43 protein-coding genes and 5 pseudogenes are annotated in these 47,891 nt (G+C 69.0%); 31 read left to right on the top strand and 17 right to left on the bottom strand.

Annotated elements, in window-relative coordinates:
• Positions 1-340, bottom strand: a 340-nt coding sequence (locus tag AB0N06_RS27515) for a HEAT repeat domain-containing protein (RefSeq protein WP_366137367.1), incomplete at its 3' end; no start/stop codon positions are given.
• 689 nt (positions 341-1,029) lie between these two features.
• Between AB0N06_RS27515 and AB0N06_RS27510 the strand changes: the two genes are divergently transcribed.
• A complete protein-coding gene (locus AB0N06_RS27510) occupies positions 1,030-2,334 on the top strand; it encodes a phosphatase PAP2 family protein (protein WP_366137366.1) in 1,305 nt (434 codons plus the stop codon).
• Positions 2,335-2,433: 99 nt separating this feature from the next.
• On the opposite strand, the pseudogene AB0N06_RS27505 reads toward AB0N06_RS27510, so the two are convergent.
• Positions 2,434-2,634 (bottom strand): annotated as a pseudogene (locus tag AB0N06_RS27505) (IS3 family transposase); the annotation flags it as partial.
• Between the two features lie 247 nt (positions 2,635-2,881).
• Between AB0N06_RS27505 and AB0N06_RS27500 the strand changes: the two are divergent.
• The 3 genes from AB0N06_RS27500 to AB0N06_RS27490 are packed head-to-tail and all read left to right on the top strand — an operon-like array spanning position 2,882 to position 5,641.
• Positions 2,882-3,835, top strand: a complete 954-nt coding sequence (locus tag AB0N06_RS27500; protein ID WP_366137365.1) for an NUDIX domain-containing protein — start codon at positions 2,882-2,884, stop codon at positions 3,833-3,835.
• On the top strand, positions 3,832-4,410 hold the full coding sequence (locus AB0N06_RS27495) for a class I SAM-dependent methyltransferase (protein ID WP_366137364.1): 579 nt from the start codon (positions 3,832-3,834) through the stop codon (positions 4,408-4,410). Before AB0N06_RS27500 ends, AB0N06_RS27495 begins: the two co-directional genes overlap by 4 nt.
• 31 nt (positions 4,411-4,441) lie before the next feature.
• A complete protein-coding gene (locus AB0N06_RS27490; RefSeq protein ID WP_366137363.1) occupies positions 4,442-5,641 on the top strand; it encodes an NUDIX domain-containing protein in 1,200 nt (399 codons plus the stop codon).
• Between the two features lie 133 nt (positions 5,642-5,774).
• Here AB0N06_RS27490 and AB0N06_RS27485 read toward each other — a convergent pair.
• Both AB0N06_RS27485 and AB0N06_RS27480 read right to left on the bottom strand, forming a co-directional pair.
• Positions 5,775-6,044: pseudogene (locus tag AB0N06_RS27485) on the bottom strand (PfkB family carbohydrate kinase); the annotation flags it as partial.
• A 36-nt stretch (positions 6,045-6,080) separates the two neighbouring features.
• Positions 6,081-6,269 (bottom strand): annotated as a pseudogene (locus AB0N06_RS27480) (GntR family transcriptional regulator); the annotation flags it as partial.
• A gap of 616 nt (positions 6,270-6,885) precedes the next feature.
• On the opposite strand from AB0N06_RS27480, the gene AB0N06_RS27475 reads away from it, so the two are divergent.
• Together AB0N06_RS27475 and AB0N06_RS27470 are read left to right on the top strand one after the other, a co-directional pair.
• Complete coding sequence (locus tag AB0N06_RS27475; protein ID WP_366137362.1) at positions 6,886-7,974, top strand: PP2C family protein-serine/threonine phosphatase; 1,089 nt, start codon at positions 6,886-6,888, stop codon at positions 7,972-7,974.
• A 334-nt stretch (positions 7,975-8,308) separates the two neighbouring features.
• The gene (locus AB0N06_RS27470; protein ID WP_366137361.1) at positions 8,309-8,797 is read left to right on the top strand and encodes a nitronate monooxygenase; all 489 of its coding nucleotides are present in this window, start codon (positions 8,309-8,311) and stop codon (positions 8,795-8,797) included.
• 8 nt (positions 8,798-8,805) lie between these two features.
• On the opposite strand, the gene AB0N06_RS27465 is transcribed toward AB0N06_RS27470, so the two are convergent.
• The 3 genes from AB0N06_RS27465 to AB0N06_RS27455 form a co-directional block, all read right to left on the bottom strand.
• On the bottom strand, positions 8,806-9,147 hold the full coding sequence (locus AB0N06_RS27465) for a hypothetical protein (protein ID WP_366137360.1): 342 nt from the start codon (positions 9,145-9,147) through the stop codon (positions 8,806-8,808).
• Between the two features lie 588 nt (positions 9,148-9,735).
• Positions 9,736-11,235 (bottom strand): DUF6056 family protein, encoded by a 1,500-nt coding sequence (locus AB0N06_RS27460; protein WP_366137359.1) that lies wholly within the window; start codon positions 11,233-11,235, stop codon positions 9,736-9,738.
• Positions 11,236-11,295: 60 nt separating this feature from the next.
• Positions 11,296-12,711: a glycosyltransferase gene (locus tag AB0N06_RS27455; protein WP_366137358.1), complete on the bottom strand. Its 1,416-nt coding sequence runs from the start codon at positions 12,709-12,711 to the stop codon at positions 11,296-11,298.
• A gap of 826 nt (positions 12,712-13,537) precedes the next feature.
• Here AB0N06_RS27455 and AB0N06_RS27450 point away from each other — a divergent pair.
• Both AB0N06_RS27450 and AB0N06_RS27445 read left to right on the top strand, forming a co-directional pair.
• Positions 13,538-14,821 (top strand): DUF6056 family protein, encoded by a 1,284-nt coding sequence (locus tag AB0N06_RS27450; protein ID WP_366137357.1) that lies wholly within the window; start codon positions 13,538-13,540, stop codon positions 14,819-14,821.
• A 329-nt stretch (positions 14,822-15,150) separates the two neighbouring features.
• Complete coding sequence (locus tag AB0N06_RS27445) at positions 15,151-16,620, top strand: PIG-L family deacetylase (RefSeq protein WP_366137356.1); 1,470 nt, start codon at positions 15,151-15,153, stop codon at positions 16,618-16,620.
• A 235-nt stretch (positions 16,621-16,855) separates the two neighbouring features.
• On the opposite strand, the gene AB0N06_RS27440 is transcribed toward AB0N06_RS27445, so the two are convergent.
• Positions 16,856-16,930: a hypothetical protein gene (locus tag AB0N06_RS27440; RefSeq protein ID WP_366137368.1), complete on the bottom strand. Its 75-nt coding sequence runs from the start codon at positions 16,928-16,930 to the stop codon at positions 16,856-16,858.
• Positions 16,931-17,167: 237 nt separating this feature from the next.
• On the opposite strand from AB0N06_RS27440, the gene AB0N06_RS27435 reads away from it, so the two are divergent.
• Together AB0N06_RS27435 and tnpA are read left to right on the top strand one after the other, a co-directional pair.
• A complete protein-coding gene (locus AB0N06_RS27435; RefSeq protein ID WP_366137355.1) occupies positions 17,168-18,067 on the top strand; it encodes an ion transporter in 900 nt (299 codons plus the stop codon).
• Positions 18,040-18,339: pseudogene (gene tnpA, locus AB0N06_RS27430) on the top strand (IS200/IS605 family transposase); the annotation flags it as partial. The gene AB0N06_RS27435 and the pseudogene tnpA, both read left to right, overlap by 28 nt.
• Positions 18,340-18,801: 462 nt before the next feature.
• On the opposite strand, the gene AB0N06_RS27425 reads toward tnpA, so the two are convergent.
• Complete coding sequence (locus AB0N06_RS27425) at positions 18,802-19,653, bottom strand: RNA polymerase sigma-70 factor (protein ID WP_366137353.1); 852 nt, start codon at positions 19,651-19,653, stop codon at positions 18,802-18,804.
• Positions 19,650-20,228 (bottom strand): carboxymuconolactone decarboxylase family protein, encoded by a 579-nt coding sequence (locus AB0N06_RS27420; RefSeq protein ID WP_366137352.1) that lies wholly within the window; start codon positions 20,226-20,228, stop codon positions 19,650-19,652. The genes AB0N06_RS27425 and AB0N06_RS27420 overlap by 4 nt, the downstream gene beginning before the upstream one ends.
• On the opposite strand from AB0N06_RS27420, the pseudogene AB0N06_RS27415 reads away from it, so the two are divergent.
• Positions 20,222-20,846 (top strand): annotated as a pseudogene (locus tag AB0N06_RS27415) (transposase); the annotation flags it as partial. The gene AB0N06_RS27420 and the pseudogene AB0N06_RS27415 overlap by 7 nt on opposite strands.
• A gap of 116 nt (positions 20,847-20,962) precedes the next feature.
• Here the strand turns inward: AB0N06_RS27415 and AB0N06_RS27410 are convergent.
• Positions 20,963-22,357 carry an FAD-dependent oxidoreductase gene (locus AB0N06_RS27410; RefSeq protein ID WP_366137351.1) on the bottom strand — a complete coding sequence of 465 codons (1,395 nt, stop codon included), beginning with the start codon at positions 22,355-22,357 and terminating at the stop codon, positions 20,963-20,965.
• Between the two features lie 137 nt (positions 22,358-22,494).
• Positions 22,495-23,352: a PaaX family transcriptional regulator C-terminal domain-containing protein gene (locus AB0N06_RS27405; RefSeq protein WP_366137349.1), complete on the bottom strand. Its 858-nt coding sequence runs from the start codon at positions 23,350-23,352 to the stop codon at positions 22,495-22,497.
• 169 nt (positions 23,353-23,521) lie between these two features.
• Here AB0N06_RS27405 and AB0N06_RS27400 point away from each other — a divergent pair, with 169 nt between their 5' ends.
• The 4 genes from AB0N06_RS27400 (at position 23,522) to AB0N06_RS27385 (ending at position 27,368) form a co-directional block, all read left to right on the top strand.
• Positions 23,522-24,424 carry an SDR family NAD(P)-dependent oxidoreductase gene (locus AB0N06_RS27400; RefSeq protein WP_366137348.1) on the top strand — a complete coding sequence of 301 codons (903 nt, stop codon included), beginning with the start codon at positions 23,522-23,524 and terminating at the stop codon, positions 24,422-24,424.
• A 14-nt stretch (positions 24,425-24,438) separates the two neighbouring features.
• Entirely contained in the window at positions 24,439-25,308 is an 870-nt protein-coding gene (locus tag AB0N06_RS27395) for an amidohydrolase family protein (RefSeq protein ID WP_366137346.1), read from the top strand.
• A gap of 9 nt (positions 25,309-25,317) precedes the next feature.
• Complete coding sequence (locus tag AB0N06_RS27390; RefSeq protein ID WP_366137345.1) at positions 25,318-26,838, top strand: long-chain fatty acid--CoA ligase; 1,521 nt, start codon at positions 25,318-25,320, stop codon at positions 26,836-26,838.
• 74 nt (positions 26,839-26,912) lie between these two features.
• Entirely contained in the window at positions 26,913-27,368 is a 456-nt protein-coding gene (locus AB0N06_RS27385; protein WP_366137344.1) for a MaoC family dehydratase, read from the top strand.
• 64 nt (positions 27,369-27,432) lie between these two features.
• On the opposite strand, the gene AB0N06_RS27380 is transcribed toward AB0N06_RS27385, so the two are convergent.
• A complete protein-coding gene (locus AB0N06_RS27380; RefSeq protein WP_366137343.1) occupies positions 27,433-27,609 on the bottom strand; it encodes a hypothetical protein in 177 nt (58 codons plus the stop codon).
• Between AB0N06_RS27380 and AB0N06_RS27375 the strand changes: the two genes are divergently transcribed.
• Positions 27,598-27,732 (top strand): hypothetical protein, encoded by a 135-nt coding sequence (locus AB0N06_RS27375; protein ID WP_366137342.1) that lies wholly within the window; start codon positions 27,598-27,600, stop codon positions 27,730-27,732. The two genes, AB0N06_RS27380 and AB0N06_RS27375, sit on opposite strands and share 12 nt — an antisense overlap.
• Before the next feature lie 208 nt (positions 27,733-27,940).
• On the top strand, positions 27,941-29,575 hold the full coding sequence (locus tag AB0N06_RS27370; RefSeq protein WP_366137341.1) for an amidohydrolase: 1,635 nt from the start codon (positions 27,941-27,943) through the stop codon (positions 29,573-29,575).
• Between the two features lie 20 nt (positions 29,576-29,595).
• Here the strand turns inward: AB0N06_RS27370 and AB0N06_RS27365 are convergent, their stop codons facing one another.
• Complete coding sequence (locus AB0N06_RS27365; RefSeq protein ID WP_366137340.1) at positions 29,596-30,663, bottom strand: LacI family DNA-binding transcriptional regulator; 1,068 nt, start codon at positions 30,661-30,663, stop codon at positions 29,596-29,598.
• Between the two features lie 131 nt (positions 30,664-30,794).
• Here AB0N06_RS27365 and AB0N06_RS27360 point away from each other — a divergent pair, with 131 nt between their 5' ends.
• The 12 genes from AB0N06_RS27360 (at position 30,795) to AB0N06_RS27305 (ending at position 44,252) form a co-directional block, all read left to right on the top strand.
• Positions 30,795-32,438 (top strand): ABC transporter substrate-binding protein, encoded by a 1,644-nt coding sequence (locus AB0N06_RS27360; protein ID WP_366137339.1) that lies wholly within the window; start codon positions 30,795-30,797, stop codon positions 32,436-32,438.
• The gene (locus AB0N06_RS27355) at positions 32,435-33,388 is read left to right on the top strand and encodes an ABC transporter permease (RefSeq protein WP_366137338.1); all 954 of its coding nucleotides are present in this window, start codon (positions 32,435-32,437) and stop codon (positions 33,386-33,388) included. Before AB0N06_RS27360 ends, AB0N06_RS27355 begins: the two co-directional genes overlap by 4 nt.
• Positions 33,385-34,272, top strand: coding sequence for an ABC transporter permease (locus tag AB0N06_RS27350; RefSeq protein ID WP_366137337.1), 888 nt, complete (start codon positions 33,385-33,387; stop codon positions 34,270-34,272). The genes AB0N06_RS27355 and AB0N06_RS27350 overlap by 4 nt, the downstream gene beginning before the upstream one ends.
• Positions 34,273-34,277: 5 nt before the next feature.
• A complete protein-coding gene (locus AB0N06_RS27345; RefSeq protein WP_366137336.1) occupies positions 34,278-35,282 on the top strand; it encodes an ABC transporter ATP-binding protein in 1,005 nt (334 codons plus the stop codon).
• The gene (locus tag AB0N06_RS27340) at positions 35,279-36,091 is read left to right on the top strand and encodes an ATP-binding cassette domain-containing protein (protein ID WP_366137335.1); all 813 of its coding nucleotides are present in this window, start codon (positions 35,279-35,281) and stop codon (positions 36,089-36,091) included. Before AB0N06_RS27345 ends, AB0N06_RS27340 begins: the two co-directional genes overlap by 4 nt.
• A gap of 394 nt (positions 36,092-36,485) precedes the next feature.
• On the top strand, positions 36,486-37,205 hold the full coding sequence (locus AB0N06_RS27335; RefSeq protein WP_366137334.1) for a cupin domain-containing protein: 720 nt from the start codon (positions 36,486-36,488) through the stop codon (positions 37,203-37,205).
• Positions 37,202-38,266, top strand: coding sequence for a hypothetical protein (locus AB0N06_RS27330; protein ID WP_366137333.1), 1,065 nt, complete (start codon positions 37,202-37,204; stop codon positions 38,264-38,266). The genes AB0N06_RS27335 and AB0N06_RS27330 overlap by 4 nt, the downstream gene beginning before the upstream one ends.
• Positions 38,263-39,444 carry a hypothetical protein gene (locus AB0N06_RS27325; protein ID WP_366137332.1) on the top strand — a complete coding sequence of 394 codons (1,182 nt, stop codon included), beginning with the start codon at positions 38,263-38,265 and terminating at the stop codon, positions 39,442-39,444. Before AB0N06_RS27330 ends, AB0N06_RS27325 begins: the two co-directional genes overlap by 4 nt.
• The gene (locus AB0N06_RS27320) at positions 39,441-40,352 is read left to right on the top strand and encodes a hypothetical protein (protein WP_366137331.1); all 912 of its coding nucleotides are present in this window, start codon (positions 39,441-39,443) and stop codon (positions 40,350-40,352) included. The genes AB0N06_RS27325 and AB0N06_RS27320 overlap by 4 nt, the downstream gene beginning before the upstream one ends.
• Positions 40,353-40,451: 99 nt before the next feature.
• On the top strand, positions 40,452-40,988 hold the full coding sequence (locus tag AB0N06_RS27315) for a hypothetical protein (RefSeq protein WP_366137330.1): 537 nt from the start codon (positions 40,452-40,454) through the stop codon (positions 40,986-40,988).
• An 89-nt stretch (positions 40,989-41,077) separates the two neighbouring features.
• The gene (locus tag AB0N06_RS27310; RefSeq protein WP_366137328.1) at positions 41,078-42,853 is read left to right on the top strand and encodes an asparagine synthase C-terminal domain-containing protein; all 1,776 of its coding nucleotides are present in this window, start codon (positions 41,078-41,080) and stop codon (positions 42,851-42,853) included.
• Between the two features lie 37 nt (positions 42,854-42,890).
• A complete protein-coding gene (locus tag AB0N06_RS27305; RefSeq protein ID WP_366137326.1) occupies positions 42,891-44,252 on the top strand; it encodes an aldehyde dehydrogenase family protein in 1,362 nt (453 codons plus the stop codon).
• 228 nt (positions 44,253-44,480) lie between these two features.
• Here the strand turns inward: AB0N06_RS27305 and AB0N06_RS27300 are convergent, their stop codons facing one another.
• The 3 genes from AB0N06_RS27300 to AB0N06_RS27290 all read right to left on the bottom strand — a co-directional run bounded on the left by AB0N06_RS27300 (position 44,481) and on the right by AB0N06_RS27290 (position 46,200).
• Positions 44,481-44,768 (bottom strand): hypothetical protein, encoded by a 288-nt coding sequence (locus AB0N06_RS27300; protein ID WP_366137324.1) that lies wholly within the window; start codon positions 44,766-44,768, stop codon positions 44,481-44,483.
• 30 nt (positions 44,769-44,798) lie between these two features.
• Positions 44,799-45,407, bottom strand: a complete 609-nt coding sequence (locus AB0N06_RS27295; protein WP_366137323.1) for a hypothetical protein — start codon at positions 45,405-45,407, stop codon at positions 44,799-44,801.
• Positions 45,408-45,516: 109 nt separating this feature from the next.
• Complete coding sequence (locus AB0N06_RS27290; protein ID WP_366137322.1) at positions 45,517-46,200, bottom strand: YoaK family protein; 684 nt, start codon at positions 46,198-46,200, stop codon at positions 45,517-45,519.
• Between the two features lie 527 nt (positions 46,201-46,727).
• On the opposite strand from AB0N06_RS27290, the gene AB0N06_RS27285 reads away from it, so the two are divergent.
• The gene (locus AB0N06_RS27285) at positions 46,728-46,883 is read left to right on the top strand and encodes a hypothetical protein (RefSeq protein ID WP_366137321.1); all 156 of its coding nucleotides are present in this window, start codon (positions 46,728-46,730) and stop codon (positions 46,881-46,883) included.
• 106 nt (positions 46,884-46,989) lie between these two features.
• Complete coding sequence (locus tag AB0N06_RS27280) at positions 46,990-47,556, top strand: hypothetical protein (RefSeq protein ID WP_366137320.1); 567 nt, start codon at positions 46,990-46,992, stop codon at positions 47,554-47,556.
• Positions 47,557-47,891: the final 335 nt, after the last annotated feature.

The raw sequence follows: 47,891 nt of genomic DNA, 5'->3' as shown, positions 1-47,891 counted from the left end.
GGAGATCACCCGAGCCCCATCCAGCACGCCAGTACGGATCACGGCCACACGAACGAGTGATCGCGAAGCAGGGGAAGAGGGACTTAACGACCTCTGAGCGGACTTCGTCGAGAAGTACCGGGACCGTCATCGATGCCGCGTAGCGGGTGAGTGCCCACGTCAGCATTTCGCGTACGTAGAACTCGGGTTCGACCGCGCATCGCTCGATGAGCTTGCCGATGAACCCCGGGTCCGGGGTCGTGCCGACCGCCAGAGCTGCCTGCAGCCGGACCGACGAGCTGTCGTTCCCCAGCCCCTGGAGAGCTCGCATCGTGTTCGTGTCCTCTTTCGGCGTGATCATCGGGACCACCTCCTTGACACAGTGAAGACCTTGTCACTGTGTCAAGGTCAAGCAGAGCCAGGTCGAGAGATGGCCGGGCATCCTCGGCCCACCGAGTCCGGTGCTTGTCACGTCAGACGAGACGTGCGTGACGTCATGAGGCTTGTGATGTGGCCGTCGGCGTACAGTGCAGGACCTCGTGTCCGATGCCGGCGTCGTCGACGTAGGCCCGCTCGGCGCGGTAGAGACAGCGGCCCGTGCGTACGGGGGGTGGACATGGCCGGAGTCCCTCTGACCAGGTCGACGTCACCACGGGAGAACTGATCGCTGTATTCGGCGTGTTGGCGGTATGCCAACACCTCAGCCCAGGCCGCCAGTTCGGCCCTTTACACACGCGTCAAGGCCGCCGGGTAGCCCGTGTCGCCCTCGATGCCCGCCGGGCGTTCGAGAGTTCCGTGGTCATTCCCGAGACGCTGGACCATCGAGCCGGGATCGACCGGCCTTCGCACCACCCGGGGTCCTTCGACCTACCCGCACCACCCCGATAGCATGTTCGAACTCACGACGAGCGCCATCGCCCGTCCTTCACCGGAAATCCACGCATCCGGCACGAAGAGTGTCTTTAATTAACATCTAACAAATCGGCCAAACAATTGATACCTATAGCATCGCGGGTCCTTTCACGAAAAAACAACAGAATTACGTTCGCCATGTGGCGTCAACCACGGGCGATACTATGGGCCACGGCGGCGGTGGTGACCCTCGGATTCCTCATCGCGTTGGAGATCGCCGCGCGTCACTACGGCCTACCTGGACCGATCACCACCCAGGCGCAAGAGGTGGTATTCGCCCCCCAATCGGGTTTCCTGTTGTACGCCAGCATGGCGCTGATGATGGTGGTGCTCACCTGGCGACAACGGTTCATCGCGGCTGGTGTCGCGATAGGCATCGACCTCACCTTCCTACTGGTGCGGTGGGCGACCGACACCAAAGTGACCGACGGTCACCCCTTCGGCAACGGCGCGTTGTGGGTGATTTTGGGCTATGCGGTCATCGCTCTCACGCGCCGCACGGGCCGGGAACGTGTGTTGCTACTGAAGGGTGTCGGGCTGGGCGTGCTGCTGGTGACCGGCCGTAAGACTGGCGACGCCTGGCTACTCATCACGTCGAAGACTCGCCCGGCGGTCCTCGACCAGTACGTGGCAACCGCCGATCACGCGCTCGGCAACCCGTCGTGGATGGTAGGCCGGATCGTCACAGCCACCGGCCCGATCGGCACCCATTTTCTCGACTACGTCTACACTCTGCTTCCGGTGGCCGCGGTCGTCGTCACGGTGTACCAGCTACGTGGCGTGGCGGTCGAGCGTCGCTTCCCGCGCCACCATCTGGTGCGCACCTTTCTGGTCATCGGCCTCCTCGGGCCGGGCATCTACATGATCTTCCCCGTGGTCGGGCCGATCTTCGCCTACGGCGCCGACGGCGGGCACTGGGCGGTGGCCAACCTGTGGCCGGACACGCCGCCGCCGATCAATACTCCGCACCACATGCCATTCGACGAGATCACCCCACGCAACTGCATGCCCAGCCTGCACACAGCGTGGGCTACCGCCATCTTCATCCATTCCCTCAAGGGCCCACGGATTCTGCAATTCGCAGGCGCGTGCTGGCTGATTGCCACGCTGGGCGCGACGCTGGGCTTCGGCTACCACTACGGCGCGGATATCATTGCCGGCGTGGTGTTCACGTTGACGATCGAGGCAGCGCTGCGCTCGCTCGAACGCGGCTGGGACCGGTCAGGAATCCAGCTGGTCGCCTACGGTGCAACGGTCTTCACGGCACTCTTGGTGTCATATCGCTATCTGCCGATGGAGATGGCCGAACATCCGTGGGTGTTTGGACCACTTCTCCTTCTGGCGATGACCTCAGTGGTCCACGGCTACGTGCGGACCACCAAACTGTGGGAACCGAAGGCCGCACCAGCTCCGCTGACGGAACCTCAACCCGAACTGGTTTGAATCATGTTGCATCAGGAGGCGTGCGAGTTCCAGGTGCGACTCGTAGATCACGTGACTGTGCGCCGTCGCCAACCGGTAGGCCGCCGAGTAGCAGGCGTGATACCAGACGCCTTTGACCGGTCCGGCCGCCTTGGTGATGTCCCAGGTGAACACCTGCGACGGCGCGGTGGCGACCAGCTCGGGGACCGCCTTCGCGGGATGGGTGGCCTGGCGTCGGCGCTCGCCGGACTGCCCCTGTTCGCACAGGATCCGGTGCATCGTGGAGACGGAGCAGTGACCGCAGAGCCACACTCCCTGAGAACCGCCGCAGTCACCCCGACGGGAGGGCTCCGTACGACGTCACACCACAGCCGGACCCCCCAGAGAACACCAGGATCGCAGATCACATGGTCCTCATGGACCACGGCCGCCTTTCCGAGCAGGGCACGTACGACGCCCTCGTCCATGCCGGCGGCACCTTCGCGGATCTCTTACGTCTGTCCCAAGAACGCTGAGTAGCAGCCCCGCTTCACCCCGTGCTTCTTCTCGATCGCACGAAAGGCCCCGCGTGACCACCACGAATGCCTCCGGAAGCTCATCCAGTTGCCGTACATCCGAGTTGCCCGGTACAGCTGCCCTTCTAGTCGACGACTCTGGGCGGTACTTGCTGCACCTCCGCGACGCGAACAAGCCGATCTGGCGTCCTGGGCACTGGTCCCTCCTCGGCGGCCATACCGAGCCCGGCGAGAGTTGCGACGAGGCCATCGCCCGCGAACTTCTCGAGGAGACTGGCCTTACCATCCCCGGCCTTACCCCTTTCATCACCTTGGACACCCTCGATGCCGACGGTGCCTTCACGGCCCGCGTCCTCGTCTATCTGGGCACCTTGAACCAACCAGCTCACGAAATTCCCCTCCACGAGGGCATCCAATTGCGCTGGACCCATGTCGATGAGACCGCAGAGATGACCATGGATCCCGGCACAGCGGCCGTCATCCACGAGCACCGGAGGCGCCCGAACCCTCGCCTCGACGCTGTCGGCTCGCCGCCCACCATGCGCGTCCGAGAAGAGAGCGACCACCGGGGACACAGCATCGTTGGCGCCCACCTCGTCCTCGTACGGGACGGCGCCGTCCTGCTCGGCAAGCGCCGCCCTGACAGCGCCTGCGCGCCCTCGACCTGGCACCTTCCAGCCGGGCACCGTCAACAGGGCGAGTCGGCCCTGACGTGCACGGTCCGCGAGGCAGCAGAGGAAACCGGCCTCACCATCGCAGAAGCCGATCTCACACTCGTGCACACCCTGGACATTCTCGACCCGGGCAGCACAATCCCGCGCCTACAGCTCTTCTTCACCGCTTCCCGCTGGCACGGGGAGCCTCGCGTCCTCGAACCGGACGGGTGGACGGAGTGGCGGTGGTGGCCGCTGGATGCGCTGCCCGAGCCTCTCGTCGACCACACCCTCACCGTGCTGACCGCCATCGGCCAGGGCACGCCGTACACGCTCATGGGCTGGCCCTCATGAATCACCCCGCGGCTTCGGAGTTGGCGGGCGCGGCGTACTGGGAGCCGCTGTGGCAACAGGGCCGGCGCTACCGGACCATCGACGCGGACGAGGCCGAGACGCTGCGCTGCCGGCTCGGCCCCGGCCACGGCCGGCCCGCGCTCGACGTCGGCTGCGGCGAAGGCGCGCTCACCGCCCAACTCACCCGGCTCGGCTACCGAACCACGGGCATCGACTGTGCTCCCACCGCGGTGGCCGCCGCCCAGGGCAAACACCCGGACCTCGACATCCGAGTCCACGACTTCGACACCGACGACCCCGCACGCCTGCCCCACCCGGCGTTCGCCGTCATCGCCTGCCGACTCGTCTACCGGTGGGTCACCGACAAGCCCGCCTTCCTTTCCCGCGTACGCAGCATGCTCGCGCCCGGCGGCACGTTCTGGGTGGTCACCTCCGTCCACGACGCCTCCCGGGGAGGACAACCCAAGGCATGGGACCTCAGCACCGAAGACGCCGACCTGCTCACCATGTCGTGGTCGCAGGTCCAGGTGACCAAGCTCGGTTCCTCCTTCCACTGCTACTTGCTGCAGCTCTGAATCCACCCATCCCCTCGGAGGAAGCCCGCCCATGACAGCGCAGTCGATCAACGAGCAGAGCTGGACCATCTACGGGCAGCGGCAGCTGGACTACGGCTACTCGCCGCCGGTACCGGACCGCATCGACTGGGCGTTCTGGCCCGGCGTCGGCCCCGGCGCCGAGGTCCTCGGCGACCTACGGGGAAAGCGCGTACTCGACATCGGGTCGGGGCCCGGCCATCACGCCGTGCATCTTGCGCGTACCCACGGAGCCCTCGTGGACGGGATCGACATGTCGCCCACTCAGCACCAACGCGCCATGGCCGACCACGGTAACGAGCCCGGTGTGCGATTCGTCTGCGCCGACGTCGCCGACCATCTGGACGATGCAGAGCCCTACGCCGTTGCCTACGGCATCCGCACCTTTGGCTGCATCGACCCGCACCATCTGCTCCCGGCCCTGCAGGACGGTCTCTCGGAGGGCGCGCCTCTCGTCTTCTCCGCCCTGCATACCGACAGCGACAGTCGAGGTCCCTCCAGCACCCTGGCATCGCGCGAGCAGGTCATCCGGCTACGGGACGAGGAGCCCATCGCAACCCAGATGTGGGTGCTCACTCCGCAGCTGTGGGAGGGCCTGCTCACTGATCACGGCTTCACCGTCGAAGCAGTGGACCTGTTGCGGGCGCCGCAGGACGACAACCCCGTCGTGATCCAGCTCGTCCGGGCAAGGCGCCTGCCACGTCGGCACCCGACCCGTATCTCCAGCCGCCCACGCACGCACCGAGCGCCGGTCCCGCACGCGGCCGTTGGGGTCGGAGTCATCCTCGTCAGCGAGCAAGGTCTGCTTCTCGGCCGGCACCGCCGAGGGACGTGGGAACTCCCCGGGGGCACGGTGGAGCCCGGAGAGAGCTTCGAAGAGACTGTCGTGCGCGAACTGGCCGAGGAAACGGGTCTCGAAGCATCCAGTCAGGACGTCACCCTCTTGGGGACGCTGGTCGACCGCGTGGACGACGTGCTGCGCGTCACCGTCGGCGCCGTCGTCAGAGCCTGGGAGGGTGAACCCGCCAACCAGCCGGACGAGAGTGTCGGCGACTGGAGGTGGTACAGCCTGGCCGCCCTCCCGCAAGGGCTGTTCGACTGCTCCGCTCAGATCCTCACAGCCTGGCGTCCAGACCTGCTCATCGATCATCCCCCGGCGCACTTCACCCCGTTCCGCACGGGCACCACGGCAAGTCGCGCTTCCGCGTCCTGACGCCCATGGCCAATACGGGCGAACTCAGTGAGATTCACCCGTACTTGATGGTGCCAGCGGCGGGTAACCGGGCCGGGCAGCGGAACTGCCCGGCATGGGTACGGACTCGGCGACGGGTGTCCAAATCGACAGGTCACCCGCCTCCTGACCACTCCTCGGGCGCCGCGTCCAGTAGCTCCGCCAGACGGGCGTGGTCCGGCAGTGGGCCATGGTCGCCGTAACCCACGGCGCCTGCCGTGAGATGCCCCAGCCGCAGCGCCCGTACGGTGTCCTCGCCGCGCAGCAGCCCGGCGAGGAACCCGGCCGCGAACGCGCCACCGGCGCCCACCGGTTCGACAACCTCGACCCGCGGCGCGGGCACGGTGTGGACCTGGGAGCCGTCGAAGGCGGTGGCCGCCCGCCCGGGGCGGTACGAGAAAGGTCTCGATGCGAGTGATCTTCACCGGGCCCCGGCCCCCTCGTCGTTGGCCGATCCGGTGCCTTGGGCCCGGTCCAGGTCGAGTACGGCCTGGTCGAACAGGGCCCGCATGGCGCGTTCGGCGGCAGCCGGGTCCTGGTCGCGTACCGCGTCCAGGACGGCACGGTAACTCGGAACGGGGTCCTCGCCGTGCAGCGAGCTGTGCACGATCTCGGTGGTCCGCGCGTCCCGGTGGCCGTCGCGCCCGGTCTGCTGCCGCAGCGAGCTGTCCGCGCCCCGGGTGAACACACTCAGCCGGTCGCCGTCCCGCACCAGGGCGGGGCTCACGTCGGACCGCACCCCGACAGTGGCGCACTGAGCGGACTCGGCCAACGGCCGCCACCCCCGATCCGGCAGTCGCCGACCTTGCCCAGCGTGACGGAGCACCGCCTCGCGACCTCAGGTGAGGAGACTTCGTCCTCCGGGAACCGGTGCCGCCCACCACTCACACCTGCGGACGCACCACCGCCACCTCCCGGCGCGCGAACCCCGCACCAAGGTCCTGACATGCCATGGGCTGGAGCAATGGCCGACCCAAAGCCCCGCAACGCCGCAAGATGGACCTCTTGACCACCTCATGTGCCAGGAGTCCCCGCGTGTACAGGCTGTGTGAGTGGAGCCACCAGGACCGCCGTCCGCGTGCAGGCCACACAGTAGCTCCGTCCTGCGACCGGGCTCCGTCCGTGCTCGCGCCGCTCACTCCGCGTCGAAGTGAGCGGTGAGGCGGCCAGGCCGCCCCGGGGCGGCGAGCGGATCGGCAGCGCGGCCTGGCGGTGGGGGCCCGCAGGTGCCGGCCGCGCCCGCCTGGATGCGCTGGCTGCCCGCCTTCTACGTCGCGGGCGTCCTGGCGCTCGAACCCATTACACCCGTGCAGTGGCCGGTGAGCTTCATGCTCATCGCCCTCCCCGTGATCGCCGCCTTCGCCCACGGCCCCGCTGCTGTCGCCGCCATCACCGTGTTCGCGATCGCCTTCGAAGCGGTCCTGGCCGGCACCCCGTGCTGCGCGGGCCGCCCGGTGGCATACGTGTGGGAGCGCCACTACGTGGCCGCCTACCTGTGCACCGCTCTGCTCGGCGTTCTCGGAACAATCCTGGCCGCCCACCGCGTGCGCCGGGAACGCACCCTCGCCACCGTGCGTTTCGTGGCCGAGATCGCGCAGCGTGTCCTGCTCAGCCCGGTCCCTCACCGCATCGGCCCCATTCTGGTGGAAGACCTTTACCTGTCCGCCGCCGCGGAAGCACGCATCGGCGGTGACCTGTACGAGGCCGTCCCCACCACGTACGGACTCCGCCTTGTCATCGGCGACGTCCGCGGCAAGGGACTCCCTGCCGTCGAGACGGCCGCCACCCTCCTCGGCGCCTTTCGCGAGGCCGCCCACGACGAACCCGACCTCGCCGCCGTTGCCCGCCGGGCGGAGACGAGCATGGCTCGCAGGGCCGCCCGCCTGGCCGGAAACGACGTGGGTGAGCGCTTCGTCACTGCTGTCTTCGCGGAGATCCCCCGTCAGCACGTGGTCCGCATCGTCAACTGCGGCCACCCCCCGCCCCTCCTCATTCGCTCCGACGAGGTCACTGAGCTGGAGACGGCCGACCCCGCACCGCCCCTCAACCTCGGCATGCTCCTCACGGAGGCCTACCGTGTCGACGAATACCCCTTCCGCCCCGGCGAGCAGTTGCTGTTCTACACCGATGGCGTCACAGAAACACGCGACCCCACCGGGGCCTTCTACCCGCTTCGCCAACGTGTCCTCTCCTGGGGCCCCCTCCAGCCCCGGGAACTTCTCGATCGTCTCCATCACGACCTCCTCACCTACAGCAACAACCGCCTCGACGACGACACCGCGGCCCTCGCTGTGTACCACCTGCCCGACGACTAGGGCGTGTTTCGAAAGTCCCGCCTGCCCGGCCACGCCTGGCCCGCCCTACGGGCGGACGACGCCACTTCCGAAACACGCCCTGCCCCTCCCGGATGCCGTGACGGGATGCTGATTTTCGTCAACTCGTTGGTGGCCGTGATGCTTTCGTTGTGTCGGCGTACCAGGTGGCCGACGCGGAGGCCGGAGTCTCGAGGGTCTTTCGGATCGCGGGCGGTGCGGGCAGTTGTCCATCAGGAGCTATGGCGATGAGGACAGTTGCGCCCGGGCAACACCACACTGACGAGGCCTTGGGACGCTCTCACGGTGAGCGGCGGGTTCCGGAACTCCCTGGTCCATGACCAGCCTGTCCCCGACCTGGCTTCGTCGATCTCCAGGAGCACCGTTTGTCGACGGTTTCCGGAGGGTGGCGGCCCGACCGAGGCTGCGTGATTCCGGGGCCCCGAGGCCGTTGATGGTTCTCATGTCATTGACAATTTCGTTCACCAAGCCCCTGGCCCTGCAGCATCCGATCGCGCTTGCACCGATGGGCGGGTCTACCGACGGGGCGCTCGCCGCTGCGGTGTCGAACGGCGGAGGGTTAAGCCTGGTCGGCGGCAGCCGGAGCGACCGGGAGTGGCTGCAACGGGAACTGGCGTTGGTTACCCGGCAGACCGCCGGCCCATGGGGGGTACGCCGTTCTCAGCTTCCTCGACATAGAGCAGCTGCACGTCGCCGCCCCCGTCGTGATACTCCTGGGGCGTTGGTTCTGGGACCGGCACCGATACTGGGGCGCGGGTGGTGCGGCTGCCTGCGGGTTCCGCGTGAGCGGCCGAACCGCCCTTGAGCCATTTCTCACTTTTCGCTACGCCGAATCCAGTGGGCCCGGCGTTGACGACGCACAACTGAATTCGATTGAACCTCGCCGGATTCCCGGGCTTCCGTAACGGGGTGGCCCGTCGGGACGCTGAGGCTGCCTAGGGTGTAATCCGTCGTTGCAATGCTGTTGACGAGCTGGTCTTCGGTGAAATTCTCTGAACCGGGAACATGGGGGATGAAGCCGACGAGCACGCCTTCGCTGACGATCTCCGCGTCAAGACCGGCAGCTCCGTCAAGGTCCCACAGAGCTTCAAGATCTGCGTCGAGCACGACCCTGATACCGAACTCGTACACACCTGCCTCGACCACGTGCGCCATGACTCCGCGAGCGCGAAGGCTCGACACCATCCGATCTGCACGATCTGACTCCATACGCGTACACCTCGTCACTCCGGGCGACAGTCACCTTTGCCGACTACGCCAAGCACACGCCAGGGACTCAGCGAAAACGACAGATCACTCTCCCTTTGTCAACGCTACTCCGGAACAAATCCATCCGCCCATCTGCTAAATGTGAGGACTCCCGTCGGCACAACCCCCTACACTGCATTTGAAGTAGCGGTACACGATTGACTCACAATTGGCGAATAGATTCCGACAGGGGTCCTCATCTCATTTCACCGAATCAAAGAGATACCCGAGACCTCATTCCGAGTACGTCGACCCAGCCGTAGCCACTCAGCAGGTAGATTCTCTTCCGAATTCATTCGAATGGTTTCAACCATTATCGATCTCCGACTTCCTCATCATTACGCTGCGGAATTAAATCTCTCCACGCCCGACCGTGCCCGGGCCCCGGGAAAATCGCCGCGCTCAGCCGGCATGTCACCATGTCCAGCGTGCGCGGAACGGTCAGCTGCGGGACAGCGCTCAGCCCATCGGTGTCGTCGGATGGGCTGGCTCCGTTCAGGGAAGCCGGGGCGAGTAGGTGATGCGCTTGAGGTGGTACCACTGAGCAACGCACTTGGCAGGCCACGGCCTCTGACCGTGCTGGCCGAACGGTTCGCCCAGCCCGCTGACCGAGACCGGTGTGTAGGGCAACACCTGGTCGCCGTGTGCCGCGTGGATACGCAGCCACCGGTCCTGGCGGTCCCAGTGCTGGGCTCGTACCTCCATCTTCCGCTCCAGGTGGGCCAGAGGGACGGCAAGTCCGACGCAGGCCAGGACGCAGACCGCTGCCCCGGCCGCCATCGCGGGGCCGGGCAACCACTGCCGTGCGCGCAGGACTCGGCCCAGCATGGCGCCGACGGTGACCAGAAGCATGACGTAGAGCAGCAGATAGTCGTTCCACGTACGGGAGGCGGTGACCACGCTCGCGCCGAATGCCGGATGGGCGACGACAGTGCAGAGATATCCGGAGAGCAGGAACGCGATTACCCCGACCAGGACCGGAAGGAGAGGCCGACGCCAAAGGGGCCCGTGCGTCCGCGGGCCGTCTTCGCGCACCAGCAGTCCCAGGAGGAGGCCGGCCGCGAAGGCCCCGGCGTACTGCCACGTCGAAAGGATCGTCCCCAGGATGTCCACGAACGCGCGCAGACATGTCATGAGCGTGTCGGGGCTGAACATTGACGTGGCGTTGGCGCCGAACCGCTCGCGCCGGGTGCGCGCGCCCGGCGACGTGTAGAGGATGACAGTTCCGATCGCGGTACCGACGAAGGCAGCCGCGCACCACCAGCGGGCCAGCGTGCGACCGGGGCCCGGCAAGGCCCAGTAACTTGTCAGCAGTGCAAAGGCGAGGACGACGAACACCACGACCACAGTCTCCTCCGACAGTGTGCCGATGAAGACTCCGGCCACAAGCGCGATGCCGAGGGCGAAGACGCGGCCGTTCCGGGCGCGCGCGCGTAGCAGCGGAATGACGGAGCCGGCGGCCAGAACGGGCGCGAGGGTGTGCGAGACCGAGGAAGCCGGCCAGTAGAACGTCTTGTAGGTGTTCTGCGTGGCGAGTAGGAACACGGCTGTCATCATCGCCGCCACCAGCGGCGCGATCGCGCTGGGCGCGCGCATCCCCATGCTGCGGAGCGCTGAGGCGGTCACTGCCCAGAGAACGCCCAGGATGAGAATGCCGGTGCTCAGTGCGAACCACCTGTGGCCCGGGACCCCGAACGCGGCGTAGGCGACGACGAGCAGCGCGTTGGCGACGCGTCCGTTGTCCTGGAAGTAGAACTTGTCGATCAGACCGGATGCGCCGTCGTCCCGGACTACCGGGAGGAAGCACCAGTCGTCCGCTCCCGGGCGGACCATGCGGCCGATCCAGACCGCGGCGCTCAGAAGGCCGAGTGGCAGCAGTACGAGAACGGTGGTCCAGACGGCAGTCCACCGTGGCGCCAGCCACTTGTTGCCCCTCGTACCGGATCCGTCTTCCGGGTGGGAGAGGTCAGAGGCCTTCGATTGCTCTGCCGTCATGTGTCCAGGTGCCCTTCATGATGGAGGCGCCGTTCGGGTCTGGCCGGCGCGGGTTCCCGATCAGCGGGCCCGTTGCTGGGCCAGGGCGGTGCCGGAGTTGATGGCCCATCGGGCGAGCAGGAACGAGAGCGGGGTGGCAAGGAGTCCCGCCGCCACGGCGGCGACGTTTTTGCCCATGCCCAGGGTATGTACGCCGGCAAAGAGGAGAACGCCGGTGAGTACGAGGTTGACGAGACTCGAGACGGGAAACCGGAAGAATCCGTGCCACGTCGGTTTCGTACGACAGGTGATGTACGTATTGAGGAAGAACGACCCCACGATACTGACCGCGAAACCGATGACGTGGGCGATCAGATAGGGGATCCATCGGTTCAGGGAGGCGTAGACCGCCAGATAGACCGCCGTATTGACGATTCCGATCGACGCGAAGACGAAGAACTGGCGCACGGTGCGCCCCTTGGACGATCCGATCGCGGAGGCTCCCCCATCCGTCGCTGACAGCATTTCGGACGGATGACTGTCCGCAATGGTGTGGCGCTCCTGCCGCACGCTTACCTCCGTCTCGCGCACCACGTAGAGCGGCCGGTGCTTCGTTTCGCGGTAGATGCGCCCGACGTATTCACCGATAATTCCGAGCGTGGCCAGCTGGACCCCGCCGAGTGCCACGACAGCGGTCAGCAGGGTGGCGAATCCGGGGACGCGCACACCGTGCAGGGCGACGCCGATGACGATCCATAGTGCGTACGCCAAGGCTGCGGAGAAAAGCGTGAGACCGATGTAGACGGCCAGACGCAACGGTCTGCTGTTGAAGGAGATCAGTCCGTCGATGCCGTAGTTGAGCAAGCGTCTTCCGCCCCATTTCGAGGTACCGGCGGCGCGGCTGACGTTGTGGTAGGTGAAGCTGACGGTGTCGAAGCCGATCCAGGAAAAGATTCCCTTGGAGAACCGGTTGGCTTCGGGCAGGGCGAGCACCGCTTCGACGGCAGGACGGGACAGCAGCCGGAAGTCTCCCTCTCCGTCGGTAATGTCGACATCCATCCAATGCCCCATCGCGCGGTAGTAGGCCGTGCTGACGACGCTGCGCAGCACGCCGTCCCCCGAACGGTCCCGACGCGCGACGACCTGGTCGTAGCCGTGCTGTCGCAGCTCCAGTATCCGGGGAACGAGTGAGGGCGGATGCTGAAGGTCGGCGTCCATGAGAATCACGGCGTCCCCCCGGGACATACGCAATCCCGCAAGCATCGCGGCCTCCTTGCCGAAATTCCGGCTGAAGGAGGTGTAGCGAACCCGCGGATCCGCGGCAGCGAGAGCGCGCAGCTGCTCCCTGGTCGCGTCCCGGCTGCCGTCATCGACGTAACAGACTTCGAAGCTCCGTCGAGTCGTTTCGAGGACGACAACCAGTGTTTGGTGAAATCGCTCGATCACCTCGTCCTCATTGAAACAGGGAACTACGATCGAAACCTGGCACTCTGTCATTCGGATCCCTGGCAGGTGTGGTCACGGCATCTCGGAAGCATGCGTCTGTGTCCTCTTGATGCGTCTCGACCCGAGGCATCATCAAACGAATTGTGCAGGCCTCATCGTTCTCCGCGACGCCTTCCGGCCGAATCACGCCACGGGATGGCACCGAACGGGTGAAGCTCCGTCTCGTCGCTGCCGGAACGGTCCTTGGTGATGCGCCTGACCGGTCGGCTCCTGATTCCTCCCTGCTGCGTTGCAGTGTTCTTCGAACAGAGAGTTGTGCAGACTGGGCTCTGATCAGCGGCACGTGCGCGCATGTTCTGCTGAACTGTGTGGCACTTGGCCATCTTCCCGGGCGGTTCGGCGCTGTCCGGCCCCATTTGCCCTGACTGCTGCCGGTGAACAGTCGTACCCGGCCGGACAGCGCGGGGGCGTGGGCTGTGGGGGCCGGCGTTTCCTCCCGGGTTCGGCGCCCCGAGGGCTGACACGCCGGAGCGAACTGGTCCCGACCGCGCCGGCCTGTGGGCGGGCCCGGACGCTAGGGCGTGTTTCGAAGGGAGCGTCGTCCGCCCGCCTGGCAGACGGGGCTTTCGAAACACGCCCTAGGGTCGCGGCGCGGTGTCGGACCCGAGCGAAAGGAATACCGGTCGTGGAACGTCCCACAGGTGAATCCGTTCAGGAGCGACGGAGGGACGGTGTTCCGGACCGCGAGACAGCTCGATGGTGGAGATCTTTGTGGGTCGATTCGCTCGCGGTTCTCCCCGTCGCTCTGCTGGCGGCCGCGGCATGGTTCGGCCGTTGGGTGCGTCCATCCGGTGATGACTGGTGCTTTCTGCCCGTCGTGCGTGACGGGGGGCTGTCCGCGATCGTCGGGAAGTTCTACTACCTGGACAACGGGCGCGTCATGAACGCTGTGCTGGTCTGGTGCTATGCCCGGTTCGGTGTCGCCGGGCATCAATGGTTCGGCCTGATCAGCGGTGTGCTGATGCTCGGGCTCCTCTGGGCCGCTGTCGCCGGCGCTCTGCCCAGGGCAGGTATGACGGTGCCACGGGGGGTCCCCCTCCTGCTGGCATCGATGGTGACGGCGATGTTCCTGTTCGGGTCCCCCAACACCTACAAGACGTTCTACTGGCCGGCCGCGTCCGTCTCGCACACCCTGCCGCCCGTGTTCGCCTGCGCTGCGGCCCTTCCCCTCCTGCGGGCCACATCACGACGGGGCAGAGGTTTCGCCCTGCTCACAGTCTTCGTGGCGGGGTTCCTCATGGGCACGCTGTCGGAGGAGACCTGTGTCGTCGGTGTGGTCGTACTGAGCTGCTTGCTGCTGATCAGCGGCCGGATCTTCCCGCAGGAGCGACGCACCTTCTTCCGCGGCTGGTGCGTCGCAGGGATCACCGGAATCGTCATCGGAAGCCTGATCCTCCTCGGTTCTCCGGGCTCACGGCATCGGCGTGAAAGTCACCATGCCGCGTCGATACTCACTCCCGAATCGCTCTTCGGTTCGCTGCGCGGTTTCGCGCACATCGCAGCCATCCTTCTCACGACTTGGCAGTACCTGGGGGCCCTCGTGGCCGGCCTCCTCCTGAGCCTGCTGGCCCGGCGGCACGAAGGCCGCCTTCCCCCGATGAGATACGGGACGCTGTTCGCCCGGACCGGCGTGTGTGCCCTCCTCGTCTCCGGATATCTGTGCACGGTCATCGCCTACCCGGCCTTCGGGCCGAGTGTCGCGACGTCCACACGACTCTGGAACGACTACGTGCTGCTCTATATCCTGCTGCTTGTCCTCGTGGGCGCACTCCTCGGCCGCGCGTGGAGAGAGCGCGGGCGCCCCACCGGGCCGCCAAAGGCCGCCGCCGCAACCGTGTACGCCCTGGTCTGCCTCGCGCTTGCCGTCTCTCTCGTGCATCTCGACGCCGGCATGGCGGTCCGCGCTCGGAAATGGGACCACCAGGATCACTGGTTGCGCAGCCAGTCCGCAGCCGGCGCGAAGGTACTCCCCTACACACGGCTGCCCATCAGCAAAATGACAGAGCCGTTCGGTGACGACGGGCGCAAGCCGTGGCCGGCGTCATGCGTGGCCCACTACTACCATCTGGAACGCGTGGTCTCGGCGACAGGACTCCCCTGAGCACCGGCACGGGCAGGCTGTACGGTCCGAGCACGGACGGCGCACAACGACCTCACACACTGCTCAACCGGCGGTCACGGCAGGACAGCCCGGCGGGACCGACATGGCTCCTGCGTCACGTCATCCACTTCATTGACTGGCTGTTCGGCCGTTCCGGCGAGTCGGTCGTTTTGCGCAGTCCAACTACCGGTACCCCTATGAGTTGTGCGCTTCGACGAAGCCCAAGGGATCTCGCGGAGGTGTCACACTCGCGACCACGTATTGCCCCGGACCACTCCTGGGAATGGACGTGATGCGAGCCAAAAGGATGAGAAGGACGGAATGGTCGAGTGGCGTGCACGAAGGACAACAACAGAACTGGCTCGGCGCACCGGCTGATTCCCGCTACGGCACTGGCGATTTTCACAATTCTGGGATCATTGTGCTCTTCGAGTGACTCCCCTCTCGCAAACAGGGTCGCGGGCCCCACGTCGCACCAGACGTCGAAGGCGGCCCAAGAACCTCTCGGATGCCAGCGCACCCTGATCGGTGTCGCACATCCCGACGACGACCTCTACTTTGTCGACCCGGAGATCAGGAAGACCATCCATGCCGGATGCGCGGTCACCACCGTTTATCTCACCGCGGGCGATGACGGGAAGAGCTCACAGGCAGCCCGGGACTACGTCGCGAGGAGAGAGAACGGGGTGCGCGCGGCCTATGCGGAGCTTGCCGGGGCTCCAGATCGCTGGACCGAGGGCAGCACACGGGTCAACGGTCGCAGCATCAGATCCTTCAGCCTCGAAAGCAGCTCGCAATCACCCGTCAAACTGGTCTTCCTGGGACTGCACGACGGCCTTCCCCACGGACAGGAAAGTGAGAGCATGCTCAAACTGTTCCTGGCGACCCGTAAACGGATTCAGCTGTTCCAAAGCACGGAAAGCTACACCGAGGACCAGCTCCTGCGAACCCTGTCCGACCTCGCCCGGCAGGAACGAGCGCAACGTATTCTCACCCTGGACTACGACAACGCTTCCTTCGCCTTCGGTCTCCGCGGCAAGGTCGACCACAGCGATCACGGCATCGGGGCCAGATACTTCAGAAAAGCCGGATACCTCTCCGGCATCCCCGTCGCATCCTATCTTGGATACACCATGTCGTCACTTGAACCCAACCTGCTCCCTGAGCAAGTGACCGAAAAGGAAGCGGCTGTCAGGCGCTACATCGCACATACCAATTGCCATTCCAAGAAAAGTTGCGCCCTGGCCGGCACCTACAAGGGGCCGCTCCCACTCGACGATTCGGACTGGGTCCATCGTCAGTACCAGCAAGAGCATCGGAACCCGCGCCTCGGGGAAATCATTGGAGACATTGGAAGAACTACCGAGTTCAGCAGCAGGGATCCGGAGCAGTGCCTCGAAGCGGTGAACACGCAGCCGCAGTACGACGCAGTCCGGATCAACAGCTGCAATGGAACCAGCGCGCAGAAATGGGAAATCAGGGACGACGGAACGATCAGAACAGTATTTTACAGAGGATATTGCCTCACCGAGCTGACCAGCAGCGCCGGCCTGGCACTGTGTGACGCATCACGCCCAGAACAGAAATGGGATCCCCAACCCTGGAAAAGCACCACCTGGAAGCGCACGGCATGGCGAATCGCGGGAGAGAAAGGCATGTGCCTCTACCAGGACGACCGCTCACTCCCCTCTCACTGGAATTCAAGGACGGCGCAGCACCCCCGACTCGATCTCGTCAGCTGCAACAAGCAGCCTGAGCCGGAGCTCTATTGGCGCTGGGCAGCAGGAACGGCACAATGAGCCAAACATCACATAGAGGACCTAGCGCAACGCAATCAGACGTGTCGGGTTGACGCGTGGCGTCTTGTGCCGCTGGTGGCTCGACTGGATACGGCGATCTGTTGACTGCACTCGGGCCGCCTGGCCGGCACGATGAGCCTGCCCGAACTGTCGGCCCGCTTCCTGCAGCCGCAGGCGGCCTGAGGACAGAGGTGCAGCCGGCCCAGTCCCCGACGAGCGGTGGGCCGACGCATGCTCACCCCTCGTCGTTCCTCAGCACCTTGGTCTCACTCTTGAAGATGCGGGCCGCCTTGCCCGCCGAACGTGTCAGCTCGGGCAGCGTCTTGATCCCCAGGACACGACGACGAGGAGGATCAGAGCGAGTTCACTCAGGCCGAACATCAGATCTGCTCTCCCAGGGGGACGGATGACGACCGAAGCGGCGTACCGGCTGCGCATCTCTCTCTACATTGCTGTAGAAGTCTCTCCTGGAGCATGATCGCTCAACAAACCCGCCTTCCAGCCCGGTTGGCCGGGAACAGTGTGCTGCACGGAGGAACAGAGCAGGATGACGGACGGCGGCCCCACGGCCCGAGTGACCCCAGCCCGGGTATCCCTGGCGCGCCGGTGCCGCGCCCTCACGGAAGCGCGCTGGTTCGCCGTCACCGTGTTCACCCTGATCCTCACCAACGCCGCGCTGCTCGGCCTGGAGACCTACAGCGGACTGGTGGACGACTGGCACCGGTGGCTGCGTCTTGCCGAGCACGCCTGCGTCGCCGCCTTCACGGTGGAGATTGTGCTGCGCCTGGCCGCCCACGCCGACAGGCCGCGCTCCTTCTTCCGCGACCCGTGGAACCTCTTCGATCTCGTCGTCGTCCTCAGTGCGTTCCTGCCCGTCGTACGGGAGAACACCACCGTGCTACGGCTGTTGCGGCTGGCCCGTGTTCTGCGTTCAGCCCGCTTCCTGCCGCAGCTGCGCGTCTTCCTGATCGCGGTCGGCCGCAGCCTTCCCGGCACACTCAGCTTCCTGGTCGTGGGCGCGCTGCTGTTGTACGTCTACGCGATGGTGGGCTGGGTCTTCTTCTCGCACCACGACCCCGAGCACTTCGGCTCAATCGGCCGCGCCGTCCTCACCCTCTTCCTCCTGATGACCCTGGACGGCATCGGCGACGCTGTCCGCGCGGGCCTGGAGGTCTCCCGCTGGAGCATCGTCTACTACGCGTCCTACGTCCTGCTCGCCTCCTTCGTCCTGGTCAACGTCCTCATCGGCGTGGTCATCACTTCCCTCGACGAGGCACGGGACATGGAGACGGAAGGGCCACCGACGCAGCAGGGACCGGAGGACGCGAATCTGCTGCGAGAACGCATCGCCACTGCCCGCCGCGCCCTCGACGACCTCGAGGACGAGCTCGCCCGCGCGGCTGTGCACTCATGCGGAACGTCTGCACCGACTTCGGTGCAGACCTGATCGAGTTCAACGGCGAAGAGGACCACGTGCACCTGTTGGTGCACTATCCGCCGAAGGTCGCCCTGTCGAACCTGGTCAACAGCCTCAAGGGCGTCTCCTCGCGCTACCTGCGCGCCGAGTTCACCGGCCGCTTGAACCGGGCCACCACGCACGGACGCTTCTGGTCCGGCTCCTACTTCGCCGGATCCTGCGGCGGCACACCACTCCAAGCGGTCAAGGACTACATCGAGAACCAGAAACGCCCTGGCCAAGCCTCAAGCACTCCGAAGTGATGCTGCGACACTCCGCGCCACAGGCTTCAGGATCGGATTCCCTCCCCGCCTGAAGACGGGGATTCCCTCCGAAGAACAGGGATGGAGTTCCCCCGCGGCTACGATCACGCAGCCGTCCGAGCACGGTTTGACCAACTCGCAGCCCGCTTGGACCGGCAATTCCAGTGCACCTGCACCGTCGATCGGTACGTCCAGGACGCAAGCCACCACGGGACGACCACCATCGCGGAGACAGCCGCCGCCACCAGAACCGCCGGCCCGGGCCGAAGACCCCCGTCGAACGCTCGCGCACAGGCCCTGATCTCGCTGCGGACCCTGTTCTGTTTGCGGGATCGTCCCGATGCGGCTGCGACCGCGCCCGTACGAGTTCGCCCTGCACTTCGGCGTCTGGCCACTGCGCGGTCGTGAGTGTTCCAGGCGATCCACGCCGCCTGGAACACTCATGACCGCGCAGTGGCAGGCTTACCGGGCGAGTTCGGCCGGTTCATCCAGCCGCGTCAGCTTCCGCGGGTTTGCCATCGCATGGATCCGGGTGACTTTCCCGTTTTCCACCACGAGGCTCACCGCGGCCAGTCGGCCGTCGATCTCGATCCGGCCCGCGGGCGCGCCATTGAGCCACACGGCCGACACCACCCGGTCCGGGCGAGCGAGCATCTTCGCCACGACTTCGGCCCCATGAATCGGAGCCGGAGCCGCGGCCGCAAGCCCGCCACCGTCGGCGACAAGAACCACGTCCGGTGCCATGACGTCCAGCAGTTCCTGCAACTGGCCGGTGCGCAGCGCGGTCAGGAACCGTTCCACCACGGCCTGCTGCTCCGAACGGCTCACCTGCATCCGCGGGCGCCGGGCCGCCACGTGCTCGCGTGCCCGCCGCGCGATCTGCCGCACCGTGGCCGCGGACTTCCCGATGGCCTCGGCGATCTCTCCGTACGGCATCTCGAAGACCTCGCGGAGCACAAACACCGCCCGCTCGGTGGGCCCGAGCGTTTCCAGCACGGTCAGCATCGCGATCGAGACGCTCTCCGCGAGTTCGGCGTCCTCGGCGACGTCGGGGCTGGTCAGCAGCGGCTCCGGCAGCCACTCGCCCACGTACTCCTCGCGGCTGCGCGACAACGTCCGCAGGCGGTTGAGCGCCTGCCGTGTGACGGTTCGGACGAGGTAGGCCCGCGGGTCACGCACCTGCGAACGGTCGACGTCGGCCCACCGCAGCCAGGACTCCTGCAGCACGTCCTCCGCATCGACCGCCGAGCCGAGCATCTCGTAGGCGACGGTGAACAGCAGGCTGCGGTGGGCGACGAACGGGTCCTCGGTCATGCCGTCGACGCCACACCGGACGTCTCAGGACGCCCGGCCAGCGGAATCTCGCAGACATCGGAGTAGCCCTGCGACGTGATCCCGTGCGCCGTATTGCACCTGGTCGCCATGTTGGCGAAGCCGATGACTGTGGTGAGTTCGACCAGCGCCGCCGGGCCGAGCCGGTCGAGCAGACGCTTCGACAGCTCGTCGGTGACGGTCGGCGGCGTGTTCGTCATGGCCTCCGCGTACTCCAGTACGTCCCGCTCCAGCGGCGTGAACACCTCCGACTGCCGCCAGCGCGGCACCTGGCTCGCCTTGGCCAAGTTCAGGTTCTGGTTCAGCGCGTGAAAGTAGTTGACGTCGAGGCACCAGCTGCAGCCGACCTGTGCCGCGACGGCCATGTGCGCGAACGTCTTGAGGCTCGCGTCGGCCGCGTCCCACTGGCCCACCTTGGCCGCGAACTCCTTGTTGGCCTCGGCCAGCTCGGGGTTGTTCCACAGCACCTCGTCGGGCTCGGGCACGGCACCGAGGTGCTTGATCATGTTTTTCCTCATCTCGGTGGGGAGCTCCGCCTTCGGGATGCGCAGTGTCATGGTGTTCTCCTTATCCGTTGGCCTGTCGGCCTGTTCGACATGAAGACACCGGCGGATCCACGAATGTGACACCCACCGCCACCGCGCATGGATCGTCAGCACGCACAGGCCCGTGGCCGCTCTCACAGCCACCCACCCGAACACCCAGCATCTTGGACAAGCGGGCCGCACGGGACCTGGTGCCGCCGGTCGTGGTGGCCTGCGCCGGCTACGGGCAGAACGCGGACTTCCGAGCCGGCCTGACCGACAGGGGCATCGCCAACATGGTGGCCGTCCGTCCACCCGCACCATGCGCAGCCGGCCACCTCGCCCTGGGTCCGGCAACGACCGCAGCCGCAGCCCCGCTGCCACGACAAGCCCTCCTCGGTCGCCACACCGGCCACCGGCCATGGAGGGCAGGCCTTCGCTGAGATCACCTGGCAGGAGCGTTCCCGCGGACCGATGCGCTCACGTTTCGGGGCGCTGCGGGTGTGGCCGACGGCGGTCCGGGCCCGTCGCCTGGCCCAGACCGCCGCCACCACCGAGCACAGCCTCCTGCCCGACGTGACACGGCTGATCGAATGGCCCGAACGGGCCGACGACCCCATCGATCAGTGGATCTCCAGCCTGCCGAGGACACCCCGCTCGTTACCCGGCCGTGTCGTGGCGTCGGTGGCGCTTCGGGGAACAACCGGCGGTCATGCCCAGCGAGTTCCCCGTTACCCGCGTGATCTCGTCACTCGGGCTACGCGTCGTCAGCTGTCGAAGCCGAGGCCGAAGCGGTCGAGCGTCCTGAGCCAGAGGTTGCGCCGGCCCTCGTTGCGGTCGGCGCGCGCCATCGACCACTTGGTGATGCCGATCCCGGCGGAGCGGAACGGGTCGGGCGGGAACGGGAGGGGTTTGCGGCGGACGAGCTCCAGCTGGGTCCGCTCAGTGCGTTCGCCCGCCAGGAGGTCGAGCATGACCTCGGCACCGAAGCGCGTGGCGCCGACGCCGAGGCCGGTGAATCCGGCCGCGTAGGCGACCTTCCCGTGATGACTCGTGTCGAAGAACACGCAGAAACGGGTGGATGTGTCGATGGCACCGCCCCAGGCGTGGGTGAACCGGATGCCTTCCAACTGCGGGAAGGTCGTGAAGAAGTGCCGGGCGAGGGTGGCGAAGGTCTCGGGCCGCTGGTCGTGTTCGGCGCGGACCTTGCCGTCCCGGTGGTAGACGGCGTCGTAGCCGCCCCACAGGATGCGGTTGTCCGCGGAGAGCCTGACGTAGTGGAACTGGTTGGCACAGTCGGCGAAGCCCTGCCGGTTCCGCCAGCCGACCGAGGCGAGCTGCTCCTCGGTCAGCGGCTCGGTCATGAGCGCGTAGTCGTACACGGGGACGGTGTACGGGCGGTGGCGGCGCAGCAGGGAGGGATAGGCGTTGGTGGCCAGGGCGGCGCGCCGGGCGGTGATCCGCCCGTAGGGGGTACCGACCGCGATCACGCTGCCGTGCTCGGCGAGCGAGGTGGCGGGCGTGTGCTCGTGGATGCGGACGCCGAGGTCGAGGCAGGCGCGCTTGAGCCCCCAGGCGAGCCGGGCCGGGTTGACCATGGCCACGTCGTCCTTGTTCCACAGACCGCCGCGGAACGTCGGGGAGTCGATCTCGGCACGGACCGCCTCGGCGTCGAGGAGCAGCGGCTTGCCACCGAACCGGGCGAGGGCCTCGGCCTCCTCCTTCAGTCCCTCGACCTGGTACGGCTCGGTCGCCACCAGCAGGGAGCCGGTGCGCTCCCAGGAGCAGTCGATGCCGTGGCGTTCAACAGTGTCCTCGATGGCCTGGAGGTTCTCGCGGCCGAGTCGTTCCAGGAGGCCGATCTCCTCGGGCCAGCGCTCGAGTCCGTTGTGCAGGCCGTGGGTGAGGCTGGACTCGCAGAATCCGCCGTTGCGGCCGGAGGCGGCGCCGCCGGCCTCGTCCGCTTCGATGAGCACCACATCCATGGATGGATCGCGCTCCTTGGCGACGAGGGCGGTCCACAGCCCGGTGTATCCGCCGCCGACCACGAGCAAGTCGCAGGTGGTGCCGCCGACGAGTGCGGGGGCGGCCTGCGGCCGGTCGGGGTCGTCGAGCCAGAACGGGGTCGGCGAGGCGTCCCGGAGCGAAGTGAGGTGGTCCATGGGGCGGGGCTCCTTCGGATCACGGAGGTACGGGCCTCCGAAGTGCCGCCATGAGACCGCCCGGGGGGCCATAAGGTCAATGGTGTTGACATAAGGCCTCCCGAACGGCGCCTCCGCCGCCGTGCTCGGCCGACCCGCTATCCAGCCGGCTCCCAGCGGTCCAGGATCCCCTCGGCGATCCGCTTGGCTTCGGGCTCGAACCGCTCCGCCAGCCCGCGGAAGAGTGCCTCCGCGCGCGCGGCGGGCCACTCGTCGGGAAGGTGTTCGGCAGGCAGGTGGCGGTCGCGGCGCACCAGGTCGAGCCAGTCGGTGTGGAGCAGGAGCTGGCGCCCCAGATCGTCGCGCGCCTCGGCCGGCGCGTGGCCGTCGCCCCACCGGGCCAGGAAGGCGCGGTAGCCCTCGGCGATGACGTCGAGGTCGAAGGCGGTACGCAGCAGGGGGCCGGCCTCGGTGGGTGCGGCAGCCTCGCCGTGGAAGGCCTTGATACGGTCCTCCAGCCCGAGTTCCGTAGCCACGGGGGCGACGTCGACCCTACCGGGGGCCACCCACAGGCCGCTCTGCAGCGGGCCGAATCCGGCCCAGACGAGCCGTGAGCGCAGGTCGTGCCGCTCGCGGCGCCAGGATTCGGGCAGCGAGAAGGCAACCAGGGTCCAGGTGCCGTCCCAGGCACGATTGACGGCACCGGTTTGCCGGATTCGCTCCTGCCCGTCGGCGAGCACGGCGGCGGCCCGGGCGGTCAGCGAGAAGTACATCCTGCGGCCCCGCCGGTGCCGCTCCAGCAGGCCCCGGCCGACCATGCGGGTGAGGGTCGAGCGGACGGCGTCCTCGCCCACCTGAACGCGGGCGAAGGCATCGATGACGCTCGCCGAGGACAGAGCGGTGTCCGTGCCGAGGACGTGGATGCCGAAGAAGCTCAGCATCAGGGACTGCGGTCGGGGCGGGCCGCCGCGCTCGGCTGCGGGGTCCGTTTCAAGCGTCGGATCAGAGTGCGTCACGGAGACAGCGTAGGCGCGGAGCACCACCACCGAGGGTTTTATTCGGCACTTCATTGACCGCAGACAAAAGAATGCCTAGCTTTGGCCCGCTGGTACGCATCGCCGGTTGCGGCTCCCCGCGCCCTGCGCCGCGCGCCTCGCACACCGCTCCCTGGAAAGGACCCCGTTCATGGATCTCTCCGACAAGGTCGCCGTTGTCACGGGCAGTGGCCGCGGCCTCGGCCTCGCCTACGCCCAGGCCCTCGCCACCGCGGGCGCCGCCGTGGTGATCAACGACGTGGACGCCGCCGCGGCCGACGAGGCCGTGCGACGGATCACCGCAGCCGGCGGCCGCGCCGTCGCCGAGGTGGCGCCGGTCGGCTCCACCAAGGCCGCGGAGGCTCTGGTCTCCCGCGCGGTCGACACGTTCGGCCGCCTCGACGTCATGGTCACCAACGCCGGTGTGCTGCGGGACAAGGTGCTGTGGAAGATGAGCGATGACGACTTCGACACCGTCGTCGAGGTGCATCTGCGGGGCACGTTCACGTGTGTGCGCGCCGCCGTCGAGCGGATGCGCGAGCAGGGCGAGGGCGGTCGCATCATCGTCGCCGGCTCCCCCGCCGGGCAACGCGGCAACTTCGGCCAGACCAACTACGCCGCCGCCAAGGCCGGCATCGCCGCCATGGTGCGCACCTGGGCGATGGAGCTGGCGCGTGCGGGCATCACGGCCAACGCCGTCATCCCGGTCGCCGCGACCGCGATGACCAAGACGATTCCCGCCTTCGCCCCGCACATCGAGGCGCTGGAGCAGGACGGCACGCCCTTCCCCGACACGCTGCGCAAGGGCGAGGGCTTCGGCACGCCCGAGGACGTCGCGGGCCTGGTGGCCTTCCTCGCGTCGGACGCCTCGGCCGAGGTCACCGGCCAGTGCATCGGCATCGGCGGGGACAAGCTCGCCCTGTGGTCGCACCCGCAGGAGGTGTCGGTGGCGTACGCCGACGGCGGGTGGAGCGCCGACGCGATCGCCGCGGCCTGGCCGCTGACGGTCGGCCGTACTCCGCAGACCTTCGGCATTCCCGCCCCGCAGCTGTGAAGGGCGGGACAGTGATGAACCTGGACGACCTCGTCGCCATCGACGTCCACACGCACGCCGAAGTCTCGGCGAAGGGGGGCGCCTCGCTCTCGGCCGAGCTGGACAGCGCCGCCGGCGCGTACTTCAAGGCCGAACACCGCCACCCCACGCTTGCGGAGATCGCCGCCTACTACCGGGAGCGGCGGATGGCGTGCGTCGTCTTCACCGTCGACGCGGAGTCGGCGACCGGCACCCCGCCGGTGCCGAACGAGGAGATCGCCGAGGCGGCCGAGCAGAACCCGGACGTGATCATCCCCTTCGCCGGCGTCGATCCGTACAAGGGAAAGGCGGCGGTCCGTCAGATCCGGCGTCTGGTCGAGGAGTTCGGCGTCCGGGGTTTCAAGTTCCACCCCAGCATCCAGGCGTTCCACCCCAACGACCGGATGGCGTACCCGCTGTACGAGGCAATCGAGGAGGCCGGCGCGATCGCCCTCTTCCACACCGGCCAGACCGGCATCGGCGCGGGCACCCCCGGCGGCGGTGGCATCCGGCTGAAGTACTCCAATCCGATGGACGTGGACGACGTCGCCGCCGACTTCCCCGGCATGCCGATCATCCTCGCTCACCCGTCCTTCCCGTGGCAGGACGAGGCGCTCGCGGTGGCCACGCACAAGTCGCAGGTGTACATCGACCTGTCCGGCTGGTCGCCCAAGTACTTCCCGCCGCAGCTGGTGCAGTACGCCAACAGCCTTCTCCAGGACAAGGTGTTGTTCGGCTCCGACTATCCGCTGCTCTCGCCGGACCGCTGGCTGGCCGACTTCGCCAAACTCCCGATCAAGGACGAGGTACGTCCGAAGATCCTCAAGGAGAACGCGGCCCGGCTGCTCGGTCTCACCCACCGCTGAGAGGTTCCCATGCGCAACCAGGGCATCGGTTCATGGACCGGCCGCCGGAACCGCAAGACGCCACGGCGCACCGCCCTCCTGCACGAGGGCCGCGCCATCGGCTACGTCGAACTGCACGACCGCTGCACCCGTCTCGCCCACGTCCTGCGGGACGCCGGCGTCGGCCGCGGGGACCGGGTGGCCTTCCTCGGCCCCAACCACCCCGCCTTTCTGGAGACGCTCTTCGCCACCGGGCTCCTGGGCGCGGTGTTCGTCCCGCTGAACACCCGTCTCGCGGTGCCGGAACTGCTCCACCAGCTCGCCGATTCCGGCAGCCGGGTCCTGGTGCACGCCCGGCAGCTGGAGAGCCGGGTCGCGGAGCTGACGGCGGGATCCGGGATCTCCCAAGTCCTCGCGGTCGAGGACGGGCCCGGGCTTTCGTACGAGGAGCTACTCGCGGCGGCCGGGACGGACCCGGTCGACGAGGAGGTGGGACACGACGACATCTGTCTCATCATGTACACCTCGGGCACCACGGGCCGGGCCAAAGGCGCCGTCCTCACTCACGGCAACATCGTCTGGAACAGCCTCAACGTGCTGGTCGACACCGACCTCGCCGGCGACGAGGTGGCCCTGGTCAGCGCGCCGCTGTTCCACACCGCCGCCCTGAACATGAGCTGTCTGCCCACCCTGCTCAAGGGCGGCACCGTCCTCCTGGAGTCCTCCTTCGACCCGGGCCGCAGCCTGGAGCTGATCCAACAGCACCGGGTCACTTGCATGTTCGGTGTTCCCACGATGTACGACACGATGGCGGCGGCGCCCGGATGGGAGAGCGCGGACCTGACCAGTCTGCGCACCCTGCTGTGCGGTGGCGCCCCGGTGCCGACCCGTACCGCCCGCGCCTATCTGGACCGGGGGCTCGCCTTCGTCCAGGGCTACGGCATGACGGAGACCGCGCCCGGGGCCCTGGTCCTGGACCGGGCCGACTCGCTCGGCCACGCCGGTTCCGCGGGCGTGCCGCACTTCTTCACCGAGGTGCGCGTGCTCCTGCCCTCGGGCGAGGAGGCGGCGCCGGGCGAGAAGGGCGAGGTGGTCGTCGCCGGGCCGAACGTGACACCGGGCTACTGGAACCTGCCGGAAGCGACCGCCGCGGCCTTCCGCGACGGGGGACTCTTCCGCTCGGGCGACGTGGCCACCGTCGACGCCGACGGTTATGTGTATCTGGTCGACCGGCTCAAGGACGTGATCATCTCGGGCGGGGAGAACATCTACCCCGCCGAGGTCGAGGACGCCTTGCTCGGACACTCCGCCGTCGCCGAGGCGGCCGTCATCGGCGTACCCGACCCGCACTGGGGCGAGGTGGGCCGGGCGGTCGTCGTGCTGCGCCCGGGGGCGGCCGCCACGCCGGAGCAGCTGTTCGCCCACCTGGCGGGCCGGCTCGCCCGCTACAAGATCCCCCGCAGTGTCGTGCTCGTCCCCGAACTCCCGCGCAACGCCGCAGGAAAGCTGCTCAAGGCCCCTATCCGGACGCGTTACGGCTCCGACATCTGAAGCACCACCGGCGCCGCCGGGCGTCGAGCACCGGCACCGGCTCCGGACCATCCTTTCCCGATTGGAACAACCCCATGTCTCTCACCGTCAACGGAATCGACGAGATCAAGGCTCAGGCGGGCGCCGACCTCGGGCACAGCTCCTGGCTGGAGATAGCCCAGCCGCGGGTCGACACCTTCGCCGACGCCACCGACGACCACCAGTGGATCCACGTCGACGTGGAGCGCGCCAAGGAGGGGCCGTTCGGCGGCACCATCGCCCACGGTTACCTCACGCTGTCCCTGCTCATCCCGATGTGGAGCGAGCTGCTCCAGGTCGAGGGCGTGTCGATGGCGGTCAACTACGGTCTGAACAAGGTGCGTTTCCCGTCCCCCGTCCGCGTCGGCTCGAAGGTCCGGGCGCACGGCCGCGTGCTGTCCGTCGAGGACGTCAGGGGCGGTGTCGAGGTCGTCGTCGACCTGACCGTGGAGATCGACGGCTCGGACAAGCCGGCGTGTGTCGCCCAGGCGGTGTACCGCTTCTACGCCTGAACCACCCATACAGAAGGGGGCGGCTGCTTCGAGCAGCCGCCCCCTTTCGTGTGCTGTCACGGTGTCAGTTCTCCTTGAAGCCGACGTAGTTCTCCGCGAGAGAGGCCGAAGCAGCCTCGGAGCGGGCAACGTAGCGCAGGTGCGGGAGGCGCAACGCGCTGGAGGAGGGGCTGCGTTCGATCGCGGCGCGGTCACCAACGGCAGCGGCCAGGTGGTGGCCGCAGTCAACGTGGCGCTCCACGCCGGCCGCGCCACCGGCGAGGAGAACCTGGCGACGCTCCTCCCCCATCTGCTCGGAACCGCCGCGCGGATCAGCGCCGACCTCGCCGCGGTGGGCCGCTTCTCCCCCGTGCCCACCGGCTGATCCTGACGACCGCCGGGCCCGGGCGCGTGGGTCCCGGGAGCCGTCCGTCGGGACGCTCCTGGCGGGCAGGCGCGCCGCCCTCGCGTCCCGCATCAGCTCCAGGGCGAAGGGACAGCCGCTCTCGCTTATGACAACATCGTTGACGCGTAACGCCCGAGCCGCTTCCATGGCGCCCATCTCACGTTCCCTCATGTTCTGGAGGACCCGTATGACCACGGCCGATCTGGTCTTCACGCGCGGCCCCGTCTTCACCGCCGATCCGGCCCGCTCCCGGGCCACCTCACTCGCTGTTGTCGGCGACCGGATCGCCGCCGTCGGGCATGACGACGTGCGCGAGCTCATCGGCCCCGGCACCGAAGTCGTCGACCTCACAGGGAAGTTGCTGCTCCCCGGCTTCCAGGACGCCCACATCCACGCGGTGTACGGCGGGGTGGAGCTGGCCGAGTGCGATCTGACCGGCACCGTCGGCGTCGAGGAGTACCTGACCCGGATCCGGACCTACGCGGACGCCCACCCCGGCCACGCGTGGATCACCGGCGGCGGGTGGTCGATGGAGAGCTTCGACGGCGGACTGCCCACCCGGCAGCTCCTCGACTCCGTGGTTCCGGACCGCCCGGTCCTGCTGGCGAACCGCGACCACCACGGCGCCTGGGCCAACACCCGGGCGCTCGAACTGGCCGGGATCACCGCCGCCACCCCCGACCCCGTCGACGGCCGCATCGAACGCGAGCCGGACGGTTCGCCCAGCGGGATGCTCCAGGAAGGCGCCGCGGCGCTGGTCTCCCGGCTGGCGCCGGAGAGCACCCCTGCGGACCGGCTCGCGGGTCTGCTGCGCGCGCAGGAGCTGCTGCACTCCCTCGGCATCACCGGCTGGCAGGACGCCCTGCTCGGTGTGTTCAATGGCAAGGCCGATCCGTCGGACGCTTATCTGGCCGCCGCCCGCGACGGCTCGCTCACCGCCCGGGTCACCGGCGCGCTGTGGTGGGACCGCGAGCGTGGCGCCGATCAGATCGACGAACTGGTCGCGCTGCGCGAGAAGTTGAGCCACGGACGGTTTCGGGCCGGCTCGGTGAAGATCATGCAGGACGGCATCGCCGAGAACTTCACCGCAGCGATGACCTCCCCGTACCTCGACGGCTGCGGCTGCGCCACCGCCAACAGCGGTCTGAGCTTCGTCGATCCACACGCCCTGCGCGGCCATGTCACCCGGCTCGACGCCCTCGACTTCCAGGTCCACTTCCACGCGCTCGGCGACCGGGCCGTCCGCGAGGCACTCGACGCGATAGAAGCCGCGATCGAGGCCAACGGCCGGCGCGGCAACCGCCACCACCTGGCCCACCTCCAGGTCGTCCACCCCGACGACATCAGGCGCTTCGCCCAGCTGGGCGCCATCGCCAACATCCAGCCGCTGTGGGCCGCCCACGAACCCCAGATGGATGAGCTGACCATCCCCTTCCTCGGGCCCGAACGCGCCGCCTGGCAGTACCCGTTCGGCGACCTGCTGCGCGCGGGCGCCACCTTCGCCGCGGGCAGCGACTGGCCGGTCAGCAGCCCGGACCCGCTCGAGGGCATCCACGTGGCGGTCAACCGGAGGGAGCCCGGGACCACCGACGGCCGGGTCTTCCTCCCCGAGCAGCGCCTGGACCTGGCGACGGCCGTCGCCGCCTACACGGCCGGCACCGCTCATGTGAACGGCTTGGACGACGCCGGCAGCCTGCTCCCCGGCAACCTGGCCGACCTGGTGGTCCTGGACCGCGACATCTTCACCGCGCCGCCGGAGGAGATCGCCGAGGCACGGGTCCTGCGGACGTATGTCGGGGGCTCGCTCGTGCACGGCGCCTGAGCGAGCCGCCCGAACCGCGCTCAGTCCGCCCGGACCGTACTCGTACGCAGCGAGGAGGCCCGTACCTCGAGCCGGGTCGGCACCAGCACCCCGGCCGACGGGCCGCCTCCCTGCTCCAGTGCGGCAACGAGGAGTTGGATCCCGGCCTCCGCGACCTCCTGGGGTCCCAGGCTCAGCGTCGTCATCGGAGGCCGGGTGTGGGTGGCCGTCGTGTCCTCACTGACGCACACCACGAGCAGGTCGCCGGGTACGTCGTATCCGTGGCGGCGCGCCGCCTCCAGGACGAGGGGCGGGCTCGCCTCGGCCACGACGAACAGCGCGTCGGGCCGGTCGGCCCCGGTCAGGGCCTCCTCGACGGCTTGTACGACCGGCCCGTTGCCGGCCTCGGCGGCGAACACGACCTGCTCGGGCACTCCGTGCTCGGCGCACCAGTCGCGGTGGGCGGCGAGCGCTCCCGTGTGGAACCGCGTCGTACTGTCGGGCACCACGAGCACGGGCCGCCGGGCTCCCTCCGCCTTGAGGTGGTCGAGCGTCTCCCGCACGGCCGCCACGACGTCGACGTCCACCCAGTGTGCCCCCGGCCGCCCCTCGGCGGAGCGGTCGGTGAACACCGGGATCCGGGCGGCGATCAGGTCGTCGATGATCCTGTCGTCGCCGACCGGGTCGGCGACGATCACCGCGTCGAACGGCAGCTCGGCCCACTCGCTGTGCAGCGACCCCGCGGGCAGCAGCACCAGCGCGTAGCCGCGCTTGAGTGCCGCCGCCGCGGTGGCGCTCGTCAGCTGGGCGAAGTACGGCGACTCCAGGAACGTCCAGGGGGCGCCGGCGAACTCGCCCACCACGTATCCGATCAACCGGGCCCGTCCCGCGCGCAGTTGGCGCGCGGTGGCGTTGGGCCGGTAGCCCATCCTCCGAGCGGTCTCCCTGGCCATCTCCCGGACGGCCGGGGAGAGCCGCCCGGTGCCGTTCAGGGCCGCCGAAACGGTGGTCTTGGACAGTCCCGCTTCGCGGGCCACGTCGACGAGCCGGACGCGCGGCGGGGTGGGCGGCGAGGCAGGTCCGAAACGCCTTGGAGCAGCATTCGTCATGGGGCTGATGCTGCCACCCTCGCGACCTCGGCAAAACCGTTCCCGCAAAGCCTTGTGCGGGAACGTTCCCGCATTAATACTCGCCCCATCCCTCAGCGCCCGTCACTACACCCGTAAAGGGGTGGGTCTCCATGCGCATGCCCAGAGCCATCGCGCTGCTCGTCTGTACCGTCGCCGTCGCGACCACCGCCACCGCCTGCTCCGGCGCCACCACTCCTCGGTCCTCCGGGAAGGACGCCGGCCCCGCCTACCAGGTCACCCCGACCTCGCCGCCGGCGAAGGGCCGCCTGGACTCGTTCACGTGGTCGCTCTACGCCGAGCCCTACACGCTCGACTACGCCCTGGCGTACGACTACCCGCCGAACACCGTGCTCGCGAACGTATGCGAGCAGCTGCTGCGGGTCACTCCCGATTTGAAGATCGAACCCGGCCTCGCGGTCAAGTACGCCCAGCCGAATCCCAAGACGCTCGTGTACACGCTGCGTTCGGGGGTGAAGTTCCACGACGGAACGACCATGACCGCGGACGACGTGGTCGCCTCCCTCAAGCGCCACATGAACCCGGCCACCGGATCCCCCTGGGCGTCGGCGTTCAAGAACGTGGACACCATCAAGAAGACCGGCCCCCTGGGGGTGACGATCCGGCTGAGCAACCCCGACGCCCTCTTCAACGAACTCATGGCCGCCTCCCCCGGCACCGTCGAGAGCGCCGCCTTCCTGGCCAAGGCCGGCAAGGACTACGGCGGCCCCAAGGGCAAGGTCGACTGCACCGGCCCGTACGCCCTCGCCGGCTGGGCCCAGGGCGACTCCATCACCCTCAAGAAGCATGCCGCCTACTGGGACACGTCACTGGCCGCGAAAACGGACAAGGTGACATTCACCTTCATCGAGGACCCGGCCGCGCGGTCCAACGCCTTCCTCTCGGGCACGGCCGACGGCGGGTACATGGTGCCCTCCTCCTCGCTCGCGCAGCTGCGCTCCAGCGGCAAGGGAACCGTGCTGTTCGGCCCCAACACCGCCGCGGCGGACCTCGCTGTCCTCGACTTCAAGGGCACCCTCGGGGACCTCAAGGTCCGCAGGGCCCTGTCCATGGCGCTCGACCGGAAGAACATCATCAAGGCCGCCGCCGGCGGCATCGGCATCCCCGCCAAGGCCCCCGCCGCGCGCGGCGCATGGGCACTGGCCCCGGAGAAGACCGCCGGCTACCTCGACGCCCTTCCCGAGCCGGTGTACGACCTGGCGGCCGCGAAGAAGCTCGTCGCCGAAGCGGGCGCCAAGGGCCGGAAGGTCACCATCGCCACGAGTTCGCTCGCGCCGGAGATCAGTGTCGTCGCCAACGCCGTCCAGGCGGCCGGCCGGCAGATCGGCCTCGACGTCCAGCTGAAGGCCGTCAGCCCCGACGCGTACAGCAGCATCTTCGTCGACCCCAACGCGCGCCACGGCCTCGACCTGGTCATCACCAACGGATACGACAACACCCCCGACCCGCTGGAGTTCTACCAGTACCTGCGCACCGGCGACTTCGGGAACTACGGCAACTGGTCCGACGCCGCGTACGACGCCGCGTTCGACCGGGCCAACGCGGAGCCCGACCCAGCCGCCCGCGCGGACCTGACCGCCAAGCTCCAGCAGATCGCGATGGACCAGCTCCCGATCATCCCGCTGTACGAGGCGCCCTTCTCGGTCTTCCTCGGCAACCGGATCACCGGCGCTCCCACCGGCATCGCGCAGCTGTACTACCCGTGGGCCGCGACGATCGGGGCCGCGAAGCCATGACCCGCTACCTCGTCGGACGGTTCCTCGGCCTGGTGACGGTGCTGTTCGTGACCTCGCTCGTGGTCTTCGGCACGGTCCACCTGGCCCCCGGCGACCCGGTGTCCTTCCTGCTCCACGGCCGCCCCGCGACGCCGGAGACCACGGCGGCGCTGCGCGCCCAGTACCACCTGGACGACCCGCTGCCCGCGCAGTACGCGAAGTGGCTCGGCGCTGTGCTGCAGGGCGACTTCGGCCGGTCCGCCCAGTTCCACCAGGACGTCGGGGGCCTCATCGCCTCCCGGCTTCCGGGCACCGCCCTGCTGGTCGGATACGCGGCCCTGCTGGTCGCCGTCCTCGGGGTGGCGGCCGGCGTCCTCGCCGCGCTGCGCCCCGGCGCGGTGGACCGCGTGGTGCTTCTCGGCACGGGCGTGGCCACGGCGACACCCTCGTTCGTCAGCGCCATGGCGCTGGTCTCGCTGTTCTCCGTCCAACTGGGCTGGTTCCCGGGGCCGGGCGGCACCCCGGAGGGCTTCACGGACCGGCTGTACCACCTGACGCTGCCGGCCTTCGCGCTGGCGCTGACCTTCGCCGGTCTGCTCGCCCGGGTGACCCGCTCGGCGATGCTCGACGAACTGCGGCGCGAACACGTCGAGGTGGCGCGCGCCCGCGGTGTCGCGCGGCAGGCCGTGGTCCGCCGGCACGTGCTGCGCAACGCGCTCGGCCCCGTCGTCACCGTCGGCGGCACCATGCTCGCCGGTCTGCTCATCAGCACCTCGATCGTCGAGACCGCCTTCGACGTGTCCGGAATCGGCTCCCTGCTCGTGCAGTCGGTGACGGCCAAGGACTTCGCCGTCGTCCAGGCGATCACGCTGCTCAGCGTGGCGGCCTTCGTCGTGGTGAACCTCGCCGTCGACCTGGTCGCCCCGCTCATCGACCCCCGGTTGTCCCTCCACGGGGAAGGCTCCTCATGACCACCACCGCACCTCCCCCGGCCGCCGCACCCGGTGCGCTGCGCCGCCGCCCCGGTCTTGGCGGCCTCCAAGTCCTCGGCCAGGGGCCGCTGTTCACGGCGGCCATCGCGGTCCTGTTCGTGCTCGTCCTGGTCGCCGTCCTGGCCCCCGTCCTCGCACCGTACGATCCCGAGTCGCTCGACCTCTCGGCGAGCCTGGTCGGGACCACGGGAGACCACCTGCTGGGCACGGACCAGTCGGGCCGGGACATCCTGTCGCGGCTGATCCACGGCGCGCGGACCGGTCTGCTCGGACCGCTGCTCGTCGTCGGCGTCTCCACCCTCCTCGGCACCCTGCTCGGCGTGGTCGCCGCCTGGCGGGGCGGCTGGGCGGACGCGGTCGTGTCCCGGTCGATGGACATGGTGTTCGCGATCCCGGGGCTGCTCCTGGCGATCCTCCTGGTGGCCGTCGTCGGCTCCGGCATGACCGCACCGGTGATCGCGATGGCCGTGGCCTACACCCCGTACGTGGGACGGCTGGTGCGCGGCATCGCGCAGCAGGAGAAGGCCCGCCCGTACATCGAGTCGTACCGGGTGCAGGGCTGGTCGGGCTGGACGATCTGCCTGCGGCACCTGCTGCCCAACATCGCTCCGACGGTCTTCGCGCAGTCCGCGATGAACTTCGGGTACGCCCTGATGGACCTGGCGGCCCTCTCCTTCCTCGGCTTCGGTGTGCAGCCGCCCACCGCCGACTGGGGCGCCATGATCAACGAGGGTCAGTCGGCCCTCCAGCAGGGGGCGATGCTGCCCGCCCTCGCGCCGTCGGCGTGCATCGTCCTCGCCGTGGTGGCGTTCGGCATCGTCGGCGAGGGACTCGCCGACCGGATCGCGAAGCGGGAACGGTGAGCGCCATGACCGAAACCAGCACTCCGGTGCGTGGCACCGGGGACAACCCCGTGCTCGAGATGCACGGCCTCGGCGTACGACTGCCGGACGGCCAGGCTGCCCGGCCGATCCTGGACGAGGTCAGCCTCCGGGTCCTCCCCGGGGAGACGGTCGGGCTGGTCGGCGAGTCCGGCTCGGGCAAATCGGTGGCCTGCCGCAGCGTTCTCGGGCTGCTGCCCGAAGGCGCACGAACCAGCGGAGAGGTACGCGTCGCCGGCCGTGACGTGCTGCGCATGAGCCGTACGGAACTGGCCGCGCTCCGGACCCGGCAGGTGGCCATGGTCTTCCAGGACCCGCGCGCCTCCCTCAATCCGCTGCGCCGCGTCGGCGACTTCCTCACCGAAGGGCTGCGCGCGGCCGGCAACCCTGCCGCCGCGGCCACCGCACGGGCCGAGGAACTCCTCGACGCCGTGGGCATCCGCGATCCGCGGGGCGCGCTGCGCCGCTATCCGCACCAGTTCTCCGGCGGAATGCTCCAGCGGGTGGTCATCGCCGCGGCTCTGGCTGCCGAGCCCGCCCTGCTGGTCGCCGACGAGCCGACCACCGCCCTGGACGTCACGACCCAGGCGGAGATCATCGCGATCCTCACCCGTCTGCGGGCCGAGCAGGGCACCGGGCTTCTCTTCGTCACCCACGACCTCGAACTGGCCTCGGCCATCTGCGACCGCGTGTACGTGATGTACGCGGGCCGGATCGTCGAGACCCGGGGCACCGACGAGCTGTTCGACCGGCCCCGCCATCCGTACACGGCGGGACTCCTCGCCTGCACCCCGCGCATCGAACCGGGCGCACCGGCCCCGCGGCCCATTCCGGGCCGCCCCGTCTCCCTCGCCGAGGCACCTCCGGGGTGTGCCTTCACGGCCCGCTGCGCCCACGCACAACCGCGCTGCTCCGAGGAGCCTCCCGTACTGGCGCGGTACGGCGACGGACTCGCCGCGTGCCACCGCGCCGACGAAGGGATCACGCTGTGACCGGCACGACGAAGGGGCTCGTGGTCGAGGGGCTGTGCAAGCGGTACGGGGACCACGCGGCGGTCGACGACGTGTCGTTCACCCTGGCACCGGGGGCTTCGCTGGCCATCGTCGGCGAGTCCGGCAGCGGGAAGACGACGACTGTACGGATGCTGGTGGGCCTGGCACGACCGGACGGCGGCACCGTCCGCCTGGACGGCCGGGACCGCTCCGCCCGCGCCCGGAGCCGGGCGGAACGGCTCGCGCGCGCCCGCGAGATCCAGATGGTCTTCCAGGATCCGTATCTCTCGCTGGACCCACGGGTGACGGTCTCCGACTGCGTCGACGAGGTGCTGCGCCTTCACACCCGGCTGGACGTGGCCGCCCGTCGCTCGCGGGTCGCCGAACTCCTGGACCAGGTCGGCCTCGGCGAACGGGAGGCCGGGGCCCTGCCCCGGCGGCTCTCCGGCGGACAGCGCCAGCGCGTCGCCATCGCCCGGGCCCTGGCGGTCGAACCCCGCGTCCTCATCCTCGACGAGGCGGTCGCGGCGCTCGACGTGTCCATCCAGGCACAGATCCTCGACCTGCTCGCCACGATCCGGCGCGAGTCGGGCATCGGCTACCTCTTCGTCACCCACGACCTCGCCGTGGTCCGACACATCGCCGACGATGTCCTGGTGCTCAGGTCGGGCCGAGTCGTCGAGGCGGGCCCGACGCATCGCGTGCTGGACACCCCGGAGCATCCGTATACCCGTCTGCTCCTCGACTCCGTACCGCGTCGCGGCTGGGACCCGAGCCTGGCGACGGCCGGCCGCCGCGCCCTCGACTGACGGACGCCGGCCTGACCGCCGCCTCGCGGCGGTCAGGCGTGCCCGCCCGCGCGCCCACGTCAGGCCGTACGCGGAAGCGTCCACGTAGTTGCCGGCCTCGTTCTGCAACAGCCGACCGTCCGGTGTCACGCCACAGCGCTCGACGTGCGTACGGAGCATGCGCACGAACTGCGGTGGGACGGGCACAGGTTGCGTGGCTGCAGCCGCGCGCCGCTTCAACACGTGCGCCTCGTGGACTGCGCCGTCATCCGTCCACTCCTTGCCACGCGCGTTCGCCCGCCGTTCCCCCGCGCTTTGCCCAAGAGCCGGTCCAAGAGCTCCCCTTGTTGTGAATCAAGGCCGTACGATGCGCTGGCGAAGCGCGCGCCGCGCACAGGAAGACGGGGGAGGCGCGATGTCCGGAAGACCGCATGCCGGCATGTCCGACGCCATGCCGAGTGGAGCGTGGGGCACGCTCCCCGGCGCTGTGGAGCTGTACCACCTGAGGCCGGACGGAAGCATCGGGCTGGCTGACCGCGAAGGCGCCCGCGAACTGGGACCCGAGCGGGAGTTTCTCCGCTTCATCGATGACGGGCAGTTCGCCCACTACCTGGTGGGCGACGCGGCGACCTCCCCCGAGCGTCCCTCGAACGCCACGGTAAAACTCGCTGTCGTGGGGCCGCGCAGCGCCTTCACCCCGCACGCCCACGGCGGTGAGCACTTCGTCCTCAGCCTCGGCCACGCGGCGTGCGGCCTCTACGACGTGGACTGCGACCGGGTTACCGAAGTCCCGCTGAGTCCCGGGATGTTGATACGGATTCCGGAGATGATGCCCCACTCCTTCGCGAACAGGGGCACCGATCCGCTGACGATCCTCGCGGCCAACACCGGTTACGGGATCGACCACGAGGACTACGCGATCACCGCCGGGGAGGCCGAGCGCCGCGCCGCGGGCGACACCCCGACAGCCGGCCAGGTGGCCGTAGCCGCCACCACCGACTATCGCGCCCTCGCCGCCGCCCTGCGCGACATCGAGCGCCATCAGCAGGACCGCGGCATCGCCACCACCACCGTCCGCGAGCGCCTGGCCGCACGACTGCGCCGTGTGGCGACCGCACTGGAGGTCCGCCGGTGATCTGTCCGCACTGCCAGAAGAACCTCCTCCGCAAGGAGCGCCCCAACAACACCTGCTCCCACTGCAGGCGCACATACGCGCTCGACCCCAAGACCAACTCCCTCGGCCTCAGCGACCTGCGGGTGCGCAGGATCGTCGACAAGGTGACGGAGGGCGGCAGGATCGCGGTGACGCCGGACCAATTGTGGTACGCGCTCTCGCGCAGGCACCTCAAAAAGGGCATGTTCGCGCCGGGGTGTGCGGGTACCTCACTCCTCACGGGCCTGATCGTCGGCGTCTTCGGCATCTTCACCGGGAACCTGTACCTGGCCCTCGTCTCGGGCGCCCTGCTGCTCGTCTCCGCGGGCTTCGCCCTCGCACGAGCCGCCGGTGCGGGCCGGGGCTTCCCGGTCATGAGCCGTGCGGAGTTCCGTTCGGAGGTGCTCGCGCCCTGGCGGCAGGTGTACGGCGGGCTGCCGCCCCGGGTGGTCGACGACACCCCTCCCGTTCCCTCTCAGGCCAGAACTCGTGCGCCTTCCGGCGCTGCGCCCGGGGCCGTACTCCTGTGCCCCGACGGCTCCATCACGGCCTTCCTCAACGCCGCTGGCCTGCCCGCCCGTTACGGGATCGCGCTCGCCAAGGATCTCGACGCGGTCCACGCCCTGCCCATGCGGGGCCCGGTGATCGTGCTCCACGACGCCGACGCGCAGGGGGAGCTTCTCGTCCGGCGCGTCCGCGCGAGTCCGGGGCAACGCGCGGTGATCGACGCCGGGTTGCCGCTGCGCACCGTCCGCCGTCTGGCGCAGGCCGTGCCCTACCGCGACAAGCAGGAGAAGCCCGACAGGGAGACCATGGCGCTCCTCACCGAGCTGGGCGAGTTCACCGAGGCGGAGCTGAAGTGGCTGGGAAAGGGTTGGCGCTTCCCGCTCATCGGCATGCCCCCCGCCCGGCTGCTCGCCGCCGTCACCCGGGTCGCCGAACAGGTCACGCGGAGTGTCGATCCGGAGCGGCGTCGCGCCGCGTCCGTGGGGTTCATGACCTGGCCGGGCTCAGGGGCTCAGGGCCACGCGGGTGAGCGATGATCTGCCCCCGCTGCGCCGCCTCGCTGACGGGCAAGCAGCGCACAGGCAGAATATGCGCGCACTGCGGGAAGCGCTTCGCGCTCGACCCCGCGGTACACGGCAAGGGCATGCACGACATCCGGATCCGGGACATCGCGCAACGCGCCACCGACCACGGCCGCCTGAAGATCACCCTCACCCAGCTCTGGTACCTGTCCCGCAGCCGTAACTACGCCTGGGCCGGGCGGGATCCGGAGGGTGTGCCGGCGAAGATCCGCTGGCTCGTTGCCCTGCCGGTGGCCGCCGCCCTCGTCGCATGCGCCGTCCTGACCGGCGGACTGCTCGCATTCCTCGCCGGCGCCGCCGCGTGCGCCGCCCTCGTCGTCGCGTCCTCCATGCGGCACCGCCCCGGTCGGTTGCCCCATGGGCAGATCATTCCTGCCGAACGGACCTTCCGTGCCCTCATGAACGGCTCCTGGTCGGCGGTGTACGACGGCCTGCCGAAAGGCGTCGTCGACGACGCGGACCCCGTGCCCCGGCCGCGCGGGGCGAACCGTTCCGGTGCGTCCGTTCCGGTGTCCCGGCCCAAGGCCGCGATCCTCTGCACGGACCGCGCGGTCAGCCGCTTCCTCACGGCCAACGGCATCCCCGACCGTCTGAAGGCCGACCTCGTGGAGGTCACCGAAGCCGACGGAACCGGAGGGCGCCCCGTCGTCCTGGCGGCGGCGCTCAGCGCGCTCACGCAGTATCGCAGCGGGCTCCCGGTGGTCGTCCTGCACGACGCCGATCCGCAGGGCGTGCTGTTGGCGCCGCTCATCCGTGGCGCACAGCCCGACCGCGTCGTGGTGGACGCGGGCCTCCCCGTTTCCGCGGCCAGGGGCAAACAGGGCGTCGTGCGACTCGCCCGGCACGATCCGCTCGCCGACGCGGAACAGCTCCGCACGGTCGCAGGTCTGACCGAGGCCGACGCACAGTGGCTCGGCGAGGGCTTCTGGAGTCCGCTCGCCGCCGTGCCGCCGCGCGTCCTCGAATCGATCGTCGTCCGGGCGGTGGAACGGGCGCTGGCCGCCCCGCGGCCCACCCCCCGTGAGGCCCTCACCCACGGCTTCCTCACCTGGCCACAGGCGCCGCGGACCCCGAGGACCTCGCGGCCATCCGGCGCCAGCACATACAAGAAGAAGGGCACCAGCTCCGCATGACGCCGCGACGCCTCCAGGCTCCCGGAATCGGGACCTCCATGGCCCGGAACCCCCGTAACGGCCGCGGGCCTGGCGCCCGGCTCCTCGACCGCGCGATCACCGCAGCCGCCGCGCGCGCCGCGGGCCCGGGCAGCATCAGGTTCACGGAACGGCAGCTCTATTACGAGACCTGCCGTGTCCTGAGCCCGGCCGCGACCCTCCTCCCCGGCATCCCGCGCACCCCAGCCCCTCCCTTGCGGCTGCCCACGTTCACGCGTGCGCTGGAGGCACGGGGCCGGGAGGCCGTGGACGGCCTGCTCCCGCCGGTCCGGTCCGCGCCGTCACGGCCTCTGTCCGCCTCCGATGCCGCCGAACCCGACCTCTACGCCTACGGGCTCCCCCGCCTTCTCGTCTGCCAGGACAGCTCGATCGCCCGGATGCTGCTCGCCAACCATGTGCAACTGGAAGCGGCCTGTCCCGTCCTCGCGGCGCCCGACGCCCTGCCGCTCGACCCGCGCCTCGTCGCGGCGCTGGAGCGGGCCGAGGGCGCGACGGTCCATGTGCTCCACGACGCAAGCCCGGAGGGCATCGGGCTCCCGGCGCGAGTCAGGGCCGCTCTCGGCCCGGTCCCCGGCGTGCGGGTCACGTCGATCGGGCTCGTGCCCCGGCATGCGGCAACCCTGCGCCTGCCGACCGGCCGCGGCCCGGCACCGGCTCCGCCGCTGGAGCCCTGGCCGCCCGGGCTGCGGCCCGAGGAGGCCGCATGGCTGGCACGGGGACGGTTCACGCAGGTCGCGGCCGTGTCACCGCCCCGCTTGGTGCGTACGGTGCTGCGCCTCACGCGGGGACCGCGACCGCCCCGGAATTCCATGTGGTCCGAACTGCGCGGGCTGCGCACCACGGGTTTCCTGACCTGGCCCGCCTCGTGATCCGCCGCGTCACCCGACTGTGAACCGCGGGGTGACCCGTCCCAGCGAGCCCCTCTTCCCGCGGCCACGACCGCCCCACAGACCCGAGGAACGCACACGATGATCCGACCTGAAGAGATCGGCTACTCCGACGAGCTGCTCGCTGACGGCAGCGTCCACCGTCGTTACGAGGACGGCCGGGAGGAGTGGCGCCACCGCGAGAACTCCTCCCCTCACCTCGTGCGCTGGCACGACAACCGGAATGCCTCCGGCACCGACGAACTCCTCGGCACCCACATCATCAAACGGGTCCTCGCCGACGGCACGGTGACATACGCCCGGGACATCGGATACGGCCGCACCCTGTGGGGCCGTGGCGAGACGGTGCTGGTCAACCGGACGTCGTTCGGCGGCAGGATGGGCGGCATGCTCGCGGGCCTGGGCGTAGCGGGCCTCGCCATCACCGCCGCCCAGCTGCCGCCGCTCGGTATGAGCCCGGAAGAGGAGGAAGAGCTCCGCCGGCAGCAGGCGCAGAGCCAGTCGTCGTCCTCGGGCGACTCGGGCGGGGGCGGCGATTCCGATAACGGCGGGACGGACGACTGGGACGCGGGCTGGGACGACGGCGGGGACACCTGGAGCGACGACGACTTCGGCTGAGCGGGCCGCGTCGGCACCACCGGAAGCCGTAGGAGCGGCGGCAGCAGTACGGAGTACGGAACAAGGAACATCGAGGAGAGGAGCCGTCCATGGCACGCTTCTGCGCCTGCCTGTCCCCGACCACCCAGCAGGCCCGGGCCCATGTCGAGGCGATGGGTGCGGCCGGGACCGGCCGGGCATCCGTGGACGTCCCCGGGGCTGCCCTGGGCCTGATCACGGACGAACCCGGCCGCGCCGACGGCCCGTTCACGGCATTCGGCCTGACGGCGGTGGGTGAGGTCACCCTGCACAACCGCCCGGCCCTCCTGTCCGCGCTGCATGCCGAGGGGCACCCCGTACCTGCCCACTGCTCCGACGGTGAACTGCTGCTGCGCTGCTGGGCGCGGCTCGGCGACGCGGGAGTGGCGCTGGCCGAAGGCATGTTCGTGCTGGCCGTGCTGGACGGCACGGACCTGATCCTGATCCGCGACCACGTGGGCGCCCGGACGCTCTTCTACGCCCGCGCCGAAGGAGCCTGGACAGCCTCGACCTCGCTGAGGGCGCTGCGGCGCTGGCCCGCGCTCGGCACCTCGATGAATCTGTCCGCGGTCCGTTCGTTCCTCACCTTCGCCTATCTGCCGGGCGAGGAGACGCTCCTGACGGGCGTGCGGGAAGTCCTGCCCGGACGTGTACTGCGGCTGGCGGAGGACGGCGCGGTCACCGAGACCGTGCACTGGGAGCCCCACGAGCACATCGCGGAGCCGGTGCCGCAGGATCCGACGGAGCATGTCCTGGCCCTGCGGGCGCTCCTGGAGCAGGCGACGGCCGAAAGGCTCCCGGAGGCGGAGCCGGCAGCGGTACTTCTCTCCGGCGGGATCGACAGCTCCCTCGTCACCGCGCTGGCGACGAAGCTCCACAGCCATCCGGTGCACACGTACTCGATCAGCTTCGGCGACGAACTCCCCAACGAGCTGGGCTACTCGGGCCTGGTGGCCGCCCACTGCCATACCCGTCACCGGGTCCTGAACGTGTCGGGGAAGACGGTCGCCTCACGGCTCGCGGAGGCGGCTGCGCTCCTGGACAGCCCGGTGGGCGATCCGTTGACGGTCCCGAACCTGTTGCTCGCGGAGACCGTGGCCGCGGACGGCGCGTCGGTGGTGCTCAACGGCGAGGGCGGCGACCCCGTGTTCGGCGGCCCGAAAAACCTCCCGATGCTGGTGCAGGAGATGCACCGTGAAGCGGGGGCGCCCTGGGACGAGGACCGGGCAACGGCGTATCTGCGCTCGTACCGCAAGTGCTGGACGGACCTCCCCACGCTCCTGACCCCGCAGACGCTGGACGCACTGCGGGACGCCCCGCGGCCCCAGCGGTTCGTGGAGCCGTATCTGGCACCGGGCATCGACAGCCCGCACCGCATGGGCCACCTCCTCAACCAGCTCCTGCACTGCAATCTGCGGACCAAGGGCGCGCACCACATCCTGACCAAGGTGGAGCGCCTGACGGCGTCGCAGGGCATCGAGGGCCGGGCACCGCTCTTCGACCGCCGGGTCGTCGACCACGCGTTCGCCACGCCGCCGACGTACAAACTCCGTGGCTCGGCGGAGAAGTGGATCCTCAAGGAGGCCGTGCGCGACCTCCTCCCCGACACGGTCGTCGACCGACCGAAGAGCGGGATGCGGGTGCCGGTGCAGCAGTGGCTGACGGGTCCGCTGCGCGACCTCGGAAACGATCTGCTGCTGAGCCGGCAGTCGGCACACCGGGGCCTGTTCCGCCCGGACACGATCCGCGCCTGGATGAAGGGCGAGGGCACGCTCCTGCCCCGTCACGGCGGCAAGCTGTGGCTGGTGCTGACACTGGAACTGTGGCTGCGGTCGTACGCGTTGTGAGAAACGAGCAGCAGGAAGCCACGAGCGGAAAGCAACGATGAACACTGAACTCACCGACCCTCGCACGGGGCATCCCCGCGGCACCGCTCCCGTCTCCCGCGAGCCCGAGGTGGCTGCGGCCGTGGCAGCGGCCCGTACGGCGCTCGGCACATGGAGCGCCCTGACCCCCAAGGACCGGGCGCGACGCCTGGACCGGCTGGCGACGCTGATCGAGGACAGCGCGGCGGAGTACGCGGCTCGTGAGCGGGCCGGTACGGGCAGGCCGGATACGGAGACGGCGGGCGAGATCGAGCAGGTGGCGGATCTGTTCCGCTTCTACGCGACGGCGGCGCGGACCCGGACGGCCCCGGCGGCGGGCCGACTGGTGACCGGGCACGAGAGCTGGGTGCGCTGGGAGCCGATGGGCGTGGTCGGGGTGATCGTCCCCTGGAACTACCCGCTGATGATGGCGGCCTGGCGCTGCGCCCCGGCACTCGCTGCGGGCAACACGGTGGTGGCGAAGCCGGCGGAGACCACCCCGGACGCGCTGGAACTGCTGGCGGAGCACGCCGCGCAGACCCTGGGCGAGGGCGTGCTCCAGTCGCTTCCGGGAGACCGGCGGACGGGCCAACTACTGGTCGACTCCCCGGTGGACATGGTCGCGTTCACGGGCAGCGGCCGGGCGGGTCTGGATGTGGCGGCAAGGGCGGGGACGCGCCGGATCAGCCTGGAGCTGGGCGGCAACGCCCCGGCCGTCGTTCTCCCGGACGCCCCGACGGACACGTATGCGTCGCTCGCGGAAGCGGCCACGTACAACGCAGGCCAGAGCTGCGCGGCGCCGGCCCGGGTCATCACGCTCACGGAGAACTACGAGTCGACGGTCGGCCGCCTGACGGAGGCGATGGGGGCCCGGCTGGCCGGCCGCGACTTCGGCCCGCTGAACAACCCGGACCAGGTGGCGCGTTACGACGCTCTGGTCGCTTCCTCGTCCGCGAAGCGAGTGCTGGCGGCGGACATCGCCACCCCGCCTGGCGAGGAGCACGGCAACTGGCGCGCGGCCCTTGTCCTGGCTGATCTCCCGCACGACGACCCGACGGTCACCGAGGAAGTCTTCGGCCCGCTCCTCACAGTCCAGCACGCGGACACCGTGGAAGCGGCCCTGGGCCTGGCGAACAGTGTCCCCCAGGCCCTGGCGGCCAGTGTCTGGACGACCGACCTCGGCACGGGGCTCGATCTCGCGGCCCGCCTCGACGCGGGCGAGGCCTGGCTCAACTGCCATCTGGTGCAGACGGCGGAGCTCCCGCACGGCGGGCGTGGCTCGTCCGGCCACGGTACGGATCTGAGCACGCTGGCGCTCCAGGAGTACCAACGGCCCAAGACGGTGACGGTGCGGCTGATGCCCGGCCTGCGCGAGAGCTGAGGCAGAGGGCCACCGGACGACGGTGGGCGGCGCCCGTCCCATATACGGCGATCGATACGGCCGGCACCCCGGGATCCACCTCGACCAGCTCTCGGACGCGGGTATACGTCGGCACACCGGCCTTCGCGGCAAGGCGGGCGACAGCGAGGAACTCAGCAGGCTCACTGTGGGGCGCGTACCCGAGGAGGACTCCGATGCCGAGCGCTCCGGCGCTCAGCTCACCCTCAATCAGGCCAGCCACTCGGCGAGTTCACGATAGGTACAGGAGCTCTGCCATGCGCGGTTGCCGAGCACCGCGAGGCCGCTCCCGATCTGTGCGTCAGGCTGGATGCCGGCGAGCACCTGGGCCCGGGCACCACCCCACGAGGCGGAGAAGCCGTAGTGCAGCGGGCGTCCGTCCGCGGCGGCCGCGGCGTACGCACGCCCGATGGGCATGAGGCCCGCTTCCAGGTCGAGGGCCGTCGTCACGCCGTCCATGGCCTGCAGCCGCTGCCCCGCGGCGCTGCAGTTTCGCATGACCGACCTGCGGTGACAGAGCCGATCCGGTCAGCTGTCGATCGCCAGCAGCTTCTTGATCGCTGCGACGGCGGTCTGCGGTTCGTCGGCGTGGCAGCGGATCGTATGAACCTCCGCGCGCCGCCCCCACAGGCTCACGGCGGTGACTGGTTGGGTCAATTCGAAGGTGATCGAAGTTTGCGACGCGATAGCCACGTCCAGTACACCGTCCTCGGACTTGTTGGCGTCCGGGAACCGGAGGTCGTAACGGACGGAGGCGATCCGTTCCAGCGGTATCCGCAGATCAAGCCGCGTACCGCGCCGTAACCGCAGCCCGCCCGGCCCCACGACGTGTGGGCGTGTGACGGCGGCGGCGTGCAGCCCCAACACCAGAAACACCGTGTAAAGGTCGAGAAGCAGCATGACCAGGTGGGCGACCGGATACGCGGCGAGCATGAAGGACACCCCGACCGTCTCTACCACGAACACGAAAACCAGCCCATACGCCGTTGACGCCTGAGCACGCGCATACCCGATAGCGATGTCCGCGTCCCCGACCCCGTTCGAGCGCCGAGCCACCCACAGTCCGAGGCTCGCCATCCACCGCCCCTCGTGTGCCGCCAGCCGTTTCGTCCGCGTGATGAGTACCCCGATCCCCATGTGCCTCAGTGAATCACAAGGACCCTCGAATTCCTCATGAAATGATCTTCGAGGTGGTTGAATCACTCCGGCCTGCCCGCCACCCCGTGATCCGGACTCAGAACAGGCCCTAGCGGGGCACAGGGCGCCGGAAAGAAAGCGTGAGGGCCGCAGTCAGCAGCATCAAGGGCAGGGCCAGAGCAGCTGCCCGTGCGTGGGTGACAAGAAGCGCTGCCAACCCCGCCCCTGTCGGCAGCATCACGATCACCGCAATGTTGTACCGCTCAACCTCTTTCCTTACGGCGAGCGCAACCAGCGCGCCGGTGAGAGCGCCCGTCATGTAGGTGGTCGAGAGATTCGGCCCGCCGACGACACGGATCATGCCGCCCTGGCATCCCATGCACACGGCCATGGCCGCCAGGAGGACCAGTTGGCTGGCGCCGGCGGGCTTGCCGTCCAGAGCGGCCCAGGCCGTCATCGCAGCAGTCATGACGATCACCTCTGCGAGCAGTGCGATCCGGGCACCGCTCCAGCGTGCGCGGCCCGGGAGGGAAGCAACCCGACTGCCGAGAAGCACGCCGCAGGCGTACGCGACGATCGCCAGTGCTGCGTGACCGGCCAGCAGTGCGTCGTGGGTGGCGATGGCGAGACCGAACAGAGCAAGGTTCGCGGTCATCACACTGGTGAACACACCGCCGAGGGTCATGAAGCTGATCGCGTCGACCGCTCCCGTCGCCACGGCCAAAAGCAGGACGGGAAAAGAGGACTTGAGGTTTCGTGGCTGAGCGAGCCACAGCTCGGGGGCCTGCGTCATGCATCGACTCCACATCCAGGTCGGACTCATGTGTGCATTGCAGAACATCTGACACTGCACGGCAGGGTCGGTGCGGACGTCATCGGGCTGTGCGCGGCGCGCGGTGAAGCCGGACGCTGTGCCGCGAGTCTAAGGGTTGTCCCGTCATCCCTGGCGGGACAGCGCGCGGCATCGGATGCGGTGCAGCACCAGGCAGAGGGGCGTCAGGGGCGTCCGTATACGGGATGTATGCGGACGTTCCGACAACGCGGCGAGGTGACGCGCGAGCTCGTTGGCGCTTGCACGCCGGTGCGGTTCACGGACTCCCAAACGTGTCCGCTCGTTGGGGGTTCGTCGGACAACGATCCACTCGAATCCGATACTGAGGCTCAGGTGGCGGAGGCTGAGGCTCAGGTGGCGGAGTAAGCCATTCGGTGTATTTACTGAGATGGTGCGTACGTAAAAGGTGTTCCGTAGCCCCGCCGGCCCATGAAACAACGCGGCAGGGCTGAAAATGGGCCGTATCCGTACGGGAAACCGTGGCAACCATGACCGTGGTCAACGTCGGCCAGGAGAATGCCACTCCGATCGACATCTGCCGCGAGGACCACCGCAGCGGGCAGCCGATCGTGCTGATCCGTGGCGACGCGGGCCGCATCCTGTCGGACAAGAACGCCGTCAATCGGCTGCCTGCGCTGATCTAAAACCTCACCTCCATGACGGTGGAGGGCGGTCCACGGAACGTCGGCTGGACACACTCAAAGGTTGTCAACCCCGCGCTGCCGGACTTCGTGAAGGGATGAACGGCCTATGACGGGAGTCACCGGTCCGTCCCGGCACCTTCGTGGTCTCCTGGCCGGGGCTGCCGCGGGCGCTGCCGGGACCACGGCCCTGAACGCGGTCGGTTACCTGGACATGGTGACCCGCGGCCGAGGCGAGAGCACCACACCCGAGGTCACCGTGGAGCGGCTGTCGGAGGCCCTGCACGTTCCGATCCCGGGCAACGAGGACGCACGGAAGAATCGCGTCAAAGGCCTGGGCCCCCTGACCGGCATGGCATCAGGTGTGGGCATGGGCGCCCTGCTCGGTCTTGCACTCTCCTGCGGCTGGCGACCGGGAAGCCCGCTCCTGACCGCCACAGCGACGACGGGGGCGCTGATCGGAACCAACGGCCCGATGACCGTGCTGCGCGTGACCGACCCGCGCACGTGGTCACGCTCCGACTGGGTCGCCGACATCGTTCCGCACGTGGCCTACGCGCTGGTCACCGTCGCCATCATCCGGAGGCTGGGACCTGACCCGACCGATCACACTGGCGAGATCCGTACGGGAATACGGAAATGCGGCGCCGCGCTCCGACACGCCCTGTGCTCATGACCTGTGACTGAATCCCCATCGCCCTTGTCAAGCAGCCGGGGAGGCGAGCAGCACGCCGAGAAGCCCCCGTCACGCCCACAGCTACCGCAGAAGTGCGGTGCCGGCAGCGGACGAAAAAACAAGGGCAAGGAGGTTGTCCACTCCTTGCCACTCTCAACATATAGCGCACCGGGGGCCTTGCGGCAAGACCCGGGTCGTGCTGCAGAATCTCCAGCCGAAGCCAGAACCTGCGTAAGAGGGCGCGCACATGGGTGGGGTGGAGGAAGGAGCGGGGCGAGGGGCAAGCCTGGCAAGGCGGAGGAGGGAGGCGACGCGGAGGGGGCCCCTCCCATGCC

It is taken from the genome of Streptomyces sp. NPDC051020 (assembly GCF_040683105.1).
GTDB lineage: Bacteria > Actinomycetota > Actinomycetes > Streptomycetales > Streptomycetaceae > Streptomyces.
This window is presented reverse-complemented; position numbering and strand designations above follow the sequence as displayed.

What these genes read in the sequence shown, in the direction of transcription:
- AB0N06_RS27510 (WP_366137366.1), top strand. Translation starts at nt 1,030, where the DNA reads ATGTGGCGTCAACCACGGGCGATACTATGGGCCACGGCGGCGGTGGTG.
- AB0N06_RS27495 (WP_366137364.1), top strand. Translation starts at nt 3,832, where the DNA reads ATGAATCACCCCGCGGCTTCGGAGTTGGCGGGCGCGGCGTACTGGGAG.
- AB0N06_RS27490 (WP_366137363.1), top strand. Translation starts at nt 4,442, where the DNA reads ATGACAGCGCAGTCGATCAACGAGCAGAGCTGGACCATCTACGGGCAG.
- AB0N06_RS27470 (WP_366137361.1), top strand. Translation starts at nt 8,309, where the DNA reads ATGACCAGCCTGTCCCCGACCTGGCTTCGTCGATCTCCAGGAGCACCG.
- AB0N06_RS27465 (WP_366137360.1), bottom strand. Translation starts at nt 9,147, where the DNA reads ATGGCGCACGTGGTCGAGGCAGGTGTGTACGAGTTCGGTATCAGGGTC.
- AB0N06_RS27460 (WP_366137359.1), bottom strand. Translation starts at nt 11,235, where the DNA reads ATGACGGCAGAGCAATCGAAGGCCTCTGACCTCTCCCACCCGGAAGAC.
- AB0N06_RS27455 (WP_366137358.1), bottom strand. Translation starts at nt 12,711, where the DNA reads ATGACAGAGTGCCAGGTTTCGATCGTAGTTCCCTGTTTCAATGAGGAC.
- AB0N06_RS27435 (WP_366137355.1), top strand. Translation starts at nt 17,168, where the DNA reads ATGACGGACGGCGGCCCCACGGCCCGAGTGACCCCAGCCCGGGTATCC.
- AB0N06_RS27425 (WP_366137353.1), bottom strand. Translation starts at nt 19,653, where the DNA reads ATGACCGAGGACCCGTTCGTCGCCCACCGCAGCCTGCTGTTCACCGTC.
- AB0N06_RS27420 (WP_366137352.1), bottom strand. Translation starts at nt 20,228, where the DNA reads ATGACACTGCGCATCCCGAAGGCGGAGCTCCCCACCGAGATGAGGAAA.
- AB0N06_RS27410 (WP_366137351.1), bottom strand. Translation starts at nt 22,357, where the DNA reads ATGGACCACCTCACTTCGCTCCGGGACGCCTCGCCGACCCCGTTCTGG.
- AB0N06_RS27400 (WP_366137348.1), top strand. Translation starts at nt 23,522, where the DNA reads ATGGATCTCTCCGACAAGGTCGCCGTTGTCACGGGCAGTGGCCGCGGC.
- AB0N06_RS27395 (WP_366137346.1), top strand. Translation starts at nt 24,439, where the DNA reads ATGAACCTGGACGACCTCGTCGCCATCGACGTCCACACGCACGCCGAA.
- AB0N06_RS27390 (WP_366137345.1), top strand. Translation starts at nt 25,318, where the DNA reads ATGCGCAACCAGGGCATCGGTTCATGGACCGGCCGCCGGAACCGCAAG.
- AB0N06_RS27385 (WP_366137344.1), top strand. Translation starts at nt 26,913, where the DNA reads ATGTCTCTCACCGTCAACGGAATCGACGAGATCAAGGCTCAGGCGGGC.
- AB0N06_RS27370 (WP_366137341.1), top strand. Translation starts at nt 27,941, where the DNA reads ATGACCACGGCCGATCTGGTCTTCACGCGCGGCCCCGTCTTCACCGCC.
- AB0N06_RS27365 (WP_366137340.1), bottom strand. Translation starts at nt 30,663, where the DNA reads ATGACGAATGCTGCTCCAAGGCGTTTCGGACCTGCCTCGCCGCCCACC.
- AB0N06_RS27360 (WP_366137339.1), top strand. Translation starts at nt 30,795, where the DNA reads ATGCGCATGCCCAGAGCCATCGCGCTGCTCGTCTGTACCGTCGCCGTC.
- AB0N06_RS27355 (WP_366137338.1), top strand. Translation starts at nt 32,435, where the DNA reads ATGACCCGCTACCTCGTCGGACGGTTCCTCGGCCTGGTGACGGTGCTG.
- AB0N06_RS27350 (WP_366137337.1), top strand. Translation starts at nt 33,385, where the DNA reads ATGACCACCACCGCACCTCCCCCGGCCGCCGCACCCGGTGCGCTGCGC.
- AB0N06_RS27345 (WP_366137336.1), top strand. Translation starts at nt 34,278, where the DNA reads ATGACCGAAACCAGCACTCCGGTGCGTGGCACCGGGGACAACCCCGTG.
- AB0N06_RS27335 (WP_366137334.1), top strand. Translation starts at nt 36,486, where the DNA reads ATGTCCGGAAGACCGCATGCCGGCATGTCCGACGCCATGCCGAGTGGA.
- AB0N06_RS27325 (WP_366137332.1), top strand. Translation starts at nt 38,263, where the DNA reads ATGATCTGCCCCCGCTGCGCCGCCTCGCTGACGGGCAAGCAGCGCACA.
- AB0N06_RS27320 (WP_366137331.1), top strand. Translation starts at nt 39,441, where the DNA reads ATGACGCCGCGACGCCTCCAGGCTCCCGGAATCGGGACCTCCATGGCC.
- AB0N06_RS27315 (WP_366137330.1), top strand. Translation starts at nt 40,452, where the DNA reads ATGATCCGACCTGAAGAGATCGGCTACTCCGACGAGCTGCTCGCTGAC.
- AB0N06_RS27310 (WP_366137328.1), top strand. Translation starts at nt 41,078, where the DNA reads ATGGCACGCTTCTGCGCCTGCCTGTCCCCGACCACCCAGCAGGCCCGG.
- AB0N06_RS27305 (WP_366137326.1), top strand. Translation starts at nt 42,891, where the DNA reads ATGAACACTGAACTCACCGACCCTCGCACGGGGCATCCCCGCGGCACC.
- AB0N06_RS27300 (WP_366137324.1), bottom strand. Translation starts at nt 44,768, where the DNA reads ATGCGAAACTGCAGCGCCGCGGGGCAGCGGCTGCAGGCCATGGACGGC.
- AB0N06_RS27295 (WP_366137323.1), bottom strand. Translation starts at nt 45,407, where the DNA reads ATGGGGATCGGGGTACTCATCACGCGGACGAAACGGCTGGCGGCACAC.
- AB0N06_RS27290 (WP_366137322.1), bottom strand. Translation starts at nt 46,200, where the DNA reads ATGACGCAGGCCCCCGAGCTGTGGCTCGCTCAGCCACGAAACCTCAAG.
- AB0N06_RS27285 (WP_366137321.1), top strand. Translation starts at nt 46,728, where the DNA reads ATGACCGTGGTCAACGTCGGCCAGGAGAATGCCACTCCGATCGACATC.
- AB0N06_RS27280 (WP_366137320.1), top strand. Translation starts at nt 46,990, where the DNA reads ATGACGGGAGTCACCGGTCCGTCCCGGCACCTTCGTGGTCTCCTGGCC.